59 protein-coding genes (2 of these 59 only partly in view) are annotated in these 56,257 nt (G+C 55.7%); 37 read left to right on the top strand and 22 right to left on the bottom strand.

The window, feature by feature from the left end; all coding sequences use genetic code 11:
* A protein-coding gene (locus V6944_RS14630; RefSeq protein WP_333499483.1) for an SfnB family sulfur acquisition oxidoreductase crosses the window boundary here: on the bottom strand, positions 1-949 show its 5' portion. 275 nt of this gene lie to the left of the window's left edge; 949 of the gene's 1,224 nt are visible here — the first part of the coding sequence; it begins with the start codon at positions 947-949; its stop codon lies beyond the left edge, outside the window.
* A 411-nt stretch (positions 950-1,360) separates the two neighbouring features.
* Between V6944_RS14630 and V6944_RS14625 the strand changes: the two genes are divergently transcribed.
* From V6944_RS14625 to V6944_RS14555, 15 genes are all read left to right on the top strand, one after another.
* Positions 1,361-2,476 (top strand): 1-propanol dehydrogenase PduQ, encoded by a 1,116-nt coding sequence (locus V6944_RS14625; RefSeq protein WP_333499482.1) that lies wholly within the window; start codon positions 1,361-1,363, stop codon positions 2,474-2,476.
* Positions 2,477-2,600: 124 nt separating this feature from the next.
* Positions 2,601-3,281: a phosphate propanoyltransferase gene (pduL, locus tag V6944_RS14620; protein ID WP_333499481.1), complete on the top strand. Its 681-nt coding sequence runs from the start codon at positions 2,601-2,603 to the stop codon at positions 3,279-3,281.
* The gene (gene eutJ, locus V6944_RS14615; RefSeq protein ID WP_333499480.1) at positions 3,274-4,092 is read left to right on the top strand and encodes an ethanolamine utilization protein EutJ; all 819 of its coding nucleotides are present in this window, start codon (positions 3,274-3,276) and stop codon (positions 4,090-4,092) included. Before pduL ends, eutJ begins: the two co-directional genes overlap by 8 nt.
* 11 nt (positions 4,093-4,103) lie before the next feature.
* Positions 4,104-4,847: a hypothetical protein gene (locus V6944_RS14610; RefSeq protein ID WP_333499479.1), complete on the top strand. Its 744-nt coding sequence runs from the start codon at positions 4,104-4,106 to the stop codon at positions 4,845-4,847.
* Positions 4,829-5,101 carry a EutN/CcmL family microcompartment protein gene (locus V6944_RS14605; RefSeq protein WP_220439876.1) on the top strand — a complete coding sequence of 91 codons (273 nt, stop codon included), beginning with the start codon at positions 4,829-4,831 and terminating at the stop codon, positions 5,099-5,101. Before V6944_RS14610 ends, V6944_RS14605 begins: the two co-directional genes overlap by 19 nt.
* A gap of 19 nt (positions 5,102-5,120) precedes the next feature.
* Positions 5,121-5,618, top strand: coding sequence for a GlcG/HbpS family heme-binding protein (locus V6944_RS14600; RefSeq protein ID WP_333499478.1), 498 nt, complete (start codon positions 5,121-5,123; stop codon positions 5,616-5,618).
* 23 nt (positions 5,619-5,641) lie between these two features.
* On the top strand, positions 5,642-6,853 hold the full coding sequence (gene tdcD, locus V6944_RS14595) for a propionate kinase (RefSeq protein WP_333499477.1): 1,212 nt from the start codon (positions 5,642-5,644) through the stop codon (positions 6,851-6,853).
* A 197-nt stretch (positions 6,854-7,050) separates the two neighbouring features.
* On the top strand, positions 7,051-7,332 hold the full coding sequence (gene grpH, locus V6944_RS14590; protein WP_004863596.1) for a propanediol utilization system shell hexameric protein GrpH: 282 nt from the start codon (positions 7,051-7,053) through the stop codon (positions 7,330-7,332).
* A 21-nt stretch (positions 7,333-7,353) separates the two neighbouring features.
* Complete coding sequence (gene pduB, locus V6944_RS14585; RefSeq protein ID WP_333499476.1) at positions 7,354-8,139, top strand: propanediol utilization microcompartment protein PduB; 786 nt, start codon at positions 7,354-7,356, stop codon at positions 8,137-8,139.
* A 49-nt stretch (positions 8,140-8,188) separates the two neighbouring features.
* Positions 8,189-9,691 carry an aldehyde dehydrogenase family protein gene (locus V6944_RS14580; RefSeq protein WP_333499475.1) on the top strand — a complete coding sequence of 501 codons (1,503 nt, stop codon included), beginning with the start codon at positions 8,189-8,191 and terminating at the stop codon, positions 9,689-9,691.
* A 25-nt stretch (positions 9,692-9,716) separates the two neighbouring features.
* The gene (locus V6944_RS14575) at positions 9,717-10,016 is read left to right on the top strand and encodes a BMC domain-containing protein (RefSeq protein ID WP_220439871.1); all 300 of its coding nucleotides are present in this window, start codon (positions 9,717-9,719) and stop codon (positions 10,014-10,016) included.
* 10 nt (positions 10,017-10,026) lie between these two features.
* Positions 10,027-10,602, top strand: coding sequence for a DJ-1/PfpI family protein (locus tag V6944_RS14570; protein ID WP_333499474.1), 576 nt, complete (start codon positions 10,027-10,029; stop codon positions 10,600-10,602).
* A gap of 79 nt (positions 10,603-10,681) precedes the next feature.
* Positions 10,682-13,234, top strand: coding sequence for a glycyl radical diol dehydratase GrpM (gene grpM / locus V6944_RS14565; RefSeq protein ID WP_333499473.1), 2,553 nt, complete (start codon positions 10,682-10,684; stop codon positions 13,232-13,234).
* 89 nt (positions 13,235-13,323) lie between these two features.
* Positions 13,324-14,241, top strand: a complete 918-nt coding sequence (locus V6944_RS14560) for a glycyl-radical enzyme activating protein (protein ID WP_333012573.1) — start codon at positions 13,324-13,326, stop codon at positions 14,239-14,241.
* A 104-nt stretch (positions 14,242-14,345) separates the two neighbouring features.
* On the top strand, positions 14,346-15,155 hold the full coding sequence (locus V6944_RS14555; protein WP_333499472.1) for an MIP/aquaporin family protein: 810 nt from the start codon (positions 14,346-14,348) through the stop codon (positions 15,153-15,155).
* Between the two features lie 112 nt (positions 15,156-15,267).
* On the opposite strand, the gene V6944_RS14550 is transcribed toward V6944_RS14555, so the two are convergent.
* The 9 genes from V6944_RS14550 to putP all read right to left on the bottom strand — a co-directional run bounded on the left by V6944_RS14550 (position 15,268) and on the right by putP (position 26,192).
* Positions 15,268-15,768, bottom strand: coding sequence for a BMC domain-containing protein (locus V6944_RS14550; RefSeq protein WP_333499471.1), 501 nt, complete (start codon positions 15,766-15,768; stop codon positions 15,268-15,270).
* A 27-nt stretch (positions 15,769-15,795) separates the two neighbouring features.
* Positions 15,796-16,986, bottom strand: a complete 1,191-nt coding sequence (metK, locus tag V6944_RS14545) for a methionine adenosyltransferase (protein ID WP_333499470.1) — start codon at positions 16,984-16,986, stop codon at positions 15,796-15,798.
* A 131-nt stretch (positions 16,987-17,117) separates the two neighbouring features.
* On the bottom strand, positions 17,118-18,164 hold the full coding sequence (locus tag V6944_RS14540; protein WP_333499469.1) for an AraC family transcriptional regulator: 1,047 nt from the start codon (positions 18,162-18,164) through the stop codon (positions 17,118-17,120).
* A gap of 15 nt (positions 18,165-18,179) precedes the next feature.
* The gene (locus V6944_RS14535) at positions 18,180-19,409 is read right to left on the bottom strand and encodes a sensor histidine kinase (RefSeq protein ID WP_220439863.1); all 1,230 of its coding nucleotides are present in this window, start codon (positions 19,407-19,409) and stop codon (positions 18,180-18,182) included.
* 347 nt (positions 19,410-19,756) lie between these two features.
* Entirely contained in the window at positions 19,757-20,548 is a 792-nt protein-coding gene (gene phoH / locus V6944_RS14530; RefSeq protein WP_333499468.1) for a phosphate starvation-inducible protein PhoH, read from the bottom strand.
* Between the two features lie 567 nt (positions 20,549-21,115).
* Positions 21,116-22,390 carry an iron uptake transporter deferrochelatase/peroxidase subunit gene (gene efeB / locus V6944_RS14525; protein WP_333499467.1) on the bottom strand — a complete coding sequence of 425 codons (1,275 nt, stop codon included), beginning with the start codon at positions 22,388-22,390 and terminating at the stop codon, positions 21,116-21,118.
* A 5-nt stretch (positions 22,391-22,395) separates the two neighbouring features.
* Positions 22,396-23,523, bottom strand: a complete 1,128-nt coding sequence (efeO, locus tag V6944_RS14520) for an iron uptake system protein EfeO (RefSeq protein ID WP_333499466.1) — start codon at positions 23,521-23,523, stop codon at positions 22,396-22,398.
* Between the two features lie 49 nt (positions 23,524-23,572).
* Positions 23,573-24,406 (bottom strand): iron uptake transporter permease EfeU, encoded by an 834-nt coding sequence (gene efeU, locus V6944_RS14515; RefSeq protein ID WP_185666461.1) that lies wholly within the window; start codon positions 24,404-24,406, stop codon positions 23,573-23,575.
* Between the two features lie 265 nt (positions 24,407-24,671).
* Positions 24,672-26,192, bottom strand: a complete 1,521-nt coding sequence (gene putP, locus V6944_RS14510; RefSeq protein ID WP_333499465.1) for a sodium/proline symporter PutP — start codon at positions 26,190-26,192, stop codon at positions 24,672-24,674.
* Positions 26,193-26,601: 409 nt separating this feature from the next.
* Between putP and putA the strand changes: the two genes are divergently transcribed.
* A complete protein-coding gene (gene putA / locus V6944_RS14505) occupies positions 26,602-30,564 on the top strand; it encodes a trifunctional transcriptional regulator/proline dehydrogenase/L-glutamate gamma-semialdehyde dehydrogenase (RefSeq protein ID WP_333499464.1) in 3,963 nt (1,320 codons plus the stop codon).
* Positions 30,565-30,663: 99 nt separating this feature from the next.
* Here putA and V6944_RS14500 read toward each other — a convergent pair whose 3' ends face one another.
* Complete coding sequence (locus V6944_RS14500) at positions 30,664-32,013, bottom strand: MATE family efflux transporter (RefSeq protein ID WP_333499463.1); 1,350 nt, start codon at positions 32,011-32,013, stop codon at positions 30,664-30,666.
* 180 nt (positions 32,014-32,193) lie between these two features.
* On the opposite strand from V6944_RS14500, the gene V6944_RS14495 reads away from it, so the two are divergent.
* On the top strand, positions 32,194-32,589 hold the full coding sequence (locus tag V6944_RS14495; protein ID WP_333499462.1) for a lysozyme inhibitor LprI family protein: 396 nt from the start codon (positions 32,194-32,196) through the stop codon (positions 32,587-32,589).
* Here the strand turns inward: V6944_RS14495 and rutR are convergent.
* Together rutR and V6944_RS14485 are read right to left on the bottom strand one after the other, a co-directional pair.
* A complete protein-coding gene (rutR, locus tag V6944_RS14490) occupies positions 32,586-33,224 on the bottom strand; it encodes an HTH-type transcriptional regulator RutR (protein WP_185666465.1) in 639 nt (212 codons plus the stop codon). The genes V6944_RS14495 and rutR overlap by 4 nt on opposite strands.
* A 113-nt stretch (positions 33,225-33,337) precedes the next feature.
* Positions 33,338-33,514 (bottom strand): general stress protein, encoded by a 177-nt coding sequence (locus tag V6944_RS14485; RefSeq protein ID WP_185666466.1) that lies wholly within the window; start codon positions 33,512-33,514, stop codon positions 33,338-33,340.
* A gap of 370 nt (positions 33,515-33,884) precedes the next feature.
* On the opposite strand from V6944_RS14485, the gene wrbA reads away from it, so the two are divergent.
* Positions 33,885-34,490: an NAD(P)H:quinone oxidoreductase gene (gene wrbA / locus V6944_RS14480; protein ID WP_333495713.1), complete on the top strand. Its 606-nt coding sequence runs from the start codon at positions 33,885-33,887 to the stop codon at positions 34,488-34,490.
* A 20-nt stretch (positions 34,491-34,510) separates the two neighbouring features.
* Complete coding sequence (locus tag V6944_RS14475) at positions 34,511-34,738, top strand: YccJ family protein (protein WP_185666467.1); 228 nt, start codon at positions 34,511-34,513, stop codon at positions 34,736-34,738.
* A 94-nt stretch (positions 34,739-34,832) separates the two neighbouring features.
* Here the strand turns inward: V6944_RS14475 and V6944_RS14470 are convergent, their stop codons facing one another.
* Genes V6944_RS14470 through V6944_RS14455 form a run of 4 tightly spaced genes read right to left on the bottom strand, consistent with a single transcriptional unit; the run spans position 34,833 to position 37,938 of the window.
* Positions 34,833-35,516 (bottom strand): amino acid ABC transporter permease, encoded by a 684-nt coding sequence (locus V6944_RS14470; protein WP_333499461.1) that lies wholly within the window; start codon positions 35,514-35,516, stop codon positions 34,833-34,835.
* A complete protein-coding gene (locus tag V6944_RS14465; RefSeq protein WP_333499497.1) occupies positions 35,506-36,291 on the bottom strand; it encodes an amino acid ABC transporter permease in 786 nt (261 codons plus the stop codon). Before V6944_RS14465 ends, V6944_RS14470 begins: the two co-directional genes overlap by 11 nt.
* Complete coding sequence (locus V6944_RS14460; RefSeq protein ID WP_333499460.1) at positions 36,291-37,109, bottom strand: amino acid ABC transporter ATP-binding protein; 819 nt, start codon at positions 37,107-37,109, stop codon at positions 36,291-36,293. Before V6944_RS14460 ends, V6944_RS14465 begins: the two co-directional genes overlap by 1 nt.
* Before the next feature lies 1 nt (position 37,110).
* Entirely contained in the window at positions 37,111-37,938 is an 828-nt protein-coding gene (locus tag V6944_RS14455; RefSeq protein ID WP_333499459.1) for an ABC transporter substrate-binding protein, read from the bottom strand.
* Between the two features lie 425 nt (positions 37,939-38,363).
* Between V6944_RS14455 and V6944_RS14450 the strand changes: the two genes are divergently transcribed.
* Positions 38,364-38,774, top strand: a complete 411-nt coding sequence (locus V6944_RS14450; protein WP_333499458.1) for a Spy/CpxP family protein refolding chaperone — start codon at positions 38,364-38,366, stop codon at positions 38,772-38,774.
* A 5-nt stretch (positions 38,775-38,779) separates the two neighbouring features.
* A complete protein-coding gene (locus tag V6944_RS14445) occupies positions 38,780-39,031 on the top strand; it encodes a late histone H1 (RefSeq protein WP_185666472.1) in 252 nt (83 codons plus the stop codon).
* 84 nt (positions 39,032-39,115) lie between these two features.
* On the opposite strand, the gene V6944_RS14440 is transcribed toward V6944_RS14445, so the two are convergent.
* Positions 39,116-39,457 (bottom strand): HigA family addiction module antitoxin, encoded by a 342-nt coding sequence (locus V6944_RS14440; protein ID WP_333499457.1) that lies wholly within the window; start codon positions 39,455-39,457, stop codon positions 39,116-39,118.
* Between the two features lie 204 nt (positions 39,458-39,661).
* On the opposite strand from V6944_RS14440, the gene V6944_RS14435 reads away from it, so the two are divergent.
* The 3 genes from V6944_RS14435 to V6944_RS14425 are packed head-to-tail and all read left to right on the top strand — an operon-like array spanning position 39,662 to position 41,580.
* A complete protein-coding gene (locus tag V6944_RS14435; protein WP_333499456.1) occupies positions 39,662-40,240 on the top strand; it encodes a TetR/AcrR family transcriptional regulator in 579 nt (192 codons plus the stop codon).
* A gap of 21 nt (positions 40,241-40,261) precedes the next feature.
* Positions 40,262-41,062, top strand: a complete 801-nt coding sequence (locus V6944_RS14430) for a winged helix-turn-helix domain-containing protein (RefSeq protein ID WP_333499455.1) — start codon at positions 40,262-40,264, stop codon at positions 41,060-41,062.
* Entirely contained in the window at positions 41,062-41,580 is a 519-nt protein-coding gene (locus V6944_RS14425) for a FidL-like protein (protein ID WP_333499454.1), read from the top strand. Before V6944_RS14430 ends, V6944_RS14425 begins: the two co-directional genes overlap by 1 nt.
* On the opposite strand, the gene V6944_RS14420 is transcribed toward V6944_RS14425, so the two are convergent.
* Positions 41,577-42,005, bottom strand: a complete 429-nt coding sequence (locus tag V6944_RS14420) for a FosA family fosfomycin resistance glutathione transferase (RefSeq protein WP_333499453.1) — start codon at positions 42,003-42,005, stop codon at positions 41,577-41,579. The two genes, V6944_RS14425 and V6944_RS14420, sit on opposite strands and share 4 nt — an antisense overlap.
* 464 nt (positions 42,006-42,469) lie before the next feature.
* On the opposite strand from V6944_RS14420, the gene V6944_RS14415 reads away from it, so the two are divergent.
* The 13 genes from V6944_RS14415 to V6944_RS14355 are packed head-to-tail and all read left to right on the top strand — an operon-like array spanning position 42,470 to position 53,400.
* The gene (locus V6944_RS14415) at positions 42,470-42,748 is read left to right on the top strand and encodes a BMC domain-containing protein (RefSeq protein WP_001540796.1); all 279 of its coding nucleotides are present in this window, start codon (positions 42,470-42,472) and stop codon (positions 42,746-42,748) included.
* A 16-nt stretch (positions 42,749-42,764) separates the two neighbouring features.
* On the top strand, positions 42,765-43,049 hold the full coding sequence (locus tag V6944_RS14410) for a BMC domain-containing protein (RefSeq protein WP_115074640.1): 285 nt from the start codon (positions 42,765-42,767) through the stop codon (positions 43,047-43,049).
* Positions 43,050-43,063: 14 nt separating this feature from the next.
* Positions 43,064-43,342: a BMC domain-containing protein gene (locus V6944_RS14405; RefSeq protein ID WP_015585230.1), complete on the top strand. Its 279-nt coding sequence runs from the start codon at positions 43,064-43,066 to the stop codon at positions 43,340-43,342.
* Positions 43,343-43,395: 53 nt separating this feature from the next.
* Positions 43,396-44,994 (top strand): acetaldehyde dehydrogenase (acetylating), encoded by a 1,599-nt coding sequence (locus tag V6944_RS14400; protein ID WP_333499452.1) that lies wholly within the window; start codon positions 43,396-43,398, stop codon positions 44,992-44,994.
* Positions 44,995-45,020: 26 nt separating this feature from the next.
* Positions 45,021-45,278, top strand: coding sequence for a EutN/CcmL family microcompartment protein (locus V6944_RS14395; RefSeq protein WP_333499451.1), 258 nt, complete (start codon positions 45,021-45,023; stop codon positions 45,276-45,278).
* 15 nt (positions 45,279-45,293) lie between these two features.
* Complete coding sequence (locus V6944_RS14390) at positions 45,294-46,451, top strand: 1-propanol dehydrogenase PduQ (RefSeq protein ID WP_333499450.1); 1,158 nt, start codon at positions 45,294-45,296, stop codon at positions 46,449-46,451.
* Positions 46,452-46,473: 22 nt separating this feature from the next.
* On the top strand, positions 46,474-49,860 hold the full coding sequence (gene cutC / locus V6944_RS14385; protein ID WP_333499449.1) for a choline trimethylamine-lyase: 3,387 nt from the start codon (positions 46,474-46,476) through the stop codon (positions 49,858-49,860).
* 54 nt (positions 49,861-49,914) lie between these two features.
* Positions 49,915-50,862 carry a choline TMA-lyase-activating enzyme gene (gene cutD, locus V6944_RS14380; RefSeq protein WP_333499496.1) on the top strand — a complete coding sequence of 316 codons (948 nt, stop codon included), beginning with the start codon at positions 49,915-49,917 and terminating at the stop codon, positions 50,860-50,862.
* 11 nt (positions 50,863-50,873) lie between these two features.
* Entirely contained in the window at positions 50,874-51,314 is a 441-nt protein-coding gene (locus V6944_RS14375; protein WP_333499448.1) for a BMC domain-containing protein, read from the top strand.
* Positions 51,311-51,931, top strand: a complete 621-nt coding sequence (locus V6944_RS14370; protein WP_333499447.1) for a phosphate propanoyltransferase — start codon at positions 51,311-51,313, stop codon at positions 51,929-51,931. Before V6944_RS14375 ends, V6944_RS14370 begins: the two co-directional genes overlap by 4 nt.
* A gap of 11 nt (positions 51,932-51,942) precedes the next feature.
* A complete protein-coding gene (locus tag V6944_RS14365) occupies positions 51,943-52,605 on the top strand; it encodes a hypothetical protein (protein ID WP_333499446.1) in 663 nt (220 codons plus the stop codon).
* A gap of 34 nt (positions 52,606-52,639) precedes the next feature.
* Positions 52,640-53,053: a DMT family transporter gene (locus V6944_RS14360; protein ID WP_333499445.1), complete on the top strand. Its 414-nt coding sequence runs from the start codon at positions 52,640-52,642 to the stop codon at positions 53,051-53,053.
* 17 nt (positions 53,054-53,070) lie between these two features.
* Positions 53,071-53,400, top strand: a complete 330-nt coding sequence (locus V6944_RS14355; RefSeq protein ID WP_185666487.1) for a DMT family transporter — start codon at positions 53,071-53,073, stop codon at positions 53,398-53,400.
* A gap of 182 nt (positions 53,401-53,582) precedes the next feature.
* On the opposite strand, the gene V6944_RS14350 is transcribed toward V6944_RS14355, so the two are convergent.
* The 3 genes from V6944_RS14350 to speF all read right to left on the bottom strand — a co-directional run.
* Positions 53,583-53,912, bottom strand: coding sequence for a hypothetical protein (locus V6944_RS14350; RefSeq protein WP_333499444.1), 330 nt, complete (start codon positions 53,910-53,912; stop codon positions 53,583-53,585).
* Positions 53,913-53,925: 13 nt separating this feature from the next.
* Positions 53,926-55,239 carry a putrescine-ornithine antiporter gene (gene potE / locus V6944_RS14345; RefSeq protein WP_185666489.1) on the bottom strand — a complete coding sequence of 438 codons (1,314 nt, stop codon included), beginning with the start codon at positions 55,237-55,239 and terminating at the stop codon, positions 53,926-53,928.
* Between the two features lie 115 nt (positions 55,240-55,354).
* Positions 55,355-56,257, bottom strand: partial view of an ornithine decarboxylase SpeF gene (gene speF / locus V6944_RS14340; RefSeq protein ID WP_333499443.1) — the final stretch only. It continues 1,266 nt past the right edge of the window; the window shows 903 of its 2,169 coding nt (coding positions 1,267-2,169); the start codon falls outside the window, past its right edge — the gene reads right to left on this strand; the stop codon is at positions 55,355-55,357.

The raw sequence follows: 56,257 nt of genomic DNA, 5'->3' as shown, positions 1-56,257 counted from the left end.
CCAGCACCTTCCCAGCCTGCTCCAGCAGCGCATCGGCGGCGGCCAGACGGCTATCGAGCGCGCCAATCTGGTAGACGGTCAGCGGGTCATCCCCAGCACGCTCGACACCGGCATCAATCCACGGTCGGGCAAACTGATTCACAAAACTGACGGTATCGTTCAGTGCCGCGCGGGCAATCCCGGCATCTATGGCCGCAGTGGTCAACTGCGCAAACGGCCCGGCGAGCGTTGGCGTGTCGTAGGATTTCCAGGTCGGTATCAGGTTAAACGGCTCCACGCGAAGGTTTTCGGCCAGCACCGTGCCACTTGAGGTGGTGCGTTGCCCCAGGCACGCCCAGTCGTTTACCACCGTCAGCCCCTTTGTTCCGCGCGGTACAAAGGCCAGCTGAGCATGTCCGTCATCATCCAGCGCTAGCACCCCGAGCCAATGGGCGTACAGCGAGCCGGTGCAATAACCTTTACGACCGTTGATACGCAGACCATCGGCGGTATGGCTAATCCGCGTCTGGATGTCCTGCACCGTTTTGCCGCCGATCTCTGACAGCGCATTGGCAAAGCGATAACCCTTCAGCGCCAGGTCAAAGAAATAGCGCTGCTGCTCTTCATCCCCCTGCAGGCGAATATCCTCAAGCAGGCAATAGTGGTTCTGCGGAATTTGCCCCAGCGCCGGGTCAGCGGCGGAGATAATGGCAATCACCGCCACGAGTGTCGCGGCCGACACCTCTGCACCGCCAAAACGGCGCGGCACGGTAATGCCCCACAGCCCACTGTTGGAATAGGCATTAACCACCTCGGGCGGTACCACGCCGCTGAGGTCGCGCTCGGACGCGCCGGGCTGCAGAAAAGCGGCAATCTCGTGAGCGATGCTAATCGCCTCTTCATCGCGGGTAATCACGTGCGCATGGGGTGCCGCGCGGGTGTAGTCGGGGTTTATTTGAGTCTCTGACATAGCATGGTCTCGGGTGGTGTTATCAGCACGGTAAAAATGCAATATCTGATTGATATTCATGCATATCCCATTAAGGAATGAATGATTGCATCTTTTAACTTTTAGGTTATATGTGTTGATAGCAATGTTTATGCCAGCTTTAGTAGCCCGTATTTCAGGCAGTTATGCTTAACCGCGAGTACCAGAGAGTGGGATTTGCAACACGCCGTTGCTGCAGGTGTTGTATTTGCAACAGCGCCCTGCTGCTCCTGTCTTTTTTTGTCCACCTTCAAAGACGGCAACAACATAATCCTGTCAGTGCACAAACATGACTAGCTTATTTTTTTACCGCCTATGCCACCATTTGCTCTCTTTTTATAAGCAGCGTGCATACCCCGGCACGATGTATGACGGGATAAAGGTGATCGAGAGATGGCGAGCGATTTTTTTTCTATTCCTAAAGTCTATTTTGGCGAAAATGCGATTCAGGCATTACGCCAGCTAGGTAATAAGAAGGTCGGTATCGTGACGGATAATTTTATGGTGACGTCGGGGAAGACGCGCTATCTGATTAGCGAGATGCCGCAGGCCTCCGTATCTATTTTTAGCGACGTCAAGCCCGATCCAAGCGTCGCCACCCTGCAGGCGGGCGCCGCAAAATTTATGCGTTTTAAGCCTGAGGTCATTATTGCGCTGGGCGGCGGGTCATCGCTTGACGCCGCTAAGGGCATCAAGGCCACGCTGGAAGAATCACTTGCGGACTGTTCGATAACACTGGTGGCGATTCCAACGACCAGCGGTTCCGGCTCAGAAGTCACCTCTTATGCCATTATTTCCGATCCGCAAAATGGGCGGAAATATCCTCTGGTAGCGGCCGAGCTGATACCCGATTACGCCATTCTCGATCCGCAGTTGGTGCTATCGGTTCCATGCCAGGTCGCCGTTGATACCGGTATGGATGTACTGACGCACGCCATTGAAGCGCTGGTCTCTTGTGGTGCGAATGATTTCAGCGATGCGCTCGCGGAAAAAGCGATTGCACTGGTCTGGCAGCATCTCCCCGAGATCTTCCACAACGAAACGGATATTCAGGCCAGAACTCATATGCACAACGCATCATGTATGGCGGGGATGGCATTTAACTCCGCCGGCCTGGGGCTAGTTCACGGCATGGCGCATGCCATCGGCGGCATGCTGCATATTGCGCACGGCAAAATTAACGCCATGTTGCTGCCGGGTATCATCGACTGGAATATTCAACATGCGCCGCACGCCATTCCTCGTTACCTGAAATGCGCGGCAATCATGGGCATCAAATCCGCCACGCCAGAACAGACGTTGAACGCATTGAGCAACCGCATTCGCGAAATGAATCGTCATTTTGGTATTCCCGCGACCCTGTGCGAAGCGGGTAAAGATCGTGCCGAGGTCGAATCATTACACCAGCAACTTATTCACGCCACCCTCTCTGATGGTTGCACCGCCTCGAATCCTTGTCGACCAACGGCCGCTGATATTGAGCAACTGTTGACGGGCATCACCGGGTAAATCTGGACAACGTTGTCTTTGAATTGTCGGGCCGTCAAAAAAGTCCTGCGTCGGGGCAAAAAGCCCCTCGCAGAAGCGAATACTCTGGATATTGCTCCATTCACCCTTTTAGGTCGTTGACGTTATGAACTCTAGCCAACAGCAAGCCGAACTAATTACGCAACAGATTATTCAGGAACTTGCCGCACGCGGTATCCCATTTTCCCCCGTGCCGCAGGCGCTGGAAATTCCGATTGGTATCTCCAATCGCCATGTGCACTTGAGTCGGGAGGATATGGACACCCTGTTCGGATCCGGCTCTACCCTCACCCGTATGAAGGCGGTAAAACAGCCTGGCCAGTATGCCGCCGAAGAGACGGTTACGCTGCGCGGTCCAAAAGGACAGCTCGCCAACGTTCGCGTACTCGGTCCTCTCCGTCGCGCTACCCAGATCGAAATTTCCGTTTCCGATGGCTTTACGCTGGGCGTCAAAGCGCCCGTCCGTATGTCCGGCGATCTCGAGAGTTCACCTGGCATTGAAATTATTGGGCCACGCGGATCGATCAAAAAAACGGAAGGGACAATTGTCGCCTGGCGGCACATTCATATTTCCCCGATACAGGCCCGCCAGTCCGGATTGCAGGACGGCATGGAGATAGACGTCCAGGTTGCGGGACAGCGCGGCGGCGTTCTCAGCCACGTTGTCGTACGCGTGAGTGAAGATGCCGTGCTGGAAATGCATATCGACGTGGAAGAAGCGAATAGCGTCGGCTTACGCAACGGCGATTGCGTCACGCGCGCCATGACGGAATGCCACGATGGCTGACAGCCCTGAAACCCTGCGATTACAGGCACTGGCGGAATGGGTCAGCCGTGAAGCATGTGCGCCTTACGACGGGAATATCAAGGTCGGCGTCGATCCTGGAACGGCCAATATCGCATTGGTGGTGGTGGATGAGAACGATAATCCCATCGCCGGCATCAGTCACCCTTCGTGCGCGGTGAGAGACGGCATTGTTGTCGATTTTCTGGCGGCAAGTCGGGTGGTTAGCCGTCTGAAAACCTCGCTTGAGGAGCGACTGGGAAGGCCACTGACCCACGCGGCTACCGCCATTCCGCCGGGGATCCTCCCCGGCAACACGAAAGTCATCGTCAACATGGTGGAAGCCGCTGGACTTGAGGTCACGCGCATTGTTGATGAACCGGTTGCCGCAGCTCTGGCGCTGAATATTCGCGACGGCGCCGTCGTTGACGTTGGCGGCGGCACCACCGGCATTAGCATCCTGAGGAACGGAGAGGTCGTTTTTAGCGCCGATGAACCAACCGGCGGCAATCATATGACGCTGGTGATTGCCGGTGCGCTAGGCCTCTCTTTTGCACAAGCGGAAGAGATGAAAAAGGCGCCGGAGCATGAAGAACAGGTGTTCGCGCTGGTTCGCCCGGTTGCCGAAAAAATGGCCTCGCTGGTGGCCGAATGGGTAGCCCGCTACCCCATTGACACGCTCTATCTGGTCGGCGGCGCCAGCAGTTTTCATCAGTTCGCCGAAGTTTTTCGCCAGACGACGGGCAAACGGGTGGTGCAGGCGCCGCAACCGCTTCTCGTCACGCCACTCGGCATTGCGATGCACAGCCATTGAGAAGGGAAACTATGGATACGCAGCAACTCTCTCACCTCGTGGATACCGTTATTGATGAGATGCTGGCGCAGCGCAAACGACGCCTGCAGAGCCACAATAAAGTCATGCGGGTCGTTTTGAGCGGAGAGGATCTCTCCACGCTCCCCTCCACCCTGGAGTGCCTCATCGCGCTTGAACGCTGCGGTTACCTATTGGTCATCGCCTTTTCACACAGCGCCAGACGTTCTTTATTACAGTCTCATTGCCTGCAAGCGCTGGCGGAGCAAGGGGTGGAAGTTATTTGCGACAATCAGCCTCCATCGTCAGCGCAGAGCAATTATCACGACATTTTTTTCCCGGCGCTCTCAACGAACAGCCTGAGTAAAATTGCGCTCGGTATCCGCGATAATCTGGTATGCCGCTGGGCTTTCCATGCACTCAGCGTGCGTAAAACCGCCATTATCACTCTCAATCCTGAATGCCGTCCCGATCGCCACTCCGCGCTACCACCGGCCCTGAAAGCGCGCCTGATGAACTACGCCAGCACGCTTACTGAGTACGGTTTTACCGTGATCGGTCTACCAGAATCGACGCCGGGATTACGTTCGCGTCGCTCCCTGATTACGCTCAGCGACGTACGCCAGCATCCTCAAGGGCAACCGCTGAAAATAGACAGCCGCACGCTGATTACCCCGGCCGCCCAGGATGAAATCCGCGATCGCCATCTCGTTATTGTTCAACCCCTCCAGGAGGACTTATGTATCTGGCAAAGGTAACCGGTGCGCTGGTGTCGACCACCAAACACGCATCGCTCAACGGCGCAAAGCTGCTGATCGTCGCCCGTCTGGATGAGCACTATCAACCGACGGGAACCGCGCAGGTCGCCGTTGACTTCGTCGGTGCCGGAAATGGCGAAACGGTTCTCGTCACCACCGGCAGTTCAGCGCGCATGAGTACCAGCAAAGAACACTCCGTCATCGATGCTGCGGTCGTCGGGATTGTCGACTCCCTCGATCTTAACGGTCAGTAACCCTTCGCGAGGAAACGCCATGCCCCCTGAATCAAACGCTGGACTGGACTACCAGATTGACCAGGCCATTTCGTCTCAGCTATCACCGCGTACGCTCAGTCTGGAGGATGCCGCGCGCCTGGCGGAATATGCCCGGGATGCAGCGGATGAGTCCGCAGTTCCCATTGTGTTCAGCCTGGTCGATAGCCGCGGTCAGCAGCGCTACTTTTTCAGCATGGATAATGCGCTGCTGATTAGCCATACGCTAGCAGGCCAAAAAGCCTGGACCGCCGTCGCGCTGAAAATGCCGACACAGCAGCTCGCTGGGCAGATCCAGCCCGGCGCAAGCCTTTATGGTTTACACAATGAACCTGGCGTCTGCGGCATTGGCGGCGGCCTTCCCTGCTGGTCAAACGGCATACTGCTTGGCGCCATTGGCATCAGCGGCGGCAGCGTCGATGAGGACATCGCCATCGCCAGCGCGGCCCTCGCGCGATTTAGCCGTGAACGATTCCCGCTCACTATTTCCCCTGAATAAATCTCAAAAAATACAGGTATATCATGCCGTTATCATCACTAGTTCTGGTTATTAACTGTGGTTCCTCTTCACTAAAATTTTCCACGCTCCCGCTCAATGAAGAGACGCCTCTGCTCTCAGGGCTCGCCGAAAAGCTCGGTCTGGCAGATGCCTGCATCACCTTTAAAGGGGCGGGTGGCTGCAAGATTACCGAGCCGCTGGCCGAGTCCAGCCACCTCTGCGCCCTAAAAACGCTCTTCGCCAGACTCGACGAGTCGGCGCTACTCCCGCGAGTCTGCGCGATTGGCCATCGCGTTGCGCACGGCGGCAGCGATTTCAAGCAGTCTGTTCTGCTCACCGACGCCGTGATAGCCCGCATTCATGAACTCTCAGCGCTGGCCCCGTTACATAATCCCGCCAACCTGACGGGCATTAAAGCCGCGATGGCCCTGCTGCCACACCTTCCCCAGGTCGCGGTATTTGATACCGCATTCCATCAGACCCTGCCGCCCGCAGCCTATACCTACGCGATCCCGTATGAGTATCAGCAGCAGTATCAGGTAAGGCGATACGGATTTCATGGTACCTCGCACCGTTTTATCGCCGCAGAGGCCGTTGCGCGTTTAAACCTCGACCCGGCAAATCATGGCATTTTGATTGCCCATCTGGGCAACGGCTCATCGGTATGTGCGGTAAAAAATGGCGAAAGCGTCGATACCTCAATGGGCATGACGCCGCTTGAAGGGCTGGTCATGGGCACCCGCTGTGGGGATCTCGATTTCGGTGCCGCCACCTATATCGCCAGGTGTACAGGACAAACCATTGAGTCGCTCTACAGCATGGTCAATAACGACTCCGGCCTATATGGCATATCGGGCATCTCCAGCGATTGCCGAACCTTGCAGGACGCACGTAACCACGGCGACCCTCGCGCCACGCTTGCGATTGACGTTATGGTGCACCGTCTTGCACGCCATCTCGGCGCGCATCTCGCGTCACTACACCGTTTTGATGCGCTTATTTTTACCGGTGGCATTGGTGAAAACTCAGCGCTGGTGCGTGAACTTACCGCACAAAGAATGTCCGTGTTTGGCATCCTTCTCGATGCGGCAAAAAATAGGCAGATGGTTGCTGGCCGCGAAGGCGTCATTTCGCAGCCCGGTTCCCCCATCGTGGCGGTCATTCCAACCAATGAAGAGAAAATGATTGCACAGGATGCCGCAGCATTCTCCCCCCTATGCCAGGGCGCAGCCTGAATCACATATTGCGATCGCTGATAGGGAGGATTTTATTGTCTGGGATAATGCCAAACAGCAAGAAAGTCTCTCTGACGGGCAAAACATTTTGTCCTTAGCACAATAATATGATGGACGTATTTATTAGATACATGAATTTTCTGCCAAAGGTTAATTCATGACTACCGCTTACCCCTATATTAAATATTGAGGTCGTTATGCAACAAGAAGCATTAGGTATGGTTGAAACAAAAGGTCTGGTATCCGCAATTGAAGCCGCAGATACCATGGTTAAATCCGCTAACGTCACTCTGGTCGGCTACGAAAAAATTGGTTCAGGCCTGGTCACCGTTATGGTTCGCGGCGACGTTGGTGCGGTAAAAGCGGCTACTGATGCCGGTTCTGCCGCTGCGGGTAAAGTCGGTGAACTGGTCTCCGTTCACGTTATTCCTCGCCCACATATCGAAGTGGAAAAAATCCTGCCAAAAGCGGTTAGTTAATAACGTCTGGGGATTCTGGCCATGAGAGATAATTTTGTTGAACAGATTATATCTGAGGTAATGAATAAACAGTCTGACGCCAACGTTAATAATAAAACCAAGGCCAGCATTGCTGGCTGTGGTTTAACCGAGTTTGTTGGTACAGCCCTTGGTCACACCATCGGATTGGTTATTGCAAACGTTGATCACCAGCTGCATGACGTTATGGAGATCGATAAGAAATATCGTTCTATCGGTATTCTTGGCGCGCGTACTGGCGCGGGCCCGCATATTTTTGCGGCCGATGAAGCCATTAAAGCGACGAACAGTGAAATTCTGTCGATTGAACTGGCTCGCGATACCGAAGGCGGCGGCGGGCACGGATGTTTAATTATTTTCGGCGCTTCCGATGTCTCCGACGTTCGCCGTGCCATCGAAGTCGCACTGGGAGAAATCGAGCGCACCATGGGTGATGTCTACGGTTCGCCGGCGGGTCATCTGGAGTTCCAGTACACCGCCCGTGCCAGCTACGCCCTCAACAAAGCCTTTGGCGCACCGCTGGGTAAATCCTTCGGGATGACCTGCGCCTCACCGGCGGCTATCGGTATCGTTGTTGCCGATGCCGCGGCAAAAGCCGCGGTCATTGAGCCTGTGGGATACGCCAGCCCGGCAAAAGGCACCAGCTTTAGTAATGAGGTGATCTTCACGTTTGCCGGTGACTCTGGCGCCGTTCGCCAGGCGGTCATTGCAGCAAGAGAGGTCGGGAAGCAACTGCTGGCTACCCTGGATCCGGCGCCAATCAAATCGACAACAACACCGTATATTTGATAGCGAACGGCAATGCGTGCGAAGCGATGTGATGTAAGGAAAGTAGAGCATGAACGATCTTGAAATTACTCAGGCCGTCTCTCGCGTTCTGAGTAAATACACTAAAACCGCACCGGACATCCGGGAAAGTCGCCCCCAACCGGCTACCCCCGAACGCGATGGCATTGATGCGATTATTGCCAGCGTGCTGGCCAATCGCGTCGATGCTGCACCTGATGACGACTCGCCATCAGGTGATGGCGCCTTTGCCACAATGGATGAAGCCATTGCGGCAGCACAGCTCGCGCAGCGTCAGTATCGCCACTGCTCAATGCAGGATCGTACCCGTTTTATTGATGGCATCCGCCAGCTATTTCTACAAGAAACGGTGCTACAGGCCATTTCTCACATGGCCGTAGAAGAGACGGGGATGGGGAATTATGCCGATAAGCTGGTCAAGAACCGCGTCGCCGCGCAAAAAACGCCCGGCGTTGAGGATCTGACAACCGGCGCACTCAGCGGCGATGGTGGCCTGACGCTGAGCGAATACTCCGCCTACGGTGTCATCGGTTCGATTACACCAACCACTAACCCAACGGAAACCATCATTAATAACAGCATCGGTATGCTGGCTGCAGGTAACACGGTGGTATTCAGTCCTCACCCGCGCTCTCGCCGCGTCTCGCTGCACTGCATTGCGTTGATTAACCAGCAGCTGGCACGGCTTGGCGCGCCCGCAAACCTGGTGGTGACGGTTTCAACCCCTTCAATTGCTAACACCAATGCCCTCATCAACGACCCGCGCGTCAATATGCTGGTCGCCACCGGTGGGCCAGCAATTGTTAAAACGGTGATGTCGTCAGGCAAAAAGGCCGTGGGTGCTGGTGCCGGTAATCCTCCCGCTGTTGTTGATGAGACTGCCGATATCGAGAAAGCGGCGCGTGACATCATTAATGGCTGCAGTTTCGACAACAACCTGCCCTGCGTTGCCGAAAAAGAGGTCATCGTCGTCAATGACGTCGCGGATTATCTTATTCATTGCATGAAGAAAAGCGGTGCCTGGTTGCTATGCGATAAGCAGCACATCCAGCAACTGCAATCACTGGTGCTTAATGAAAAAGGAACCGGACCGAATACGGCGTTCGTAGGGAAAGATGCACGTTACCTTCTACAGCAGATTGGCCTCAGTGTACCGGAAGAGATCAAAGTCGTGCTGATCGAAACCGAGCGCGATCATCCGTTCGTCGTGCATGAACTGATGATGCCTATTCTTCCGGTGGTGCGGGTAGAGAACGTCGATGAAGCGATTGAGTTAGCCATCCAGGTTGAACATGGCAATCGTCACACGGCAATGATGCATTCCACTAACGTGGAAAAACTCACCAAAATGGCGCGTCTGATCCAGACCACGATTTTTGTGAAAAACGGTCCTTCTTACGCGGGCATCGGCGTTGGCGGCGAAGGACATGCCACCTTTACGATCGCCGGGCCAACTGGGGAAGGTCTGACCTCCGCACGTACATTTGCCAGAAATCGTCGCTGCGTGATGGTCGAAGCGCTCAATATTCGTTGATATAAGCAAAGTGGGTAACCCAGAGATGAATAAACGGATCATCAATGCACCGACGCCGGAAACGCTGGCCATGCTGAAACGGCGGATGCCTTCTGAGTCTCGCAACCGTCTGGATCGGGTGCGTATCGATGCGGTTGGGTTGATTATGCTGCCGATACCAGATTTGTACTTTTACGCCGATCGGGCAAGTAAAAGTGCTCACGTAGCGGTATCGGAAATCTTTGGTAGTTGCCCGCAACATATCACCACGCTGGCTATATTCGGTGAAGTCGCCGCTGTGAATGAAGCCATGCGTACTATTGAGGATGATTCAAATACATTCTGAGAGTTCGCTGATGAAAAGAGTTCTGATTCTCGCAGGCGATTTCTCTGAAGACTATGAAGTCATGGTGCCCTTTCAGGCATTAAGCATGTTAGGTTTCAGAGTTGATGTGGTTTGTCCTGGAAAACGTTGTGGCGAATATATTAAAACGGCTATTCACGATTTTGAAGGCGATCAAACCTATAGTGAAAAGCCTGGTCATTTATTTCGCTTAACCGCATCTTTTGATGAAGTCAGGATGCAGGAATACTGCGGTGTTTATATTACCGGCGGACGAGCGCCAGAATATTTACGTCTGAATAAATCGGTGCTGAACATTATTCATTATGCAAATAATTTTTCATTACCTATTGCCGCAGTATGCCATGGGCCACAGGTACTGGTAGCTGCAGGCATATTGAAAGACAAAAGGCTGACGGGATATTTTACGTTAAAACCGGAGATTGAAATGGCCGGCGGGACGTGGGTGACCTCAACGGATGATGAAGCCGTGCAGGACGGCAATCTGGTCACCGCCGCAACCTGGATGGGACACCCTGCGCTATTACGTCAGTTTATTAGCTTAATCGGCACCAGCATTATTCACTAATGTTCTCGGCGCTGCCGTCAGTTCAAAAAATTCAGCAGTGGTGAATAAACCACGCTCATATTATTTCGGGAGTTATTGTATGTTAGAGAAAGGCTTTACTAATCCGACCGAACGTGTTGTCAGACTCAAAAATATGATTCTGCATGCTAAACCCTATGTTGAATCTGAGCGTGCTGTATTAGCCACTGAAGCATATAAAGAGAACGAACAGCTTCCAGCTATTATGCGCCGCGCAAAGGTTGTCGAGAAAATATTCAATGAACTGCCGGTAACGATTCGCCCGGACGAACTTATTGTCGGCGCAGTGACGATTAATCCTCGCTCCACCGAGATCTGCCCTGAGTTTTCTTATGACTGGGTTGAGAAAGAGTTCGACACCATGGAAAAACGTGTCGCCGACCCGTTTATCATTCCGAAGAAAACGGCGGAAGAACTGCACCAGGCCTTTACATACTGGCCGGGTAAAACCACCAGCGAATTAGCGGCATCGTATATGTCTGAAGGCACCAAAGAGAGTATGGGCAACGGCGTATTCACCGTCGGCAACTACTTCTTTGGCGGCGTAGGCCATGTCAGCGTTGATTACGGCAAGGTCCTGAAAATCGGTTTCCGCGGTATTATTAACGAAGTAAACCGCGCGCTGGAAAATCTCGACCGCACCTCTCCGGACTACATTAAAAAAGAGCAGTTTTATCATGCGGTTATCTTAAGCTACCAGTCTGCTATCAATTTCGCCCATCGCTACGCACAGGAAGCGACCCGCCTGGCGCGCGAAGAGCGCGACCCAACTCGTCAGCGCGAACTGGAACAAATTGCCCAGAACTGTACTCGCGTGCCTGAATATGGCGCCACCACGTTCTGGGAAGCCTGTCAGACGTTCTGGTTTATCCAGAGCATGCTGCAAATTGAATCCAGCGGCCATTCCATCTCTCCAGGGCGCTTCGATCAATATATGTACCCTTATCTGGCGGCGGATAAATCGATTGATGCCGAGTTTGCTCAGGAACTGGTGGACTGCTGCTGGATCAAACTTAATGATATCAACAAAACCCGCGATGAAATCTCCGCGCAGGCCTTTGCCGGTTACGCCGTATTCCAGAACCTGTGCGTTGGCGGGCAAACTGAAGATGGCCGCGACGCGACCAACCCGTTGACCTACATGTGTATGGAAGCCACTGCCCACGTTCGCCTGCCGCAGCCGTCCTTCTCTATCCGCGTCTGGCAGGGTACGCCCGATGAGTTCCTCTACCGCGCCTGTGAACTGGTGCGCTTAGGGCTGGGCGTCCCTGCGATGTACAACGACGAAGTGATTATCCCATCGCTGCAAAACCGAGGCGTTTCACTACGTGATGCACGTGATTACTGCATCATTGGCTGCGTGGAGCCGCAGGCACCGCACCGGACGGAAGGCTGGCACGATGCCGCGTTCTTTAACGTGGCGAAAGTGCTGGAAATTACCCTCAACAACGGCCGTTCAGGCAGCAAACAGCTTGGCCCAATCACCGGCGAGATGACGCAGTACACCTGTATTGATGACTTCTATACCGCCTTCAAAAAGCAGATGGCGCATTTCGTTCATCAGCTCGTCGAAGCCTGTAACAGCGTTGATATTGCCCATGGTGAACGTTGCCCGCTACCCTTCCTTTCCGCGCTGGTTGATGACTGCATCGGCCGGGGAAAATCACTCCAGGAAGGCGGCGCCATTTATAACTTCACCGGCCCACAGGCCTTTGGCGTGGCGGATACCGGTGACTCCGTGTACGCCATTCAGAAGCAGGTATTTGAAGACCGACGCCTGACGCTTCAGGAGCTGAAAGGCGCGCTGGATGCAAACTTCGGCTATCCCGTTGGGGCAACGCCTCATGGCGCAGCGGCGAAGACATCGCTTGGGGAACAGGATATCTACGACGTCGTGAAACGGGTTATTAGCCAGCACGGCGCGCTTGACCCAGCGGCCATCAAAGAGGAGGTCTATCGTCAGCTTTCTCAAACTGCAACCTCCGCCGCACCGGCGACAACGGATGTCTCTCGTTATGAAGAGATCCGCCATATCCTGGAAAATACGCCGTGTTTCGGCAACGACATTGATGAAGTCGACCTTGTGGCCCGCCAGTGCGCACTGATTTACTGCCAGGAAGTAGAGAAATACACCAATCCGCGCGGCGGCAACTTCCAGGCGGGCATCTACCCGGTATCGGCCAACGTACTGTTCGGTAAAGACGTCACCGCGCTGCCGGATGGACGCCTGGCAAAAGAACCGCTGGCAGATGGCGTATCCCCACGCCAGGGCAAAGATACCCTTGGCCCAACCGCAGCGGCCAACTCGGTCGCCAAGCTGGACCACTTTATCGCCTCCAACGGGACGCTCTATAACCAGAAATTCCTGCCGTCGTCTCTGGCTGGCGAAAAAGGCCTGCGTAACTTTGGCGGGCTGGTACGCAACTACTTCGACAAGAAAGGGATGCACGTCCAGTTCAACGTTATCGATCGCGCAACGCTAGTGGAAGCGCAGAAAAATCCACAGCAGCATCAGGATCTGGTCGTACGCGTGGCGGGCTATAGCGCACAGTTCGTCGTCTTAGCCAAAGAGGTTCAGGACGACATCATCAGCCGTACCGAACAGCAATTCTGATTTTTCCTCCCTGCCAGGGCCATGCCGCAGCGCATGGCCCTTTCTCAGGCTCAATTTGGGCCGCTGGCTGTTTTTTGACGAGTGATGTTATGAAGAGAGTCGACTACGAAACCGAGGGCGTTTTATTCAATATTCAACGCTATTCGCTGCACGATGGTCCTGGTATCCGGACTATTCCGTTCTTTAAAGGCTGCCCCCTTACCTGCCGCTGGTGCAGCAACCCTGAGTCACAGCGCCCGCAGCCAGAGTTGGTGTATAAAAAAAATGACTGCATCCGCTGCGGAAAATGCGTCGATACCTGTAAGCAAAAAGCCCTTTCTCCCGGCAATCCTTTTTTCATTGACCGCGAACGCTGCATCCAGTGCGGCGATTGCACGCGCGTTTGCCCTACTCAGGCCCTGGAGATGAAGGGGAAACGGATGACTGTGCGCGACGTGATCAGGGAATTACAAAAGGAGGAGAATCTGTTCCGGCGTTCTGGCGGAGGCATCACGCTATCCGGCGGTGAGCCTTTGGCTCAGCCTGAATTTGCGCGCGAATTATTAAAAGCCTGCAAAGAAAAAGGATGGCATACCGCCATTGAAACCACCGGCCTGACGAGTAAAGAAACCATCGAAGAGGTTTTTCCATGGATCGATTTAGCCTTAACGGATATTAAAGCGATTAACCCTGCGGTGCATGAAGAAAATACCGGAGTCAATAATAGCCGTATTCTGGAAAACCTGATCCGAATTTCATTCCTCACTAAAGTCATTGTCCGTATTCCGGTGATCCCTGGCGTTAATGACAATCCTGATGAAATACGCAGCATCGCTGAGTTTGCCCGCTTAATGTCGGGAGTCGATACCATTCATCTGCTGCCGTACCATACTTTCGGAGAGAATAAATACAGCCTGCTCGGTCGAATTTATCCGATGGGTGATGCGCAATCGCATTCCGAAAATAAGATAGAAGGTCTGAAGAAAATCGTCGAATCAATGGGATTCCATTGCCATATCGGAGGTTGATGGTTCTCTCAAATAATAAAATAAACATACCCTTGAACATTATCTCTATTGTACTTACCCATCATTAAGCGATGGCAAACACGGGCTTAATACAGGAAAAAAACATGAGTAAACCCTACGAATCCCTAACCGGACCATGTATTGCAGAATTTCTTGGCACCGGCTTATTTCTGTTTTTTGGCACCAGCGTACTGTCTGCGGCCAAACTGGCAGGCGCCAGTTTTGGGCTGTGGGAAATCTGCATAGTATGGGGGTTGGGTATTGCGCTCGCCGTCTACCTGACCGCCGGGACGTCCGGGGCGCACCTTAACCCCGCGGTGACCATATCCTTATGGGCGTTCGCAAATTTCGATGCCAGAAAAGTGCTCCCTTATATTGTGGCGCAGATGGCCGGAGCGTTCTGCGGCGCGGCTCTGACCTATCTGATTTACCACAATCTGTTCGCCGATTACGAACACGCCCACCAGCTCGTGCGCGGTAGCCAGGATAGCCTGTATCTGGCGAGTATTTTTTCAACCTATCCAGCCGATTCCATCAGCGTATGGCTCGCCGCGCTGGTCGAAATCGTCATTACCTCAATGCTGGTTGGCCTTATCATGGCGCTCACCGATGATGGTAACGGCGTACCCAAAGGGCCGCTTTCACCACTCCTGATCGGGATCCTTGTTGCGGTTATTGGCGCCTCAACGGCACCGCTGACCGGGTTTGCCATGAACCCTGCGCGCGACTTTGGGCCGAAGCTCTTTACCTTCCTGAGCGGGTGGGGAACGGTTTCCATGACCGGCGGTAGAGAGATCCCCTATTTCCTCGTCCCGCTCATTGCGCCGGTGATTGGCGGTCTGCTAGGCGCGGCTATTTATCGTTACGGAATCGAACGTCATCTGCCGACAGCGAAAGCCGCCAAAGCCGCCTGATTGCTCCCATTGTGGCAAACGCCATCGCGCTTACCGGCACGATGGCGTTTTTCTATGCGTAGCGCACATAAAAAAACCACCCGCAGGTGGCTTTCATTTATGGCTTATCGTGTTATCGGCGGGGCCCTTTTCCGCGACTGCGCGATGATTTCTTATCATCGTCAGCGAGGGGTTGCGCAGCAGCAGCCGCGGAAGTTGATTCGGGTTCGACGACCGGTGACGGAGGTAACTCCGTTTCCGCCATGCATCCTTCCTGCGCGACAACGGCTTCAATGTTAACGACCGGTATCGCGACCGCTTTTTGCTCCAATACCGGCGCTACCGGCTGAACGGGTGCAGCGCCGCACGTCTCGACTGAGCTGATAACCCGTTCAATCCCGATTGCCGTACGCGCAATGACCTTCCAGGCGTAAACCTGGCCAATGCGGCCTGCGGCAGCGACACCGGCCGATACCGCTGCGTTCATGGCGCCGATGTCCCCCGTGAATTTCACCGTCACCAGACCGCCGCCTTTCGTCAGCTCGTATCCAACCAGGTCAACATTTGCAGACTTCATGGCGGCATCTGCGGCTTCGACCGCTACCGCCAGACCGACGGTTTCAATTAGACCCAAGCTCTGCCCGGACATAAATATCTCCTGTTATTTGCAATTCGATAGAGTAGCCACGGGGGCACACGCTGAGGTTGCGGCATCATCCCGCAGCAACTCCGCTTTATCAGTGCGCTCCCATGGAAAAATTTCCCGGCCAAAGTGGCCATAGCACGCCGTCTGGCGGTAGCGAGGGGCCAGCAGGTCGAGCTGGCAAATCATGCCGTAGACGCTCAAATCAAAATGGCGCTCGACCAGACGCGCCAGCGACGCTGAGGACAACCGGGAAGTAGCAAAAGTATTGATACGGATTGAAACCGGCCGAGGTAAGCCAATCGCCCAGGCCAGTTGCACCTCACAGCGCTGAGCCAGACCGGCAGCAACGATATTTTTAGCCACATAGCGTGCCGCATAGGCGGCAGAGCGGTCGACTTTGGAAGGATCCTTACCAGAAAACGCCCCGCCGCCGTGACAGGCGGCACCACCGTAGGTATCGACAATGATTTTACGGCCGGTTAAGCCACAATCAGCGAACGGGCCACCCAGCACAAACGGCCCGGCAGGGTTGATCAACAGTCGCGTATCAGAGGTCAGCCAGGACGAGGGAATAATCGGTTTTACAATCTCGTCGATTACCGCCTCACGCAGCGCATTAAGCGGCATGTCTTCACGGTGCTGGGTAGACACCACAATCGCCGCCGCATGAGAAATTTGCCCATTGCGATACTGCAGCGTAACCTGGCTTTTAGCATCAGGGAGTAACCCATCAAGTTGATGGGCTTTGCGCAGCATCGCCTGGCGCTCCATCAACCGATGTGCGAACAGCAATGGCGCCGGCATCAACTGCGGCGTTTCATCACAAGCGTAGCCGAAGGTAATGCCCTGATCGCCTGCCCCAAGCGACGTTGGTTCACTGGCGCGAATGCCTCGAGCAATATCGCCAGATTGTTGGCCCAGCATGTTGATGACCGCGCAGGTGGCGCCATCAAAGCCTTTCGTTGAGCTATCGTAACCAATGGATTTCACCGTGCTGCGTACAATCTGTTCAATATCAACGGTGGCCGTGGAGGTCACCTCCCCGGCAAGAATGACGGCGCCGGTTTTCACCAGACATTCGCAAGCCACTTTAGCCCAGGGATCGCGCAGCAGGTATGCATCAAGAATGGCATCGGATATCTGGTCTGCCATTTTATCCGGGTGCCCTTCGGCAACCGATTCAGAAGTAAAAAGATAGTCGTCCACGGCGGCGCCACGTTAGAAGGAGGATAGACCATTCTAGCGGCCGCCGATTTTGGGATACGTAAACTATATTGCTGGAATGGCGCACTTTTTTGCGCTAACGAGGGCCGTAAGCGCAAAAAAAACGGGATCGTTCAGTTGAGCTCAGCGGCGACCTGCCGACGGTAGTCCGACGGCGCAATTCCAGTCTCTTTTTTGAAAATTCGGCAGAAATAATTCGCATCCTGCCAGGACAGTTCGAGAGCAATTGTATTCACTTTTAGATCACTGAATTGTAAAAGCGATTTGGCCATGTTGATTTTGCGGCCGGTAATATAGCTCGAAAACCCCATGCCGGTGGCCTTTTTAAAGGCTCGACTCAAGTAGCAAGAACTCACAAAGGCTTTCGCCGCAATATCATCCAGTGTCAGGTTCTTGAGGATATTTTTCTCAATATGGAACTGTGCTCGTGCAACAAAATCCATATTCCCACTGGCCTGTTTAAAGGCCTGCTCGAAAATATCATCACTAATTTGTAACAGCCCAACCATCACCCGCCAGTAGTGGTTAACGGACAGCCCATGCAGGCGAATATATTGGATCATGTCGGTAACGTTATGACGGCATAACACATACTTCTCACCCGCCCCCGCCAGATACTGTTGGAGCAATTCCAGTACGTCGGTGACCGTTTTTACGCCCCCAGCAACCTGCTCCCGACAAGCGGTATCGAGTAAATCAAACACAAAGGAGTGCCAGCCGGAATAATCGCAACTGCCGATCAATTCACTGATGGTTTGCCGGAGTTCACGGGTCGCTGCGGCTTCCTCTTCGTCAATCAACAATGTTTTCTGAATCGTATCGTGGAGGATGCTCTGTTTAACCGGTTTTAAAAGATAGTCATCCACCTTCAGGCTGAGCATCCGGCGAACGATGTCAAAATCATCATTTGCCGTCGTCACAACCACTTTGGTATCGGTGTTTTTTTGCTTGAGGTACTCAATCACCTGATTACCGTTAGGCAATGGGATATTGATATCGACAAACATCATGTCGATGTGGTTAAGCTCATCAATAAGCTGAATCGCTTTTCGCCCCGTCGACGCCTCATGAATGACAACGTTCTCAACGCAACGTGAGATGATGCGCTTGAGTGATTCCAGCTCAATATGCTCATCTTCAACAATGACAATATTATACATATGCACACTCCACTCTCAGGCGGCCAATAATGGAAAGCGTAGCTTTATGGTGGTACCAAACATAGGCTTATGGGGGCTGGTTATCTGCAGGCCATAATTCTCGCCAAACAGCAGCTGTAGACGATTCTTGATGTTGTTAATACCAATGCCGCCTTTCTGTCGGTTCTGATTCCCGGAGAGGATATGTTCAATATCTTCAGCAGAGATGCCATCACCGTTATCGGTGATCTCGATGATCACATCCTTACCGTCATCATTAGCACGCAAAATGATATGACTTTTCACTTCTCGTGGTTCGACGACATAGTTAAAGAAATTCTCCACCAATGGCTGAAGAATTAAAAATGGACACACCACATTATTATATTTCTCGGCAATATCGCAGACGTAGTCAAAGCGATCCGTCATCCTGACTTTTTGAATAGCCATATAGCAATTTACGTAATTCAACTCCTGACCCAAGGTTATCAATCCATTGTTATTTTTACGCAGGAGATAGCGCATCATGTCCGAAAAATCATGCACCATGGTTTCCGTTCGATTGGCGTCTTCAAGAAACGCCAGCCGGCCAATCGTGTTTAGCACGTTGAATAAAAAGTGGGGGTTGATCTGGTACGAGAGCGCTTTGAACTCGGCATCATGTAATGAGCGTTCGATTTCCACTCGTTTACGTAATTCGCTGGTTAATTCTTGCTCTTTATGGCGTAACTCACGCTCGATATTGTTGGTATGAGCCTGTTCAACAAGGTAAGAAGCCACATGGAGAAGCGTATAGGCCGTAGACTCAAAGCGCTCATAGGGCATACGCTGCATATTATCATGCAGATTGGTAATCCACGTGTTCTCCTGCCAGAGATGGTTGTTGTCGAGGATGTAGGGAATGCTTTTCTCTTTCTCTTCCTCAACCTTCACCTGACCGGAAATAAAGGCACCAAGATAATGATTATTAATCATGATGGGAACCGCGAACTCGACAAAGCCGCAGTAGCAGCGATACACCACCGGTTTTCCGGCACGCATTGCGGCTTCCCCACCTGCGCTATCGCTATTATAGCAATGCCTTGCGAGCGATTGATTCATTCTTGAGCGGGCGCAAAAATCGGAAAATCCGCTGGGATGAGTCACAGGAACGCCGTCTTGATCCACCACAACAAGCGCAATCAACATTGATTTGCTGAAATTGTCCTGGAGAGTTTGTAAGCGCTCAACATCAAGAAATTCGTGTAATTTATATTTACGATTCACCGCATACACCAAATCAATTCAAATGCTAACAAACCATACCCTATTCCCGACAAAAAAATGATGAAATAGCTCACAAACAAAAAATTAGTCGTTTAATTTTGTTAAATGATTAGGGTTAATGTTTCTGTTTTTAACATAAGGTATATTTAAATTTCTAATCCACTATAATTTATTAAATCAAAGATGCTCATTTAAAATATTTATTATCTTCATTCCTTTGGAATTGATAATTAATATTTAAAAACATTATTTTATCCACTCAATATTAAGTGCGAAAATAATAATCGTGGAAATGCGAATATAAAACAAAGCCCGGTTTTCCCCGGGCTTTGCAGACGTTACAGCGGTTAGTAGTAGGCTTTCAGCGTGCGCTGGCAGAGCACCGAGCGTACGCAGTCATCTTTGGTGAAGCGAACAATGCCTATCATCTCATCTTCTTCAAAGCGGGCCAGCGCATCGCTAAGCCCGGACTGGACGCCGCGCGGCAGGTCACACTGGGTGATGTCCCCGTTCACAATAACCGTGACGTTCTCCCCGAGGCGGGTTAAGAACATCTTCATTTGCGCCGCGGTGACGTTCTGAGCCTCATCAAGAATCACCACCGCATTTTCAAATGTACGTCCGCGCATGTAGGCGAACGGCGCGATCTCTACCTTACCAATTTCCGGGCGCAGGCAATATTGCATAAAGGAGGCGCCCAGTCGTTTCACCAGCACGTCATAGACGGGGCGGAAGTATGGGGCGAATTTCTCCGCAATGTCTCCGGGCAGGAACCCCAGGTCCTCATCGGCCTGAAGGACGGGACGCGTCACGATAATCTTATTCACATCCTTATGAATGAGCGCCTCCGCAGCTTTCGCTGCGCTGATCCAGGTCTTGCCGCAGCCCGCTTCGCCGGTGGCGAAGATCAGCTGCTTACTCTCGATAGCATGCAGGTAGTGGGCCTGAGCGTCATTGCGGGCGGCAATCGGCGAGGTGTCGCGACTGTCGCGCGCCATACCGATTGCTTCCACTCCACCACTCATTTGCACAAGCGAGGTGACCGATTCTTCTTCACGTTGTTTGTGGCTGCGTGAGTCACGTCTCAGCACACGTTTTGCTTCGCGATGAGCTTTGATCACTGCTTTTTGTCTTCCCATGGATAGCACCTTGAGTTGTTGGTATACATCACACGCGCTGAAAGCAGCGCGATTATGCGCACGAACGTCTGAGGTTTGGCTTCCTTGTAAGCCATAGCAACTGCCTGTCGAAATGACGAATACGCACGGCTACGCGCACCGCACAATACGTCGGGAACAACGAGTTGAATTCGAATTGGATGAAAAATTGAGGTGACGAAATCGCTGCCGGAGAGAGGGCCTCCGCGCGGGATGGTGCGGGTTGAGGTTCTGCTTAGTCCAGTCAAGGACGCTACCATTCGCGATCTCCATAGTGAAACGGAAACTACCGCTATATTTATTATTACATCCAAATCAACAAAAGATGCAACATAATTTTTACATAAACATAACGATAACTTACAGAGATAGCATCTGACACTTATGTGACAGTTTTATATCAATCAGGGAAGAAATGAAAAAAAAGGACTGATTTTTGGCGATATTCTGAAGTTGGGGGGAAATCCCGGGGTCGCTTGCGCTCGCCCGGGCTACAAATGCGTGCCGTACAATGTAGCCCGGCCAAGCGTAGCGCCGCCGGGACTGCACTCAGGCCTGCAACAATGAACTACCCAGATAGCTCTTCTCCGATGCCACACCCGGCAGCACAAAGAAATACCCACCGCCAATCGGCTTCACGTACTCCTCCAGCGCTTCCCCGTTCAGGCGTTTCTGCACCGTCAGGAACCCTTTTTCCAGGTCGTGCTGGTAGCAGACAAACAGCAGGCCCATATCCAGTTGGCCGGAGTTGGAAATGCCCAGCGAGTAGCTGTATCCCCGACGCATCATCAGGCTCGACTGGGTCTCTTTGGTCCGCGGGTTGGCCAGACGAATATGGCTGTCCAGCGCAATCACGTCGCCGTTCGGGTCGCGAGTGTAGTCCGGGGCATCGTGCTCGTTCTTCATACCCAGCGGCGCGCCGCTGTGCTTGTCGCGCCCGAAAATCGTCTGCTGCTCCTTGAGCGGCGTACGATCCCAGGACTCAACATGGAACTGAATAATACGCACGGCCTGATACGAACCGCCCTTCGTCCACGCCGGTTCACCCTGATCGCCGGTCACCCATACCACCTCGTCCATCAGCGGTTTATCGCTGCCGTCCGGGTTGGCGGTGCCGTCTTTAAAACCGAGCAGGTTGATTGGCGTCTCTTTCCCTTTGCTGCGCGCCGCGTGGTCGGAGATAAACCCTTCCCGCCTCCAGCGCACGCTGAGCAAGTCCGGCGTGTGCTTGATAATATCGCGCAGCGCGTGGATCACCGTGTCCTGCGTGTTGGCGCAAATCTGCAGCAGCAGGTCGCCGTGGCACAGGGCCGCATCCAGCGCATCGTTCGGGAAGCGCGTCATCTTCTGTAGTTTCTTCGGCGTTTTATCCGTCAGGCCAAAACGGCTGTCGAACAGTGACTGGCCGACCGATACCGTCATGGTCAGGTTATCCGGGGCGATAAACGCACCGAGAATGCCGGAGTCCATCGGCGGCAAACGTGGATTAGGTGTATCCGGTGCAGGGCCACCTTTGGTGAGGAAGGCAATGCGGTCTGTCAGCAGACGGAACAGACGCTCAAGGTCTGCTTTATCTGCCGCTAACACGTCAAATGCTACCAGCATCATCGCGGCCTGCTGCGGCGTCAGTACGCCTGCCTGATGCTCGCCGTAAAACGGCTGGGTTTCCATCCGGCTATTGGCCGTCGGCGCCTCGCTGGCTTTCGCCGCGTGCGCCACCGGGCAACCGCCGGAAATTGCCAGCGCGCCTCCCAGCGCGCCGATCCCTTTTAATAAACGACGACGTGACGGTTCGTTCAGGTCGTCAGAGTGCTGCTTTGCCATCTTGCTTAGTCCAGACCCAGGATCCCACGAAGCTGCGCCAGATCTTCCGCCAGAGTGGTGATCGGCCCTTTCAGCGCATTGCGGTCCGCATCGGTCAGCTTGTCATAGGTTTCGAAGCCGTCTTTGGTGCGGTATTTGCTCAGAATGGTGTCCACTTTCTTGAAGTTAGCGTCAACCTTCGCCAGCAGCGCGCTGTTCTCTTTCTGCAGCTGAGGACGCAGCAGGTCAACAATCTTCTGCGCGCCGTCGATGTTAGCCTGGAAGTCCCACAGATCAGTGTGGCTGTAACGGTCTTCTTCACCGCTGATTTTGCTCGCCGCCACTTCTTCAATCAGGCCAGCCGCGCCGCCCACCACTTTAGACGGTGGGAAAGCCAGCTCGGAGATACGTTTTTGCAGCTCCAGCACATCGGTGTTCAGCTGGTCAGCATAGTGCTCCATGCCTTTGACGCTGTTGTCGCCAAACAGCGCTTTTTCCAGACGGTGGAAGCCGGTGAATTTCGGATCCGCCGCTTTCTGTTCGTAGTCGTCTTCACGGGCATCGATACTGCCGTCGAGGTCGGAGAACAGCTCGGCAATCGGTTCAATACGCTCGTAGTGCTGACGAGTCGAGGCATACAGCGATTTTGCTTTGGCGATATCGCCCGCTTTCACCGCGTCGGTAAAGGCTTTAGTGCCTTTCACCAGTTCTGCCGTTTCGGCAGTCACGTAGGCTTTATAGGCGGTAATGGCATCATTCAGGCCCAGCAGCGCGTTGGCTTTCACCGCATCTTTGGTCGCTTCGCCTTTGACGATCAACTTGCCTTTCGGGTTGGTCAGCAGGCCGCAAGTCATGTCGTATTCGCCCGGCTGCAGGTTGGCGGTCATCTTCTGGGTGAAGCCCGGCGCAATGTTCTCACGCTCTTCCACCACCATGACCCCTTTCAGGATCTCCCACTCCAGCGCCTTCTGGCTATGGTTCTGGATGATAAACTGGGTTTTACCGGCGTTCACAGTGATGGACATCGGTTCACACTGTTTGTCGTTTACCGTCACTTTAACCTGCGGAATATCGGCAGCCTGTGCCATAAACGCCGTAGAGAAGAGTGCAGCGATGCCCGTCTGCAACGCGCTGCGGCGGAAGTTTTTGGTCATGGTCCATCCCTTTCAATAAGTAGTAGTCACTAAACAGCCGTTTTCTGCCTTATGGGGCGATACGTGATGTTGATGTAGCAGCGCGCGGCGGCCAGAAGAACAGCGCCAGTGCCGGAATCAGATACAGGAAATAGACCGCCACTTCGCTGACGCTCGGCGCTTCCTGGTAACCAAAGATGCCTTCCAGCAGCGTGCCGAAAAGCGAATGCGTGGTCAGCGTGCCGCTCAGGTCAAAGGCGACGTCCTGGAAAGCGTTCCACAGGCCCGCTTCGTGGAAGGCGCGAATCGCCCCAGCCGCCAGCCCAGCCGCAACCAGCAGAATAAACAGGCTCGTCCAGCGGAAGAACACGCCGAGATTGAGGCGAATGCCGCCCCAGTAAAGCAGGAAGCCCAGCACGACGGCCGTTGCCAGACCCAGTATCGCCCCCAGCGGCGGCCAGATACCGAGATCCTGCTGGAATGCTGCCAGCAGGAAGAAGACCGACTCCAGCCCTTCACGCGCCACGGCGAAAAAGACCATCATGATCAGCGCCCAGCCGTGGTTATTGCCCTTTTGCAGCGCGTTATCCACCGCCTGCTCGAGCTGTTGTTTGACGTTGCGGGACACCTTACGCATCCAGAACACCATCCACGTCAGAATAACCACCGCCACCACGGCCACCAGCCCTTCAAACAGCTCCTGCTCTTTTTGCGGGAACTCCCCGGTGGTTTCGTTGATAAAGATGCCCAAACCTAAGCACAGCGCGGCGGCCAGAATCACGCCAATCCACATGACGCCAATCCAGCGGCCGCGCTGCGTGCGCTTAAGATAGCTGGCAATCAGGCTGACAATCAGCGCTGCTTCCAGACCTTCGCGCAGCATAATGAGAAAAGGCACAAACATGTGGACATCCTTAAATGTGTAACGCCGTCAACTTTTGCAAAGACAGGTAAATGTGAGTGATAGTGATTATCATTAAGCCAAAAATAAACACAAGCGAAATGTGAGGGAAATAATGACGAGATGTAAAAGAATAGCGACGATATAGTTGCGTGAGTTATCAGGCACCGACGTAAAAAAAGCCCGCAGAATTGCGGGCGTTTAGAAGGGTAGCCCGGCCGAGCAAAGCGACGCCGGGATCGTGCACCGAGCTACCCCGGAGTCGGTGCTATCGCACCTCGTCCGGGCTATTTAAACGGGACGGCGGTGCAGAGTGATAATGCGCGTCTGCTTTCGCAAAACGCTCCTGCATGCTGGTCGACGGTGCTTTATCCAACAAGCTGAACAGGACGATACCCGCGCTGCCAAAGATAAAGCCAGGGATGATTTCATACAGCCCCAGCCAACCGAACTGCTTCCAGACGATTACGGTAACAGCACCGATAATCATCCCCGCCAGCGCGCCGTTGCGAGTCATACGCGACCACATCACCGAGAACAGCACCACCGGGCCAAACGCCGCACCGAAGCCTGCCCACGCGTAGCTCACCAGACCCAGTACGCGGTTTTCCGGGTTTGCCGCCAGCGCGATAGCCACCAGCGCCACCACCAGCACCATAAAGCGCCCTACCCACACCAGCTCTTTCTGGCTGGCGTTTTTACGCAGAAACGCTTTGTAGAGGTCTTCGGTAATCGCACTTGAGCAGACCAGCAGCTGACAGCTCAGGGTTGACATCACCGCCGCCAGAATCGCCGACAGCAGGATCCCAGCAATCCATGGGTTAAACAGAATCTGCGCCAGCTCGATAAACACGCGCTCGGCGTTCTGGTTCACCGGTCCTGCCACCGACGGGTTGTTCTGGAAGTAGGCAATGCCGAAGAAGCCCACGGCAACCGCACCGGCCAGACACAGGATCATCCAGGTCATGCTGATACGACGGGCGTGCACAATGCTGTGGTGGGAATCGGCAGCCATAAAGCGCGCCAGAATGTGCGGCTGACCGAAGTAGCCCAGACCCCAGCCCATCAGTGAAATGATGGCGACGAAGTTCAGTCCCTTGAGCATATCTATATTTTCAATGCTCTTTTGCTTGATAACTTCCAGCGAATCGCCGAGGCCACCGACTGCGAAGATCACGATAACCGGTGTGAGGATCAGCGCAAAAATCATCAAGCTGGCCTGCACAGTATCGGTCCAGCTCACCGCGAGGAAGCCACCGATAAAGGTGTAGAGGATGGTCGCTGCCGCCCCCGCCCACAGTGCGGTTTCGTAACTCATGCCGAAGGTGCTTTCGAACAGACGCGCACCGGCAACAATCCCGGAAGCACAGTAGATGGTGAAGAACAGCAGGATAACCAGCGCGGAGATAATACGCAGCACGCGGCTGTTATCTTCAAAACGACCCGTAAAGTAGTCCGGCAGCGTTAAGGCGTTATTGTTGGCCTCGGTGTGCACACGTAAACGCCCGGCCACCAGCTTCCAGTTGATCCACGCGCCGACGGTCAGGCCGATGGCGATCCAGCTTTCCGAGATACCGGAGATGAAAATGGCGCCAGGCAGGCCCATCAACAACCAGCCACTCATATCAGAGGCACCAGCAGAAAGTGCGGTCACGAACGGGCCCAGGCTGCGGCCACCGAGAATATAGTCATCAAAATTTTTGGTGTTGCGCCATGCCATAAAGCCAATGAATATCATGCCCAAAATATAGACAAGAAAGGTCACCAGCATTGGGGTGCTAATAGTCATTAAATTCTCCAGAATTATGCGTCGGCAATATCCCAATTTGCCGTCTTTATCATTGCCGGAACGGGGCAATCATTTGAAGCGACCGTATCCTGACGGAAGCGGAATTTTTTCACAAACGATTTAACACTGCATTTACATCGAATGCATTACCCTGCTGATAGCATTTTCCTATAGGTTGCACTCCCTCACGCTTTTTACGGTTGCACCGATAATAACTGTTAAGTGGCGCATAAAATCAGCCCGCGATACCCATTTCCAGTGCCGCCTGCCATAAGTTTTACCATTAACAATTAATTCATTTTTAAGCCTGCAACAGACATCACATTTAACACGGTTGCACAAAGTTGCAACATGGTGGATATTCCTGTTACGCAATTATCATGACAACCGAGCAACAGGAGTAGATGGCATGGGCACCACCACCATGGGGGTTAAGCTGGATGACGCAACGCGTGAGCGCATTAAGAGTGCGGCGACACGTATCGACCGCACCCCTCACTGGCTCATAAAGCAGGCGATTTTTAACTATCTGGAAAAACTGGAAAACGATGAAGTCCTGCCAGAGCTGCCTGCACTGCTGTCGGGTGCCGCGAACGAGAGCGATGAATCGGCCCAGCCGGCGGAAGAAATCCACCAGCCGTTCCTCGAGTTCGCCGAGCAGATCCTGCCGCAATCCGTCACCCGAGCAGCGATCACCGCCGCCTGGCGCCGCAGCGAAACCGATGCCGTGCCGATGCTGATGGAGCAGGCCCGTCTGCCGCAGCCGATTGCTGAACAGGCACATCAACTGGCCTGGAAACTGGCAGAAAAACTGCGTAACCAGAAAACTGCCAGCGGCCGTGCCGGGATGGTACAGAGCCTGCTGCAGGAGTTTTCCCTCTCTTCTCAGGAAGGCGTGGCGCTGATGTGCCTCGCGGAAGCGCTGCTGCGTATTCCAGATAAAGCCACCCGCGATGCCCTTATCCGCGACAAAATCAGCAACGGTAACTGGCAGTCACACATTGGCCGCAGCCCGTCGCTGTTCGTCAACGCCGCCACCTGGGGGCTGTTGTTTACCGGCAAACTGGTCTCTACCCACAACGAAACCAGCCTGTCGCGCTCGCTGAACCGCATTATCGGTAAGAGCGGCGAGCCGCTGGTGCGTAAAGGTGTGGACATGGCGATGCGCCTGATGGGCGAACAGTTCGTGACCGGTGAAACCATTGCCGAAGCGCTGGCCAATGCCCGTAAGCTCGAAGAAAAAGGCTTCCGCTACTCCTACGATATGCTCGGCGAAGCCGCGCTGACTGCCGCCGATGCGCAGGCCTATATGGTCTCTTATCAGCAGGCGATTCACGCCATCGGTAAAGCCTCCAACGGCCGTGGCATCTATGAAGGCCCGGGGATCTCCATCAAGCTCTCCGCCCTGCACCCGCGCTACAGCCGCGCGCAGTACGACCGCGTGATGGACGAACTCTATCCGCGTCTGAAATCTCTGACCCTGCTGGCGCGCCAGTACGACATTGGCATAAACATCGACGCCGAAGAGGCCGATCGTTTAGAGATCTCCCTCGATCTGCTGGAAAAACTGTGCTTTGAGCCAGAACTGGCGGGCTGGAACGGGATTGGCTTCGTGATTCAGGCCTACCAGAAGCGCTGCCCGTTCGTCATTGATTACCTGATTGACCTCGCCACCCGCAGCCGTCGCCGTCTGATGATCCGTCTGGTGAAAGGCGCCTACTGGGATAGCGAAATCAAACGCGCGCAGATGGACGGCCTCGAAGGCTATCCGGTCTACACCCGCAAGGTGTACACCGACGTCTCTTATCTCGCCTGCGCGAAAAAACTGCTCGGCGTGCCGAATCTGATCTACCCGCAGTTTGCCACCCACAACGCCCATACCCTGGCGGCGATTTATCAACTGGCGGGCAATAACTACTACCCGGGCCAATATGAGTTCCAGTGCCTGCACGGCATGGGTGAACCGCTGTACGAGCAGGTGGTGGGCAAAGTGGCGGAAGGTAAGCTGAACCGTCCATGCCGTATTTATGCGCCGGTGGGCACCCACGAAACGTTGCTGGCCTATCTGGTGCGTCGTCTGCTGGAAAACGGCGCCAACACCTCGTTCGTTAACCGTATCGCTGACAGCAGCCTGCCGCTGGACGAGCTGGTTGCCGACCCGGTGCTGGCGGTTGAGAAGATGGCGCTGCAGGAAGGCGCATCCGGCCTGCCGCATCCGAAGATCCCGCTGCCGCGTGATCTCTACGGTAAAGGCCGCGTCAACTCCGCCGGTCTGGATATCGCCAACGAACACCGTCTGGCCTCCCTCTCCTCGTCGTTGCTCAACAGCGCGCTGCATAAGTGGACGGCGAAGCCGATGCTGGAGCATCCAGTTGCCGACGGCGATATGGTGCCGGTGGTTAACCCGGCTGAACCAAAAGATGTCGTGGGCTATGTCCGCGAAGCGACTTCCAGCGAAGTGGAGCAGGCACTGGACAGCGCGGTGAACAACGCGCCAATCTGGTTTGCCACTCCGCCGCAGGAACGTGCCGCCATTCTGGAACGCGCTGCGGTGCTGATGGAAGATCAGATGCAGCCGCTGATGGGGATTCTGGTGCGTGAAGCCGGGAAAACCTTCAGCAACGCCATTGCCGAAGTACGCGAAGCGGTCGACTTCCTGCACTACTACGCCGGCCAGGTTCGCGACGACTTTGATAATGAAACCCACCGCCCGCTGGGCCCAGTGGTCTGTATCAGCCCGTGGAACTTCCCGCTGGCTATCTTTATGGGTCAGGTTGCCGCCGCCCTTGCCGCGGGCAACAGCGTGCTGGCCAAACCGGCCGAACAGACCCCGCTGATTGCCGCACAGGGTATCGCCCTGCTGCTGGAAGCGGGCGTACCGGCAGGCGTGGTGCAGCTGCTGCCGGGCCGTGGCGAAACCGTCGGCGCGCAGTTGACCGGTGATGCCCGCGTGCGCGGCGTGATGTTTACCGGGTCTACCGATGTCGCTACCCTGCTGCAACGCAATATCGCCACCCGTCTCGACGCTCAGGGCCGCCCAACGCCGCTGGTCGCCGAAACCGGCGGTATGAACGCGATGATTGTCGACTCTTCCGCGCTCACCGAGCAGGTGGTGGTTGACGTGGTCGCCTCGGCCTTCGATAGCGCAGGCCAGCGCTGCTCGGCGCTGCGTGTTCTCTGCCTGCAGGACGATATCGCCGATCACACGCTGACCATGCTGCGCGGCGCCATGGCGGAGTGCCGGATGGGCAACCCTGGCCGTCTGACCACCGATATCGGGCCGGTGATTGATGCCGAAGCGAAAGCCGGTATCGAACACCATATCCAGACCCTGCGCGCCAAAGGCCGCACTGTCTTCCAGGCCGCACGCGAAAACGCCGAAGACAGCCACGAATGGCAGAGCGGGACCTTTATTCCACCAACGCTGATTGAGCTCGACAGCTTCGACGAGCTGAAAAAAGAGGTCTTCGGCCCGGTGCTGCATGTGGTGCGCTACAGCCGTAATCAACTGGATGCGCTGGTTGAACAGATTAATGCCTCCGGCTACGGTCTGACCCTCGGCGTGCACACCCGTATTGATGAAACTATCGCTCAGGTCACCGGCAGTGCGAAGGTTGGCAACCTGTACGTCAACCGTAATATGGTCGGCGCGGTCGTGGGCGTACAGCCGTTCGGCGGTGAAGGCCTCTCCGGCACCGGTCCGAAAGCAGGCGGCCCGATGTACCTGTACCGTCTGCTGGCAAGCCGCCCGGAAACGGCGCTGGCGAAAACGCTAGCCCGTCAGGATGCCGGTCAGGTCGTCGATACGCAGTTGAAAACGCTGCTGGAAAAACCGCTCACCGAGCTGCAAAGCTGGATGGCGGGTCGTCCGGAACAGTTGGCGCAGAGCAAGCGGTATAGCGAACTGGCGCAGGCTGGTACCCAACGCGTGCTGCCGGGACCAACCGGCGAGCGCAACACCTGGACGCTGGTACCGCGTGAGCGGGTACTGTGCGTGGCCGATAATGAGTCGGATCTGCTGACGCAGCTCTCGGCGGTAATGGCGGTCGGCAGCGAAGTGCTGTGGCAGGATGCGCCACTGCAGCGTGAGCTGGCGAAGTCACTGCCGAAAGCTGTGACCGAGCGAGTGCATTTCGCCAAGCCGGAAGCTTTGATGAACAGCTTCTTTGATGCCGTTATCTATCACGGCGACTCTGACCAGCTGCGCGAACTCTGCGAGCAGGTGGCGGCGCGCGACGGGGCGATTGTTTCGGTGCAGGGCTTTGCCCGCGGCGAAACCAATCTGCTGCTGGAGCGCTTGTACCATGAGCGTTCGCTCAGCGTGAACACCGCCGCAGCAGGCGGCAACGCCAGCCTGATGACGATTGGTTAATTAGGCGGACATCCCGGGGTCGTACAATACGCTCGCCCGGGCTACAAATATGCACGAATGTAGCCCGGGCGAGCGTATGCGACCCCGGGAACTCACTGGCTAAAATACAGATTTTGTCGTCCACACCCGGCTGTGCCAGCGTCGATACATCAGCATCGCCCGCAGCCCTTCATCAATAATGTAGGCTATCCACACCCCCACCAGCCCCCAGCCGATATACACGCCAAGCAGGTAGGAAAACGGCAGGCTGACAATCCACATCACGATAATCCCGCAGATAAACGGAAAACGAACGTCGCCGGTGGCGTTCAGGCTGCTGATAACAATGATATTGGTCGCACGCCCCAGTTCGAGCAAAATCGACAGCATAAACAGCTTTTTGGTCAGGGCGATAATCTCCTGATTGGGGGTAAAGAGCTGCATAATCGGCTCGGCAAGCAGGTAGATAACCACGCTGATGGACAAGGCCACCATCAGCCCCAGCCGCCAGCTTTTAATCCCCTGGCGGTACGCCGCGTCTATCTCCCGCGCCCCCACCGCACGCCCGATAATAATCTGCGAGGCCTGGCCGATGGACATGGCAAACAGCGCAACAAACTGGCTGATCGTTGAGGCGTACACCTTAGTGGTCAGCGCCTCGGTGCCAAGAAAAGCGATAATGGCCGTCACCACCAGCTGCGACCCCGCATAGGAGAGGTTCTCCCCCGCCGACGGCAGGCCATAGCGTAAAATGGCCCCCAGCATCTTTCGCGAGCACTGTTTCAGTTTCTGCCAGCGGAACACGTAGCCAATGTATTTTTTCAGCATCCACGCCGACATCAGCATGCCAATAACGTTGGCAATACACACCGCAATCCCCACCCCGGTGACGCCAAGGTCGAGAAAGCTCAGCTTGCCGTAGAGGAAGAGATAGTTGAACACCACGTTAATTACGCTGACCGTAATCGGCACCAGCATCGCCTGGCGGACATAGCCGTGGGTGCGCAGAATCGGCAAAATGGACGAATAGAGAGCGATAACCACCGAAATACCGCCAATAATACGGATAAACGGCGACCCTACGACCACCAGCGCCTCGCTGAGCCCCAGCATGCGCAGAAACGCATCGCCGAACAGGATAAAGATAAGGCTCATCGCCACGCCAATGAGAAAAGCGACCACCAGCCCGTTGGTGATCACCCGCTCAACGCGCTTAAACCGCTTCGCGCCAATCAGCTGCGCCACCACAATCTGTACGCCGACGGTCAAAAACCCGTAAAAGATCACCGAAATTGCCAGTATCTGGTTGGCAACGCCGGTGGCAGCAACGGCTTCGTCGGAATAGTGCCCCAGCATAAAAACGCTGACGTACCCGAGCATCAACCGCAGCAGTTGCTCCACAAAAATCGGCCACGCCAGCGTGAAAAGCTTTAACCGAGGCTGAACGTTAGTGCCGGACATCACTGTCATCTCCCTTTCCTCTCCCATGCGAATGCGCGATCATCAACCTTCTACACCAAAGGCGTCCAGTCGATCGTTGCGTCACCTTTCAAATTCGGAAAAACGAACGGTGGTTGGAGGAGATTCGGGGGTAAAATCGTGTTATATCCTGAGCCTAAGCGCCGTATGAATAATCTGGAGAGTCAACCGATGAAACGTCTCTTACCCGCCTTCGCCCTGCTGCTGACCAGCGGTTATGCCCTGGCGGACGAATGTGCCGATGCCACCACGCAGGCGGATTTGAATACCTGTTCCGCCGCGCAGTATCAGGCGGCCGATAAAAAGCTCAATCAAACCTGGCAGGATGTTCTGAAGCGCGCGGAACCTACGCAGCGAGAGTTACTGAAGAAAGCCCAGTCGGTGTGGATTACGCTGCGGGACGCGGACTGTGCGTTTATCAGCTCCAGTAGCCACGGCGGCAGCGCGCAACCGATGGTGAACAGCCAGTGCCTGACCGACAAAACCAACGAGCGCGAGGCGTTTCTCTCGTCGCTGCTACAGTGTGAAGAGGGCGACCTGAGCTGCCCTCTGCCACCCGCCAGCTAACGGACGCGAATACCGTCGATGATAATCCGCTGGACGTTGTCGACGGTCTGCTGAAAGAAGGTTTCATCACGCAGGGTTTTGCCGGTCACCGCTTCCACCTGGGTGGCGAAATCGGCGTAGTGCTGAGTCGTCGCCCAGATCATAAAGATTAGATGGTGCGGGTCGATAGGCGCGAGCTTTCCAGCCTGAACCCAGGCGGCAATAATCGCCGATTTATCCGCGACCAGCGCTTTCAGGTCGCCGGTCAACTCATCCATCACCAGCGGCGCACCCTGCAGCATCTCCAGACAGAACAGCTTAGAGGCCTGCGGGTAGTCGCGCGAGACTTCCAGCTTAAGGCGGATATACTCTTTAATCGCCACCAGCGGTGCCAGATCTTCACGAAATGCCTTCAGCGGCGCCAGCCAGATATCGAGGATCTGCTGCATCACGGCCACGTAAAGCGCCTCTTTTGAGGGGAAGTAGTAAAGCAGATTAGTTTTCGACACCCCGGCCAGCTCCGCAACCTGTTCAAGGCGCGTGCCGTGGATCCCGTATTGTGAAAAGGTATTTAGCGCGGCGGTAAGGATGGCCTGCTTTTTCGCGCTCACGGCCTGCGAACGTTTGCCACCTTTCTTTACTGCATCCTGAGCCATGCGCCCTCTCCTTGTTATTTACGGCATCAATGCCTATTTTGCGGGTTACGGCCAGAAAAAGAAACCGCCGGATTATCCGGCGGTTAGGAGAGAGGCAGACAATTCACACACCGCTAGCTGTTGCGGTGACTGCCATGGCTGTTTTTCCCGCCTTTTTTGCCCGCTTCCGAGGCGCGTTGGGGATCGTTCTTAAAGTTCCCGCCGCTGTGTTGGCCGCCCTTACGACCTGCTTCTGATGCTCTTTCACGGTCTTCGGCAAAATTGCCGGAACCGCCACGATGGTTTGCCATTACTGACCTCCGGTTGAGAGAACGACATAGTGCATTACGTAATTCAAAGCGCGTTCACCCGCCGTGCTGCACGGGTAGTAATAAGGTTAGTCGTCGCAGCGGCAGCGCAGGCAAATTGGTCACATTTTGTCATATCTGCCCGCCGTTTTTGCCAGATGGGCGTCTTACGGTTGCGTAATTGACTCTTATGGTGGAGAAAAGCCGATCGGATAAAAGTGTGTCAGCGTACGTCAAAGCGCGCAGCGGCGGCAAAAAATCATGCCACAACGGCCTGAATAAATAGCCGAATCGTTGCAGCGAATCCGTCATTAGCGACTATGCTTAAAAATGCTTGTTAGGTAACCGACGAATTTGACACAGGAGAGTTAAGATGAGTGGAAATGCAAGTGTTCTGGTGCTCTATTATTCTATGTACGGACACATTGAAACGATGGCTAAAGCGGTAGCCGAAGGCGCCAATAAGGTCGACGGCGTTGACGTCACCATCAAGCGCGTACCAGAAACGATGCAAGCAGAAGCCTTTGCCAAAGCCGGTGGCAAAGCGCAGGCGGTGCCCGTCGCCACCCCACAAGAACTGGCTGATTACGACGCCATTATCTTCGGTACCCCTACCCGATTCGGCAATATGGCCGGGCAAATGCGCACCTTCCTCGATCAGACCGGCGGCCTATGGGCGTCCGGCGCGTTATACGGCAAACTGGCCAGCGTCTTTAGCTCAACCGGCACCGGCGGCGGTCAGGAACAGACCATTACCTCAACCTGGACGACGCTCGCCCACCACGGTATGTTAATTGTGCCGATTGGCTACGCAGCCCAGGAGCTGTTTGATGTTTCTCAGGTTCGCGGCGGCACGCCATACGGCGCGACCACTATCGCTGGCGGAGACGGTTCACGCCAGCCAAGCCAGGAAGAGCTGTCCATCGCTCGTTACCAGGGTGAATACGTGGCAGGCCTGGCCGTCAAAATGAAAGGCTAATGATTTAAGGGAGAAGCGATATGCCGACACAAGAAGGCAAGGCTCATCACATTGGTGAATGGGCCAGTCTGCGCAATACGTCACCCGAAATCGCCGAAGCGATTTTTGAGCTGGCGAAATATGATGAAAAGACGGCAGAGAAAATCTGGGAAGAAGGCAGCGATGCCGTTCTCGAACTGGCCTTCAGCAAAACGGACAAAGACGCGCTCTTCTGGGGCGAGCAAACCATCGAACGTAAAAACGTGTGATGTGCTAAACCCGGCGTCGGCATAAATGCCTCGGCCGGGCTACCACACCTGTCATTCGTAGCCCGGCCGAGCATCGCGACGCCGGGTTTGTTTTTTATATCGCCACCCGCCGCTGCCAGCGTTTCGCCACCCTTTCCAGCCCAAAGCACAGCAGATAATAGACTACGCCGATAAAGACAAATATCGCCGTCGGGTAGATCTGTACGCGGTTGTTCACCTGCCCCGCCACCGTGGTCAGTTCCGGCACGTTGACGATAAACGCCAGCGACGTATCTTTCAGCAGGCTGATAAAAATCCCCACCAGCGAAGGCAGCACGTTGCGCAGCGTCTGCGGCAGCAGAATCAACCGCAGGCTCTGCCCGGCGCTAAAGCCCTGGGTCAGCGCCGCTTCATACTGCCCGCCAGGCAGCGCGCGCAGCCCGGCCAGCACCGAATGCATGACCGAGGCGGCGGTAAACCACGCCAGCGCCAGGGTCACCGTCACCGCGCCCGGCAGGTCGCTCCCGGTCAGCATCGGCAGCAGATACCACAGCCAGAAGATAACGAAGATCAGCGGAATACCGCGTATCACCTCCGCCCAGAGATAGAGCAAACGCCGGATCAAACCGGAAAATCGCCACGCCGCGCAGGCTAGCAGAATGCCGCCCGGCAGCGCCAGCGCGCCTGCGCCTATCGCCATCATCAGCGTTAGCACTACGCCTCCGGGTTCACCGTCGGCCAGTCGCCCCCATAAGAGATAGTCGAGGTTGTCGTAAATTACCGCCAGATTAGCGTTCATTTGCTACCCCTCCCGTGACGCTCGCCGCCGATTTTCGCACGCGCTTAGGCTGCCCTACCGGTTTGGGTCCCAGACGGCTCAACAACAGCCCCAACGCCACGCCAGTCAGCAGATAGAGCACGGTGCCCACCGCGAAAGCCTCCAGCGCATGCGCGTTATAGCTTTCGATTTGCCGCACCTGATAGGTCAGCTCGGCGAAACCAATGCCACTCGCCAGCGACGAGAGCTTCATCAGGTTCAGATACTGCCCCACCACCGGTTGCCAGGCGTTAGCCAGCCCCTGCGGCAGCAAAATATGTCGCAGCAGTCCAGCGGTGGAAAACCCCTGCGCCAGCGCCGCTTCACGCTGGCCGTTCGGCACGCTTTGCAGCCCCGCCGCCACTTCCTCAATTAAAAATGCCGAGGTAAAGACGCCAAGACCCCAGGCCGAACACAGAAACTCCGGCGTCAGCCACCAGACGTTGCCGGGTAGAATCGACCAATCGTGCGGGTCGTTGACAAAATCCCGCAGCCCCTGCGGCAGGAAGTTCCATGCGGCAAAGTACCAGAACAGCAGTTGCACCAGCAGCGGCGTATTGCGAAACAGCGACACCCAGCAGGCGGTGATACCCTGCCCCAACCGCCCTCCGGCGAGACGCAACAGTAAAAACAGCGCCGCCAGCGCGCTTGCCAGCACAATTCCGGCAAGCGATACCCACAGCGTGGTGAGAAAGCCCGAGATAATCCATTGCAGAGGCTGCCCGCTAAGCACCCCCTGCCAGTCAAAATTCACCATCACGCCGTCCGCTCCTGATGCAGCGGGTCCAGCACCTTCTGCAGAAAACGCCGCGCGCGCGGATGCTGTGGGCGACCGAAGAACGCCGCCGGAGGCGCCACCTCCAGCACATCGCCGCCGTCGATAAACACCACCCGGTCAGCAATTTCGCGGGCAAACTGCATTTCATGGGTCACCACAATCATGGTGATCCCGCTGTGCGCCAGCGACTGCATGACATGCAGCACTTCGCCGATCATTTCCGGGTCCAGCGCCGAGGTAGGTTCGTCAAACAGGATGATTTGTGGCGAGGAGGCCAGCGCCCGAGCAATCGCCACGCGCTGCTGCTGGCCGCCGGATAACTGCGAAGGCATCGCATCGGCCTTTTCTGCAAGCCCGACCTTTTGCAGCAACTCCTGCGCACGCCGCTGGGCATCGTTGCGCTTCCAGCCATGCACCGACTCCAGCGCTAACATGATGTTCTGCGCTGCCGTCAGATGGGCATAAAGATTGAACTGCTGGAAGACGAAGCCGATTCGGCTGCGCAGCTGGCGCAGCGCCCGGCCGCTTAGCTGGCTGGTTGGCTTGTCGTCAATCAGGATTTCACCGCCGCTGAGGCTTTCCAGTTGGTTTATCAGGCGAATCAGCGTTGATTTCCCCGACCCCGAAGGCCCGAGGATCGCCACCACTTCGCCGGGATTAATCGTCAAATCGATGCCGTTCAGCACCCGATGACTACCGTATTCTTTCACTGCCTGTCGGAACGTCACGCTGGCATTCTGCAGATGTGAAAAATCCGCGGACTTCGCCGCGGAACGAGAAAGTAAAGCCGACAACATATTATTTTGCTTCTATGGTGAAGGAACGAGGCTGCGGCGCTTTAGTGGAAGGACCAAACCAGGTGTCGTAGATTTTCGCTGCATCGCCCGATTTCTCCAGCGCCACCAGCTCATCATTCACCGCTTTCAGCAGCGCCGGTTCACCTTTTTTCACGCCTACACCAATCTCTTCTTTACTGAGCAAGTCCGGCAGGATTTTGAATTTGGCTTTATCCGGCGCTTCACCCAGCAGGCCTGCCAGAATGGTGCTGTCCTGGGTAATCGCCTGCACGTTGCCGTTACGCAAGGCGGTGAGCGCCAGCGGAATATCGTCATAGGAGAGCACGCGCGCCTGCGGGAAGCGCTGATGCAGCGTCTGCTCGCCGGTCGTGCCTTTCACTGCGCCGATGCGCGCTTTGCTGTAATCGTCGAGCTTATCGCCGCCGGTCGCCGGTACCAGGAACTGCTGGCCGGTAACGAAGTACGGGGTGGAGAAGTCGATAACCTGTGCGCGCTCTGGGGTAATGGTGATGTCGGCGACAATCAGATCTGCCTTGCCGGATTGCAGCAATGGAATTCGATTAGCCGGGTTGGTCGCCACCAGTTCCAGCTTCACGCCCAGCGATTTTGCCAGCGCTTTGGCGAAATCCACGTCGTAGCCCACCAGTTCGTGCGTTTTCGCGTCCACGGAACCAAACGGCGGGTTGGCATCAAAGGTGGCCACTTTGACCACGCCTTTCGCTTTGATATCCGCCAGCTGATCGGCCTGCGCGGTGAAAGTGCTCAAGCCGGTAGCCACCAGGCCAGTGATAAGTGCGAGCTGTGCAATTGTCTGTTTTGTCTTTGCCATAATCTTTCTGGATACCCCTGTTTTTGTATTGTCTTTTTACGCTCCCACACCGCCCTCAGTGGAACAAATAACGATTCGCTATGCTTTATAACCAAATGTCATTTGGCGAAAGTAATTGTTATCTAAAGGTAAAATCTGATTAACAACGCCAGATATCGCAAATGCTTTGCACAATTTCATCTTTCCATTGGTATGGATTTCCTGCTGAAATGGTCGAAAAGAAAACCGTAACCTTAAGAAGGTCTTAATACGTAAACAGTTATGATTTCATAGAGTCATTGTTTCCCATCGTTACCAACAGACACAACAATCCGCAAGCATTGAGACTGGCTGGCAACCTATCATTACCCTGACAAAAATCAGGGGGGTTTTCCTCCGTTGCCTGACGCTTCGGCGTCAATTTGAATGCTTTATGGATGACTACAATGAAAAAATTTACCCGCACCGCTTTACTGGTTGCCACCCTTGCTGGTGCGACCTTCGCCGCTCAGGCTGCTGATACCACCGCTGCTCCAGCCCCGGCTCAGGACCCTATCGTTCAGCATCTGAAGCTGACCGATGCCCAGGTGTCCAAAATGAAAACCCTGCACCAGCAACTGGAGAAAAACGTTCAGGCTATCTCCATGAAGGATATTAAAGACGGCATGATCATCAACATGATCCAGTCCGGCAAATGGGATGAAGCGGGCGTGAACAAACAGCTGGCGGCGTTCAGCAAGGTTGACCAGCAGGTGCGTTACTACAAAGTGAAATACTACTTTGACTTAAGCCAGGTGCTGACCGCTGAACAGCGTAAGCAGGTTCAAAACGATCTGGCCCAGGCTGCGGCGGAGTAAGCAACATGAAAAAAATCGCGATGATGTTAGGCGCCTGCGCACTGCTAGCAATGGGTGCGGCGAATGCCGCCAACGGTCAGGCAGTCGCCAACGCAAAAACCGCCTGCCAGAACAATCCATCCCAGTGCGCTCAGGCGAAGAGCACGGCAAAAGCCAATGCGCAGAAAGAAGCGAAAGCAGCTAAAGACGCCTGTGCGAAAAACCAGACGGCCTGCGATAACGCAAAAGCGAAAGCTAAAAGCGCTGCGCAGAAGTAAGTCACGGTAGTGAACACAAAAAAGGCCGCAGGGAGATATTCCGGCGGCCTTTATCATTAGTAGAAGGAAAGATTGACCCCGACTTTACGCAGCGTTTTTATTCGCTTTAACGCGTGCGGCCAGGAAGTCTTCTGCCGTAACAATTTGATTAAGTTCAACCTGAAGACGGGCGTCGTTTTCGGTTTCCCATACATCAACAGCGGCCTGTAAATTAATCCAGAATTCGGCTGAAGTATCAAACACTTTAGCCAAGCGAAACGCCATATCAATAGTCAGCTTACGATTATTGTTAACTAACGCGCTTACCGTATTACGGTGTACCTGCAACATTTCCGCCAGATCGTTGATTTTAAGGTCAAGCGGCTCCAGGTATTCAAACAGGAGGATGTCCCCTACTGTAGTCGGCTTTCTGGTTGCTTGATTCATAATTTACTCCATGATAGTCGGCAGCTTAGCTCCATTAAAATGTCTAGGCCGATTTATATTTTAAAATGAAAATAAGCACAGATATGACCGAAACCAACTGATTTCTACCACAAATTGTGACCTCTCACGCATTACCCACAATCCTTATACGGACATCTCCTTCGCTTTGATCGCTGTCAAAAATAATCATACCGTCTGGTCGGTATGATTCGGGCCATGAACATGGAAGCCCAACACCGCAAAAAAGATCCGGTCCGTTTATATCAACTGCTGCTGGAATCGGCAGCGATGATTGCCGGACGAGACGGCATTGCCGCCCTGTCGCTGAACGCTGTCGCCCGGGAAGCTGGCGTCAGTAAAGGCGGGTTAATCCACCACTTTCCCAATAAACAGGCGCTGATTTACGCACTGTTTACCCGGCTGCTGGCGATTATGGAAGAAGCGATCATCGCGTTGATGCAGCAGGATGGCGTCAGCTATGGCCGCTTTACCCGCGCCTATCTGAACTACCTTGCCGATCTGACGGATACGCACGAAAGCCGCCAGTTGATGGTGCTGTCGCTGGCCATGCCGGATGAACCGGTGCTGCGAAAATGCTGGCGCGACTGGATGCTGGATCACCTTGCGCGTGGCGACGCGCTGGATAATAGCCCCACCGGTACGCTGGTGCGCTATGCGGCAGACGGCATCTGGTTATCTGAACTCACGGAAGGGATCACCATGTGCGCCGAGCACCGACGAACGTTGGTCGAATCTCTTAATAAGATGACGCTTCCCGCGTGAAGCACATAGGCTGAGGCCGCGATGCGCTACAACATCAATGCCCGTTTTATTTATGACGCAACGGATGGCACGATAACGCTGCCGCAAAGCGATGAGCCGGACAGCCAGCTGTCTATCACCGCCAGCGCCCTGCTGTTCTTCTTTTTGCATAACACCGGAATCGTCAGCCGGGAAGAGGTACTCAAGAAAGTCTGGGATGACAATGGGTTAACCTCGTCGAACAGCAACCTGAATCAATATCTGAGTATGCTGCGCAAAACCTTCCGCCACTACGGAATCGACAACATTATCGTCACCGTGTCGCGGGGTTATTTGCAGCTCAACCCGGACGTGGTCATTGAGGCGCTGGACGATACCCCACCGCCCGCCCCCATGCCGGAACCGCCGGTCATCGTCGACGAAGCCGCGCCAGAGACGCCGCTGGAAACCCCACCCGCTACGGCGCATGCGCGCGGCACCTGCTGGTATATCGCGGGTGCCTGCCTGCTAACCATTGCGCTGCTGCTACTTATTCTTAGCCTGGTGGGGGTGCGAGAGTCGCGCCCCATCACCCTGAGCCAAATCACCCATAGCCAGTGCGAACTGCTGGCCAGCGATGAGATGCTGCGCTCGGTCAGCGCCAGCGCCTACGTGAAAAATTTCGATGAGGTGCGTGAGCGGCTGAAGGTCGAGTGCAAACCCGGCGAGCGCTTCCTCTTCTTCTACGGCGACAGGCTGGAGACCAACGGCCTGGGGCGCGTATTTCTCGCCCACTGCGCGATGCATGAAGATAACCCGTTTAGCTACTGCGATAACTACTTTTACTACTCCTGGAAGCCGTAATGAAACTCGCGCCGCGTACGTTCTTTGCCCTTTCTCTGCTCATCTTTATCGCGGTCGCCGGGTTTAGCGCCTGGCGTCTTCTGCCCGATGAAAACGCCGGGGTGATGAGCTGCTCCACGAAAGGGATCATGCGTTTTGAAAATATGGAAAAAGAGAACGTGAACGGCAACATTCACTTCAACTTTGGCAGCCATGGCAAAGGCTCAATGGTGGTCGAGGGCTATACCGATTCGGCCGCCGGCTGGCTCTATCTACAGCGCTACGTCAAATTCAGCTACAGCAGCAAACGCATTTCCGCCACCGAACGCCACTACCGTATCAACCAGTGGGAGTCGAGCGCCTCGTCCATCGATGAGTCGCCGGACGTGATTTTCGCCTACTTTATGCGCGAGATGTCCGACAGCCACGACGGGCTGTTTCTCAACGCCCAGAAGCTTAACGACAAGGCGATTCTGCTCAGTTCCATCAACTCACCGCTGTGGATCTGTACGCTGAAATCCGGTAGCGCGCTGAACTAAATCTCATCGTCCTCATAAAAGACCATGCCTTGATAAGGGCGCTCACGGCAGGCGGCCAGTCGCTGGGCAAGACTGCCAACGTGCAGTTCCAGCTTGTGCCCGTCCGGGTCAAGAAAATAGTACGACGCCCCTTCGCTGCGGTTATCCTTCCACACCACCGTTCCGGCCTGCGCCAGCCGCTCGGCCATCGTTGCAAAATCAGCTTCCGCCACGCTAAAGGCATAGTGGGTATAATCGCTCTCCTTGGGCGGCGTGTTGCGACGCTGGTCATCCAGCGACAGGCAAAGCCACAACTCTCCACACGACAAATAGGCTCCGCCATCCCAGCGGGCGTGCAGGCGCATCCCCAGTAACCGGTGATAAAAAGCGACGCTTGGCGTCAGGTCGCTGACCGCCAGGGTCAGATGGTTAAGTCCACTTAGCATAATCCCCTCTGAATAATTAACGCTGCTCAGGCGCACTGACCGCAAACTGTGATCCATCGCGCACGCGCTTTTTCCCGCCGCTTACCCCTCGCAAAAAAGCGCATCTTTTGCGTTTAGCCTCGCCGCCAAAATTTGAACCTCACCACAGTTGCCCCTGCGCTATGTTACCCGATTTTTGTATAAATTTAGCAATTTCATAACATTCGTGACTGACGCCATGGGCGCTGAAAAAAGCACCTTACTTTCGTCAAAATCCCTCCCCGCACCACAGCATAAAGAGATAAATCAGCGGCCATAAAAGGCTAAATGGCAGAGTTTTTATCTAAATCAGACTCACACTCAGATTTAAATTCCACAAGAACCGCTAGTCCCTATAGTGAATCCCGAACGCCGCTGCCGTGGGTTAACGCCGTGACACGGACGGTTTTCCTGAAATCACACAACCTGTTTTGAGGAGTGAAGCAATGGGTGATGCATTAGGGCTTATCGAAACCAAAGGTCTGGTGGCCTGCATTGAAGCCGCGGATGCGATGTGTAAAGCCGCCAACGTTGAACTGATTGGCTACGAAAACGTCGGCTCCGGCCTCGTTACCGCGATGGTGAAAGGCGACGTCGGCGCGGTGAAAGCGGCGGTGGATTCCGGCGTGGAATCGGCGCAGCGCATTGGGGAAGTGGTGACGTCGCTGGTGATTGCACGTCCGCATAACGACATCAACAAAATTGTCATTAAACACAAGGCTTAAGGCCAGGAGAACGCAAATGGGTGATGCATTAGGTCTGATTGAAACCAAAGGTCTGGTGGCCTGTATCGAAGCGGCAGATGCGATGTGTAAAGCCGCCAACGTCGAGCTTATCGGCTACGAAAACGTCGGTTCCGGCCTGGTCACCGCGATGGTGAAAGGCGACGTCGGCGCGGTGAAAGCGGCGGTGGATTCCGGCGTGGAGTCGGCGCAGCGCATTGGTGAAGTGGTGACCTCGCTGGTTATCGCGCGTCCACATAACGACATCAACAAGATTGTCTCGCACTACAAAATTAGCGAATAACCGGAGAGAAAATGATGAAAGAAGCGCTTGGTCTGATTGAAACCAAAGGTCTGGTGGCCTGTATCGAAGCAGCAGATGCGATGTGTAAAGCCGCCAACGTCGAGCTTATCGGCTATGAAAACGTCGGCTCCGGCCTCGTCACTGCGATGGTGAAAGGCGACGTCGGCGCGGTGAACGCGGCGGTGGACTCCGGCGTGGAAGCCGCAAAACGCATCGGTGAAGTGGTGACCTCCCGCGTCATCGCCCGCCCGCATAACGACATCGAAAAAATCGCATCGCAGCATAAAGCATGACCTGACCGGGCACGCCCCGTCTGCACTCTTTTCGTCTGATGAAGGATAGACTCATGATTGAACTGGATACCGATTTGCTCTCTCGCCAGAACGCGCGAGAACTGGTGCGCAACGCCAAAAAAGCGCAAGCGGTAATGGCCACCTTTTCGCAGCAGCAAATCGACGCCATCGTGAAAAACGTGGCCCAGGAAGCGGCGCACCATGCCGAAGCGCTCGCGAAAATGGCCGCGGAAGAGACCGGCTTCGGCAACTGGCAGGATAAAGTCCTGAAGAACCGTTTTGCCTCGCTGCGCGTTTACGACGCCATCAAAGATATGAAGACCGTCGGCATCATTCATGACGATCAACAGAAAAAAGTGATGGACGTGGGCGTGCCGCTGGGCGTGATCTGCGCGCTGGTACCCTCAACCAACCCGACCTCAACGGTCATCTACAAAACGCTGATTGCCCTGAAAGCCGGCAACGCCATCATCTTCTCGCCGCATCCGGGCGCACGTCAGTGCAGCTGGAAAGCGATTGAGATTGTCAAACGCGCGGCAGAAGCGGCGGGCGCACCGGCCGGCATCGTTGACGGCGTGACCGAACTGACGCTGGAAGCCACCTCTGAACTGATGCACAGCAAAGACGTGTCGCTTATCCTGGCGACCGGCGGCGAAGGCATGGTGCGCGCGGCCTACGCTTCCGGCACGCCAACCATCAGCGGCGGCCCGGGTAACGGCCCGGCGTTTATCGAGCGCAGCGCCGATATTCCTCATGCGGTGAAAGATATCATCACCAGCAAAACCTTCGATAACGGCGTGATCTGCGCTTCTGAGCAGTCGATCATCGTCGAAGGCTGTATTTACGATGAAGTACATCGCGAGCTGGAAGCCCAGGGCGCGTACTTTATGAACGACGGCGAAGCGGCGAAAATGGCGGCCCTGCTGCTGCGTCCGAACGGCACCATCAACCCGAAAGTCGTCGGCAAAACGGCGCTCTATTTGAGCCAGATGGCGGGCTTCTGCGTACCGGCCAGCACCCGTGTACTGATTGCTGAACAGACCACCGTCTCATCAAAAAACCCTTACTCACGCGAAAAACTGTGCCCGGTACTTGGCCTGTACGTGGAAGAGGACTGGAAAGCCGCCTGCCATCGCGTGGTGGAGCTGCTGACCAACGAAGGCCTTGGCCATACGCTGGTGATCCACACCCGCAACCAGGATGTTATCCGTCAGTTCTGCCTTGAAAAACCGGTTAACCGCATTCTGATTAACACGCCCGCGGCCCTCGGCGGCATTGGCGCGACCACCAACATCACCCCGGCGCTGACCTTAGGCTGCGGCGCGGTGGGCGGTGGCTCCAGCTCCGATAACGTCGGCCCGATGAACCTACTCAATATCCGCAAAGTGGGCTACGGCGTGCGCTCTATCGACGAGCTACGCGCACCAGGCAGCCGCGTGGAACCGCAGCCGACCATCACCAGCCAGCCGGTTGACCCGCGCCGCAGCATCGTTGACGACGCGCGCTTCACCTCCCCTGCCCCAGCCGCCACCCTCAGTACCCACGGCGACAACCGTTTCGCGACGGCGGCCACCGCAGAGGCAGAAGGTGACATCAGCGAGCAGAACGTGGAGCGCGTGATCCGTCAGGTTCTTGAGCGTTTAGGCAAGTAACGCATTGATATAAGGCGATAAAAACAATGATTCTCGCAAAAGTTACCGGACATGTCGTGGCCACACAAAAGAGCGATGAGCTACGGGGCAGCAACCTGCTGCTCATCACTCAGTTGGATGACAACCAGCAGCCGATGAAAGACCGCACCTGGGTTGCCGTCGATAGCGTCGGCGCGGGGATGCACGACATCGTGTTGGCCGAGGAGTACTTCGCGCTCAACAAAGACCGCTATAAAGCGATGGCGGTGGTAGCCATTGTCGAGAACGTGTTTCGGGACGCTTAAGGAGTGAATAACCCAATGAGTGAATTTTTGCTGAAACCCCGGATCTGCTTCGGCCAGGACGCGCTGTCGGCCCTGCGTGACGTCAGTGCCCGCCAGGCGCTGCTGGTCACCGACCAGGCGATGGTCAAGTTTGGCCTCGCCGCAAGGGTGACGGAGATCCTCGGCGAGCGCGGTATCGCGCTGCAGATCTGGGATGACGTGGTGGCTGACCCGGACATTGCCACCGTGGTACGCGGCATGAAGTTGATGGACAGCCGCTATCCGGATCTGGTGGTCGCCCTGGGCGGCGGTTCGGTGATTGACGCCGCCAAAGCGGTTATTTTCGCCCTGGCGCAAACCCGCCCGGACGCCGGTCGCCAGCGCCCTTGCTTCGTGGCCATCCCCACCACCAGCGGTACCGGCTCGGAAGTCACCAGCTTTTCGGTGGTGAAGGCTCACGCCGAGAAGCTGGTGCTGGTTGACCCGTCGCTGCTGCCGGATATCGCCATTCTCGACCCGACGCTGGTGGCGTCGGTGCCGCCATCCATCACCGCCGACACGGGGATGGACGTGCTGTGCCACGCGCTGGAGGCTTACGTCTCTCGCGCCGCCAGCGACTTTTCCGATGCGCTGGCCGAGAAGGTGGTGCAACAGGTCTTCCGCTACCTGCCAACCTGCTGGCGCAACGGCCAGGATTTGCAGGCGCGGGAGAAAATGCATAACGCCTCCTGCATGGCCGGCATGGCCTTTACCAACGCGTCGCTCGGCATCACCCACAGTCTGGCCCACGCGCTCGGCGGCGTCTTTCGCGTCCCGCACGGTCGCGCCAACGCCCTGCTGATGGCGCAGGTGGTGGCGTGGAACGCTGACTATCAAGGGCAGTGCGATACCGAGGCCGCGCACAAATATGCGCGTCTGGCCCACCTGCTGGACCTGCCTGCGAATACCGCCCGCGAAGGCGTCACCAGCCTGCTGGTCGCCATTGAAGCACTGAAAGATGAAATGACCCTGCCCGCCGGCATTCACGGCACCGGCGTGGACGGCGAGGCGTTTGAGCATCGCTTAGCGGAAATGGTCGGTCAGGCGCTGCGTGACAGCTGCACCCCCACCAACCCGCGCACGCCGGACGCGCAGGCATTAACCGAACTTTATCGCCAGGCATGGAGCGGCAGCGCCGTTCAGCGCCACGGATAACAAGAACGAGAGGATCTTACCTATGGCACACTACAGCTTAACGCCGCGCGTCAAAGTGCTGGCTGAACGTTTACTGGCCAACGCCAGCACCCTGTGCACCGAACACGCGACCGTGCTGAGCGGGTTGGACGGCGATATCGCCGGCGTTCCCGCCGCCGTCAAACCGGCGCGCCGCTTCTATGAACTGATGCGTCAGCTGCCGCTCACCATCAGCGCCGATGAACTGATCGTCGGTAACCAGACCCGCAAGCCGCACGGCGCGATTTTCCATGATGAAGCCGCCGCACGTCGCCCATCGGCGTTCCAGTTCCTCAATCTGAACAGCGACCTCGACTCCCCGGACTACAAGCTGGTGGTCGAGAAAGGCGTGCTGGCGATTAAACACCAACTGGAAGAAAAAACCCGTACGCTTGGCAGCGCCGTCAGCCGCAGCGGCATGGACGAAGTGAACGGCTGCCGCGCCGCAATTTACGCCTGCGATGGGCTGATGGCGCTGGCGCAAAATCTCGCCCACAGCGCCGAGCAGCTAGCCGCCGCTGAAACCAACGCCTATCGCAGAGCCGAGCTGTTAGACAGCGTCGCGATTCTGCACCACGTTCCGGCCCATCCGGCGCGCAGTTTTAAAGAGGCCTGCCAGGCATTCTATCTGTTCCAGCTGGCGCTGCAGCTCGATAACGGCAGCTACGCGGTGAACCCGGAAGGCGCCGACAAAGCCCTGCTGCCGTACTACCAGCACGATATCGCCAACGGCGCGCTGACTGACGCTCAGGCGTATGAAATCGTTGAGTCGCTGTGGTTTAAGCTCGCGGAATTAAGCGAAGTCCGCGCCGCCAGCGCGATTGACGGCTACCCGATGTTCGATGCCCTGCTGCACGGCGCGAGCCTTGAAAACGCGAACATCAACGCCCTGTCTGAGATGTTCCTCTGCGCCCAGCACAACCTCAGCGCGCTGCATCTGCCGGTGCGTCTGTTCAGCGGCAAGCAGTCCGTTTCCGCTGCACCGTTCGCCAACTGCAGTGAAACTACCACCGCGGAAGGGCTGACCCCGCGCATGCAGCGCCTGCGCAACCACTACCTGACCGTGCGCCCAAGCGTCTCCATTTACCGCGCGCTGGCCTTTACCGAAGTGGTGAAAGCCAACCCGGGAATGCCGACCATTCTGCTGCGCGCCAAAGCGTTCCGCCACGCCTGCGAAACCGCGCCGATTCTGATTCAGGACGATGAACTGATCGTCGGCCATCCGTGCGGCAAGCCGCGCGCCGGGGCCTTCTCGCCGGATATCGCCTGGCGCTGGGTGCGCGACGAACTCGACACCATGAGCACCCGTCCGCAGGATCCGTTTGAGATCAGCGAGGAAGATAAAAAGACCATCCGCGAAGAGATCGTACCGTTCTGGGAAGGCCGTTCTCTCGATGAGATCTGCGAAGCGCAGTACCGCGAGGCGGGCGTCTGGTCCTTCAGCGGCGAAACCTTCGTCAGCGACCTCTCCTATCACCAGATCAACGGCGGCGGCGATACCTGTCCGGGCTACGACGTGCTGCTGTTCACCAAAGGGATGAACGGCATCAAAGCCGATGCCGAGGCGCACCTGGCAACGCTGAGCATGGAGAACCCGGAAGATATCGACCGTATCTACTACTACAAAGCGGCGATTGAAACCTGCGAAGGGGTGGTGAGCTACGCCCACCGTATCGCTGCCCGCGCCCGCGAACTGGCCGCCGTTGAGCAGAACGCCCAGCGTCGCGCTGAACTGCTGACCATCGCCGAAGTCAACCAGAACGTGCCGGCAAACCCGCCGAAAACCCTGCAGGAAGCGCTGCAAAGTATCTGGACCGTCGAATCGCTGTTTGAAATCGAAGAGAACCAGACCGGGCTGTCGCTGGGCCGCGTTGACCAATACTGCTACCCGATGTTCGAAGCCGATATCCGCGAAGGCCGTCTGACCCACGATGCCGCGCTGGAATTGTTGCAGGCATTTATCATCAAATGCGCCGAACTGATGTGGATGTCCAGCGAACTGGGGGCGAAGTACTTCGCGGGCTACCAGCCGTTTATCAACCTGACCGTTGGCGGCCAGAAGCGTTCCGGCGGCGATGCCTGTAACGACCTGACCTATCTGATCATGGACGCCGTGCGCTTTGTGAAGGTTTACCAGCCGTCGCTGGCCTGCCGTATTCACAACCAGTCACCGCAGAAGTACATGGAAAAAATCGTCGACGTGGTGAAAGCGGGCATGGGCTTCCCGGCCTGTCACTTCGATGACTCCCACATCAAGATGATGCTGCGTAAAGGCTTCGACTTCGAAGACGCCCGCGACTACTGCCTGATGGGCTGCGTGGAACCGCAGAAATCTGGCCGCATCTACCAGTGGACCTCCACCGGCTACACCCAGTGGCCAATCGCCATCGAGTTCGTGTTGAACCGTGGCCGCATGGTGCTGTTCGACAGCTATCAGGGGCTGGATACTGGCGACCTGCGCGACCTGCACACCTTCGAGGCGTTCGACGCGGCGGTGAAACAGCAGATTGCCCACATCGTGCGCCTGTCGGCGATTGGTACGGTGATTAGCCAACGTGTGCACCGCGACGTGGCGCCAAAGCCGCTGATGTCGTTGCTGGTCGAAGGCTGCATGGAAAAAGGCAAAGACGTGGCCGCCGGTGGCGCGATGGTCAACCACGGTCCGGGGCTGATTTTCTCCGGTCTGGCGACCTACGTCGACTCGATGGCCGCGATTCGCAAGCTGGTGTTCGAAGATAAGAAATACACCCTCGAGCAGATGCGCGATGCGATGCTGGCGAACTTTGAAGGCTTTGAAGGGCTGCGCCGCGACTGCCTGAACGCACCGAAGTACGGCAATGACGATAACTACGTTGACCAGTACGCGCTGGACATTACCGAGTGGACCGAGCGCGAGTGCCGCAAGTACAAAATGCTCTACTCCACCCTGAGCCACGGCACGCTCTCTATCTCCAACAACACGCCAATCGGTGAACTGACCAATGCCACGCCGAACGGCCGTCTGGCGTGGATGCCGCTCTCCGACGGCATCAGCCCGACCCAGGGCGCGGACAAACATGGCCCAACCGCCATCATCAAGTCGGTCAGCAAGATGAACGTGGAAACCATGAACATCGGCATGGTGCACAACTTCAAGTTCCTCAAAGGGCTGCTCGATACCCCGGAAGGCCGCCACGGGCTTATCACCCTGCTGCGCACCGCGTCGATTCTCGGCAACGGCCAGATGCAGTTCAGCTACGTCGATAACGAAGTGCTGAAGAAAGCCCAGCGGGAGCCGGAGAAATACCGCGACCTGATCGTGCGCGTGGCGGGCTACAGCGCCTACTTCGTTGAGCTATGCAAAGAGGTCCAGGACGAGATCATCAGCCGTACGGTGATTGAGAAGTTCTGATGTAACGGAACGCATGAGGACAAGGACGTCCAGAATTTTCAGGAGGCAAGCGTGATGGGTAATACGCAGGAATTAACGGGTCGAATTTTTAATATTCAGAAGTATTCGATCTACGACGGGGACGGCATTCGCACGCTGGTGTTTTTTAAGGGCTGCAACATCCGCTGCCCGTGGTGCGCCAACCCAGAAGGGTTAAGCAGCCAGTTTCAGGTGATGTTCTCCCAGGACAAATGCATTAACTGCGGCGACTGCGTGAACGTCTGCCCGGCGGGCATTCACTACCGCGCGGAAGAAAACGGCGAAATGAAGCACTTCGTCAACCGCAATAAAGACTGTATCGGCTGCCGCAAATGTGAAGAGATTTGCACCCAGAACGCGCTGGATATCATGGGCAAAGATGTCACCGTCAGCGAGCTGATGGAGGTCATCATGCAGGACTATGACTTCTATATCGCCTCCGGCGGCGGCGTGACCATCGGCGGCGGCGAAATGAGCCTGCAGACCGATTTTGCCGTCGCCCTGTTTAGCGAATGCAAAAAGATGATGCTCAACACCGCCGTCGAAACCCAGGGCACCACCCCGCTGGCGAACTACCAGAAGCTGGCGCCGGTCACCGACACCTTCTTATTCGATATCAAGCAGATCGACAGCGATCACCACAAAACGCTGTTCGGTATCGGTAACGAAGGGGTGCGCCGCAACCTCGAATGGCTGGTCGATTCCGGCGCTAACGTGATTATCCGCATGCCGCTGGTGCGCGGCTACAACGACTCGTGGGAAGCGATCACCGGGGCTATCGATTACGTACAGAAACTGGCGAAGCGCGGCAACATCCGCCGCATCGACATGCTGCCGTATCACCAGCTGGGACGCAAAAAATACGAACGTCTGGAGATGCCCTACCCGATTCTTCAGGACCCGTCGTACAGCGTGGAAGAGCTGAACCAGCTGGAGGCCTTTTTCGCCGGATTTGATTTTGATATTCGCTTAGTACGTCACTAAAGGAGCCGAGAATGAAAAGTTTAGGCGTCATAGAAACACGAGGATGGGTCGCCGCTATCCAGGCCGTCGATGCCGCCTGTAAAGCCGCAGGCGTCACCTGCATCGGCTATCGCAAGGTGGGTTCGGGGTTGGTGAGCGTCTGCTTTGAAGGGGAGATCAGCGCCATTCACACCGCCATCGAGCGCGGCGTGGCGGTGGTTCAGGCGAGCAGTCTGCCGGTCAATTCGCTGGTTATTGCGCGCCCGGAACGCTGCATTGTGGAAGCGCTGAGCACCCTCAAGGGGCATCCACCGAGGGTGCAGGCCGAGCCCGCTGCGCCGACGAAACCGATCGAGCCCGTTAAACCGGTTATCGAACCGCCGGTGGACGTAGCTGAACCGGAAGCACCCGCCGCGCCGGCCCCGGTTGTGGAAGAGAAAAACGCCGCGCACAAGAAAGGGAAAAAGGCATGATTGACACCCTGCTACAGGAAAAAATCAGCGCCCGGCTACACGAGGCCGCGCCCGCCATCCCGGTGGGCGTCTCTAACCGCCACGTTCATCTGTCGCAGCAGGACGTCGAAGCGCTGTTCGGCAAAGGCTATGCGCTAACGCCGTTTAAGCCGCTGCGCCAGCCGGGGCAGTTTGCCGCCGAAGAGTGCGTCACCGTGGTCGGGCCGAAAGGCTCGCTGACTCAGGTTCGCGTACTCGGCCCTACCCGCCCGACCACGCAACTGGAAGTCTCTCGCGCCGACTGCTTCGCGCTGGGAATCAAAGCCCCGGTGCGGGAATCCGGCCAACTGGAGAACGCGGGCGATGCGCTGCTGGTGGGGCCGAAAGGCCACGTCGAACTGCACTCGCAGGTGATCTGCGCCTGGCGGCATATTCATATGTCGCCGCTGGATGCCCGTGCGCTTAATGTTCGCAACGGCCAGAAGGTCAGCGTTCGCAGCCATGGCGAACGACAGCTCACCTTTGATGAAGTGGTGGTGCGCGTGCGTGACGATTTCGCCCTTGAGTTCCATATCGACACCGAAGAGGCCAACGCTGCCGGGCTGAAGAACGGCGCGCCGGTCACGCTGATAGGCTAAAGGAGCGACTGATGAGCGAGCAACAGATCGACCTTCTGGTGGCGCAGATCCTCCAGCGTTTACAGCCGCCAGTGCTGGTGATGGTCACCGCCGCCGACGGCTACCGTCAGGCTATCCGCCAACGGTTGGCAGGCTGCGGGCAGCGGCTGGTGCTAGCAATGGATGAAACCCTTGAGGACGCCGCGGCGTGGCATCAGCTTGGGGAGGTTCTGCCGCTGTCGGGTGAACCACCGGTAGGCTATAAAGCGCTGCTGCTGCCGTTTCTCGACTATCCCCAGGCGGCAGATCTGGTCAACGGCACGCTGCAAAGCCCGGTGGCGCGTCGGCTGCACGAGGCGCTGCTGGCGGGCATTCCGGTGCTGGCGCTGCGCTACCACTGCTGCCCGCACAGCGAGCTAAACCAGCTGCGTGGTGCGGTCGTCGACAGCGCCTATACTGCGCATATCGACGCTACCCTCGCCCGTCTGGCAACGTGCGGCGTCACGCTGTGCACCATGAACGAACTGCTGGAGAAACTGGCAACGGGCGTCACCGCATCAGCGCCCACACCGCTGGCGACACCCCGTCGTTATCTGACTGTCACAGATATCGTCAATAATCCGTCGCTGGCCGCAAGACCTGACGTCGTGCTGACCGATGCCGCCGTCGACTATGTCAAAACGAAGAAAAAATAACCTTACCTCGATAATAAAACCTGGAGTGTAGAAGATGTCTTCAAAAACAAAATGCTGGCTATGGATGCTGCTGGTTATCGTGTCAGAAACCTCGGCCACCTCAACCCTGAAAATGTTCGGTAGCAGCGAAGGCACCACCAAAATGCTGCTGCTCGCCCTGCTGGTGGTGCTCTATTGCACCTGCTACTACTCGCTCTCGCGCGCGGTGAAAGATATCCCCGTGGGCCTGGCCTATGCGACCTGGTCTGGCACCGGCATCCTGGTGGTATCCACGCTGGGTATGGCCTTCTACGGCCAGCATCCGGACACCGCCGCCATCATCGGTATGGTGATCATCGCCAGCGGCATCGTCATCATGAACCTGTTTTCCAAAATGGGCAGTGAGGAGAGCGAAGAGACGCCCGCCAAGCCTGCGACTTCTACCCTGGACAAAAACGTCGCCAACTAACGCAAAAGGAATTCACTATGTTTAATCTCGGATTTTTATGGCTGGCGCTGTCTATCGGCTCCGAAATCACCGGCACCTCCATGATCAAAAAGACCAACGGCTTCAGCAAGCTGGGGCCATCGGTGCTGGTCGTTTGCGCCTACAGCCTGTGCTACTTCGCGCTGACCCGCGCCATGAGCACTATCCCGGTTGGCGTCGCCTATTCGCTGTGGTGCGGTTTTGGCATCGTCGGCGTGACCATCTTCTCGATGATCCTTTATAAGCAAAAGCCGGATCTGCCCGCTATTCTGGCGATGGTGCTGATCATCTCCGGCGGCGTGATCATGAACGTCTTCTCTCAAATGTAAACGTAAAAACGCCTTCCATTAGGGAAGGCGCTGAACTGCTGACCTTGGTTTTCTCCCTCTCCCTTTCAGGGAGAGGGCCGGGGTGAGGGTCATAACGCATGAATCAATCCGCTAATTTCCCCCTCACCCTAACCCTCTCCCCAGAGGGGCGAGGGGATCGTCCGCGCGCTTTTTTACGCAGGCTACCGGCTAAACGCCTGCAGAGGATGGCTCAATGCATGATTATGCACCGTGGAAATCTCGGCGATAATCACCTGATACCCCGCCAGCCAGCGCTCGCTTTTACCTTTGGCTTCAACGTGGTGGGCGTTATGAATACTCGCCTCCATCCCCGCTTTATCTGACCAGTAATAGTTGTTGATAAGCCTAAGGCCATCGGCGCTCTGGTAGCTTTCCATCCCCAGATAGCCGCTTGAGGCCAGCGTCGCCTGTTCGATGATATCGTTCAGGGCGTGGAACTCAGCGTCATACTCTTTCTTCGCAAAAATAAAGGTCGCTTGCCACAGAGACATGCTCTTCTCCCGATTATGCCGCGTTGCTCAGTTCAAATTTTGGTGAAATAAAGCCGTACAGGGTCCAGCCGATAAAGGTCACGATGGCACCATACATCATCGCTTCGTCGCCGGAAGAGTACAGCGCATAGAAGCTATACAACGCGCCGACAAAAGCAATCAGGTTGGCGATACGCGCTTTGCCCGGTTCCACTTTCGCTACTTTCTGGATAATCACCAGCGCCGCCATCGACAGGATGTACGGGATGATGTTGGTGACAACCGCCAGATCCACCAGCACGTTGAACTGTTTGTTCAGCGACGGGCTAATGGTCATCAGCGACAGCACAGTCTGAATCACCACGATAACCAGCATCCCTTTGACCGGCGCGTCGGCTTTGGTCACTTTGGAGAACACTTTCGGGAAGTAGCCGGTGTCAGCAGACGATTTGAACACCTGGGCAATGGTGAACTGCCAGCCGAGCAGCGAACCGCAGCAGGACATTACCATCAGCGCCATGATCACTTTACCCACCGTTGGGTTAAACATCTGGGCAAACGCCAGGCCGAACGGCGCGGTAGAGTTCGCCAGATCCATATTTGGCACGATACCGGCAATCACGTTAGTTGAGATGATATAGATAACCGCCGCCCCCAGCGTCCCGCCCAGCACGGCGATCGGCACATTACGTTCCGGGTTTTCCACCACGTCGGTATTCGCACACGCTGACTCAAGCCCCAGGAAAGCCCACAGGGTCATGGCGATAGAAGAACCGATAGCCGAGAAGGTTGGCGTATGGTGTGGGTTCCAGGAAGCAGCATACAGATGCGGGCTGAACCAGTACCAGCCAATAATCGACAGACCGACTACCGGAATAATCACGCCCCAGACGGTCACGCCGCTGATCTGGCCGGTAATTTTCGCCCCGCCAAAGTTAGCGACGGTACAGATCCACAGCACCGCAATGGTGGCCAGACAGATGGCAAACGGCGACAGGTTCACGCCCATCAGTTCGGTACCGTAGCCCACCGCTGAAATCGCGATGGCGACGTTGGCAATCAGCAGCGATACGCCGTAGGTGTAGTTCGCCATAAAGTTGCCGGACTTACCGAACGCATATTCGGCATAGCCGCCCATCCCGCCCGCTTTACGGCTGAACATCCCGCATTTGGCGAAGGCATAGGCCAGCGCCATTGAACCCACGGCGGTCACCAGCCAGGAGACAATCGAAATGGTACCGACTTCAGCCAGCTTCGTCGGCAGCATAATAATCCCTGACCCCATCATATTGACGGCGGTTAAAATGGTGAGCTGAACCACCCCCATTTTATTTTTTGACGTACTCATAAGCTGTCCTCTTATTTAATCAGCGTTGTCTTTTTTATTAACGCTCAGATTCCCCATGCCGCGCGGCAATTCACCGAGCGGCAGGGGTAAACATAATTAACGAAATAATCTGGTCTTAACGCTTAATGACGTGCCCATAGGCGCGTTTACAGCCGTCAGCATCTTCCTGGATATACACGCCCTGTAATTCTGGCGCGAAGCCTGGCAGTAGGTTGATGCCCTCTTCCAGCGCCAGGAAATAACGCTGAACCGGGCCGCCCCAAATTTCACCTGGCACCACGCACAGCACACCCGGTGGATAAGGAAGCGCGCCTTCGGCGGCAATCTGGCCTTCAATATCTTTCAGCGCGACTAATTCCACGTTGCCGCGAACAAATTCCATATTGGCCTGCTGCGGGTTCATGGCGACGCGTGGGAAATAATCCTTACGGAACATCTCTTTTTGCAGTTGTTTAACGTCGTAGCTGACGTACAGATCGTGCATCTCCTGGCATAACTGACGCAGGGTGTAGCCGCGATAGCGCGCTTCATGGTTGGCATACAGCGCCGGTAAGACTTCAGACAGCGGCGCATCCTCTTCCAGCAGACGTTCAAAGCGCGCAATCTGCGCCACCAGATGACGCATCTTCGCCATGTCTTCCGCTGGCGTCAGCAGGAACAGAATCGAGTTGAGGTCGCATTTTTCCGGGACGATGCCGTTTTCACGCAGGAAGTTCGCCAGAATGGTTGCCGGGACGCCAAACGCTTCATACTCGCCGGTCTCCGCGTTAATGCCCGGTGTGGTGAGCATCAGTTTGCACGGGTCAACAAAGTACTGATCCTGCGCGTAGCCCTCAAAGGCGTGCCAGCTCTGACCTGGAATAAAGTTGAAGAAGCGCAGATCGCTGGCCATCTCTTCGGTGTCGTAATCCTGCCATTTCTTGCCGTCCACCATTGGTGGGACGAACGGACGGATATGCTGGCACAGTTCCATAATCAGCTTGCGCGCTTCGATGCCGAACTTCACGCAGTCCAGCCA

The organism is Kluyvera sp. CHPC 1.2972 (assembly GCF_036759925.1).
In the GTDB taxonomy this organism is placed as follows: Bacteria; Pseudomonadota; Gammaproteobacteria; order Enterobacterales; family Enterobacteriaceae; genus Kluyvera.
The sequence above is the reverse complement of the archived record's forward strand: the minus strand, read 5'-3'. Positions and strand labels throughout refer to the sequence as shown.

Coding starts and splice junctions, on each gene's coding strand:
- V6944_RS14600 (WP_333499478.1), top strand. CDS start 5,121: ATGCCCCCTGAATCAAACGCTGGACTGGACTACCAGATTGACCAGGCC.
- wrbA (WP_333495713.1), top strand. CDS start 33,885: ATGAGTGGAAATGCAAGTGTTCTGGTGCTCTATTATTCTATGTACGGA.
- cutC (WP_333499449.1), top strand. CDS start 46,474: ATGGCACACTACAGCTTAACGCCGCGCGTCAAAGTGCTGGCTGAACGT.
- efeB (WP_333499467.1), bottom strand. CDS start 22,390: ATGGCAAAGCAGCACTCTGACGACCTGAACGAACCGTCACGTCGTCGT.
- V6944_RS14485 (WP_185666466.1), bottom strand. CDS start 33,514: ATGGCAAACCATCGTGGCGGTTCCGGCAATTTTGCCGAAGACCGTGAA.
- V6944_RS14350 (WP_333499444.1), bottom strand. CDS start 53,912: ATGTCTCTGTGGCAAGCGACCTTTATTTTTGCGAAGAAAGAGTATGAC.
- V6944_RS14580 (WP_333499475.1), top strand. CDS start 8,189: ATGAACGATCTTGAAATTACTCAGGCCGTCTCTCGCGTTCTGAGTAAA.
- V6944_RS14370 (WP_333499447.1), top strand. CDS start 51,311: ATGATTGACACCCTGCTACAGGAAAAAATCAGCGCCCGGCTACACGAG.
- pduB (WP_333499476.1), top strand. CDS start 7,354: ATGAGAGATAATTTTGTTGAACAGATTATATCTGAGGTAATGAATAAA.
- V6944_RS14365 (WP_333499446.1), top strand. CDS start 51,943: ATGAGCGAGCAACAGATCGACCTTCTGGTGGCGCAGATCCTCCAGCGT.
- V6944_RS14360 (WP_333499445.1), top strand. CDS start 52,640: ATGTCTTCAAAAACAAAATGCTGGCTATGGATGCTGCTGGTTATCGTG.
- V6944_RS14400 (WP_333499452.1), top strand. CDS start 43,396: ATGATTGAACTGGATACCGATTTGCTCTCTCGCCAGAACGCGCGAGAA.
- V6944_RS14410 (WP_115074640.1), top strand. CDS start 42,765: ATGGGTGATGCATTAGGTCTGATTGAAACCAAAGGTCTGGTGGCCTGT.
- V6944_RS14425 (WP_333499454.1), top strand. CDS start 41,062: ATGAAACTCGCGCCGCGTACGTTCTTTGCCCTTTCTCTGCTCATCTTT.
- V6944_RS14355 (WP_185666487.1), top strand. CDS start 53,071: ATGTTTAATCTCGGATTTTTATGGCTGGCGCTGTCTATCGGCTCCGAA.
- V6944_RS14455 (WP_333499459.1), bottom strand. CDS start 37,938: ATGGCAAAGACAAAACAGACAATTGCACAGCTCGCACTTATCACTGGC.
- efeO (WP_333499466.1), bottom strand. CDS start 23,523: ATGACCAAAAACTTCCGCCGCAGCGCGTTGCAGACGGGCATCGCTGCA.
- V6944_RS14450 (WP_333499458.1), top strand. CDS start 38,364: ATGAAAAAATTTACCCGCACCGCTTTACTGGTTGCCACCCTTGCTGGT.
- potE (WP_185666489.1), bottom strand. CDS start 55,239: ATGAGTACGTCAAAAAATAAAATGGGGGTGGTTCAGCTCACCATTTTA.
- V6944_RS14440 (WP_333499457.1), bottom strand. CDS start 39,457: ATGAATCAAGCAACCAGAAAGCCGACTACAGTAGGGGACATCCTCCTG.
- putP (WP_333499465.1), bottom strand. CDS start 26,192: ATGACTATTAGCACCCCAATGCTGGTGACCTTTCTTGTCTATATTTTG.
- pduL (WP_333499481.1), top strand. CDS start 2,601: ATGAACTCTAGCCAACAGCAAGCCGAACTAATTACGCAACAGATTATT.
- grpM (WP_333499473.1), top strand. CDS start 10,682: ATGTTAGAGAAAGGCTTTACTAATCCGACCGAACGTGTTGTCAGACTC.
- V6944_RS14540 (WP_333499469.1), bottom strand. CDS start 18,164: ATGTATAATATTGTCATTGTTGAAGATGAGCATATTGAGCTGGAATCA.
- V6944_RS14460 (WP_333499460.1), bottom strand. CDS start 37,109: ATGTTGTCGGCTTTACTTTCTCGTTCCGCGGCGAAGTCCGCGGATTTT.
- V6944_RS14390 (WP_333499450.1), top strand. CDS start 45,294: ATGAGTGAATTTTTGCTGAAACCCCGGATCTGCTTCGGCCAGGACGCG.
- grpH (WP_004863596.1), top strand. CDS start 7,051: ATGCAACAAGAAGCATTAGGTATGGTTGAAACAAAAGGTCTGGTATCC.
- V6944_RS14445 (WP_185666472.1), top strand. CDS start 38,780: ATGAAAAAAATCGCGATGATGTTAGGCGCCTGCGCACTGCTAGCAATG.
- V6944_RS14495 (WP_333499462.1), top strand. CDS start 32,194: ATGAAACGTCTCTTACCCGCCTTCGCCCTGCTGCTGACCAGCGGTTAT.
- V6944_RS14430 (WP_333499455.1), top strand. CDS start 40,262: ATGCGCTACAACATCAATGCCCGTTTTATTTATGACGCAACGGATGGC.
- V6944_RS14570 (WP_333499474.1), top strand. CDS start 10,027: ATGAAAAGAGTTCTGATTCTCGCAGGCGATTTCTCTGAAGACTATGAA.
- rutR (WP_185666465.1), bottom strand. CDS start 33,224: ATGGCTCAGGATGCAGTAAAGAAAGGTGGCAAACGTTCGCAGGCCGTG.
- V6944_RS14420 (WP_333499453.1), bottom strand. CDS start 42,005: ATGCTAAGTGGACTTAACCATCTGACCCTGGCGGTCAGCGACCTGACG.
- V6944_RS14555 (WP_333499472.1), top strand. CDS start 14,346: ATGAGTAAACCCTACGAATCCCTAACCGGACCATGTATTGCAGAATTT.
- V6944_RS14500 (WP_333499463.1), bottom strand. CDS start 32,013: ATGACAGTGATGTCCGGCACTAACGTTCAGCCTCGGTTAAAGCTTTTC.
- tdcD (WP_333499477.1), top strand. CDS start 5,642: ATGCCGTTATCATCACTAGTTCTGGTTATTAACTGTGGTTCCTCTTCA.
- V6944_RS14470 (WP_333499461.1), bottom strand. CDS start 35,516: ATGAACGCTAATCTGGCGGTAATTTACGACAACCTCGACTATCTCTTA.
- V6944_RS14610 (WP_333499479.1), top strand. CDS start 4,104: ATGGATACGCAGCAACTCTCTCACCTCGTGGATACCGTTATTGATGAG.
- V6944_RS14605 (WP_220439876.1), top strand. CDS start 4,829: ATGTATCTGGCAAAGGTAACCGGTGCGCTGGTGTCGACCACCAAACAC.
- V6944_RS14465 (WP_333499497.1), bottom strand. CDS start 36,291: ATGGTGAATTTTGACTGGCAGGGGGTGCTTAGCGGGCAGCCTCTGCAA.
- efeU (WP_185666461.1), bottom strand. CDS start 24,406: ATGTTTGTGCCTTTTCTCATTATGCTGCGCGAAGGTCTGGAAGCAGCG.
- V6944_RS14560 (WP_333012573.1), top strand. CDS start 13,324: ATGAAGAGAGTCGACTACGAAACCGAGGGCGTTTTATTCAATATTCAA.
- eutJ (WP_333499480.1), top strand. CDS start 3,274: ATGGCTGACAGCCCTGAAACCCTGCGATTACAGGCACTGGCGGAATGG.
- V6944_RS14575 (WP_220439871.1), top strand. CDS start 9,717: ATGAATAAACGGATCATCAATGCACCGACGCCGGAAACGCTGGCCATG.
- putA (WP_333499464.1), top strand. CDS start 26,602: ATGGGCACCACCACCATGGGGGTTAAGCTGGATGACGCAACGCGTGAG.
- V6944_RS14435 (WP_333499456.1), top strand. CDS start 39,662: ATGATTCGGGCCATGAACATGGAAGCCCAACACCGCAAAAAAGATCCG.
- V6944_RS14375 (WP_333499448.1), top strand. CDS start 50,874: ATGAAAAGTTTAGGCGTCATAGAAACACGAGGATGGGTCGCCGCTATC.
- V6944_RS14405 (WP_015585230.1), top strand. CDS start 43,064: ATGAAAGAAGCGCTTGGTCTGATTGAAACCAAAGGTCTGGTGGCCTGT.
- V6944_RS14415 (WP_001540796.1), top strand. CDS start 42,470: ATGGGTGATGCATTAGGGCTTATCGAAACCAAAGGTCTGGTGGCCTGC.
- V6944_RS14625 (WP_333499482.1), top strand. CDS start 1,361: ATGGCGAGCGATTTTTTTTCTATTCCTAAAGTCTATTTTGGCGAAAAT.
- V6944_RS14475 (WP_185666467.1), top strand. CDS start 34,511: ATGCCGACACAAGAAGGCAAGGCTCATCACATTGGTGAATGGGCCAGT.
- phoH (WP_333499468.1), bottom strand. CDS start 20,548: ATGGGAAGACAAAAAGCAGTGATCAAAGCTCATCGCGAAGCAAAACGT.
- cutD (WP_333499496.1), top strand. CDS start 49,915: ATGGGTAATACGCAGGAATTAACGGGTCGAATTTTTAATATTCAGAAG.
- V6944_RS14395 (WP_333499451.1), top strand. CDS start 45,021: ATGATTCTCGCAAAAGTTACCGGACATGTCGTGGCCACACAAAAGAGC.